Source organism: Dokdonella sp. (assembly GCF_019634845.1).
Taxonomy (GTDB): domain Bacteria; phylum Pseudomonadota; class Gammaproteobacteria; order Xanthomonadales; family Rhodanobacteraceae; genus Dokdonella_A.
This window is the reverse complement of sequence record NZ_JAHCAQ010000011.1, coordinates 1-57,671: the sequence shown is the minus strand read 5'-3', so window position 1 is coordinate 57,671 and position 57,671 is coordinate 1. Positions and strand designations below refer to the sequence as shown.

Annotated in this window: 45 protein-coding genes (1 of these 45 running past the window's edge); 25 read left to right on the top strand and 20 right to left on the bottom strand. The window is 69.8% G+C overall.

All coding sequences use genetic code 11. The annotated features are described in order from the left end of the window. Positions 1 to 526 carry the start of an elongation factor G gene (gene fusA / locus KF903_RS09525; protein ID WP_291214027.1) on the bottom strand. The gene continues 1,523 nt to the left of window position 1, outside the view, so 526 of the gene's 2,049 nt are visible here — the first part of the coding sequence; its start codon is at positions 524 to 526; its stop codon lies off the left edge, out of view. A gap of 270 nt (positions 527 to 796) precedes the next feature. On the opposite strand from fusA, the gene KF903_RS09520 reads away from it, so the two are divergent. Together KF903_RS09520 and KF903_RS09515 are read left to right on the top strand one after the other, a co-directional pair. Further along, positions 797 to 1,564: a hypothetical protein gene (locus tag KF903_RS09520; protein WP_291214025.1), complete on the top strand. Its 768-nt coding sequence runs from the start codon at positions 797 to 799 to the stop codon at positions 1,562 to 1,564. A gap of 87 nt (positions 1,565 to 1,651) precedes the next feature. Continuing rightward, positions 1,652 to 3,064 (top strand): UbiA family prenyltransferase, encoded by a 1,413-nt coding sequence (locus KF903_RS09515; RefSeq protein WP_291214023.1) that lies wholly within the window; start codon positions 1,652 to 1,654, stop codon positions 3,062 to 3,064. Positions 3,065 to 3,107: 43 nt separating this feature from the next. Here KF903_RS09515 and KF903_RS09510 read toward each other — a convergent pair whose 3' ends face one another. Together KF903_RS09510 and KF903_RS09505 are read right to left on the bottom strand one after the other, a co-directional pair. Beyond that, entirely contained in the window at positions 3,108 to 5,309 is a 2,202-nt protein-coding gene (locus tag KF903_RS09510; protein ID WP_291214021.1) for a molybdopterin cofactor-binding domain-containing protein, read from the bottom strand. Next, on the bottom strand, positions 5,306 to 5,836 hold the full coding sequence (locus KF903_RS09505; protein ID WP_291214019.1) for a (2Fe-2S)-binding protein: 531 nt from the start codon (positions 5,834 to 5,836) through the stop codon (positions 5,306 to 5,308). Before KF903_RS09505 ends, KF903_RS09510 begins: the two co-directional genes overlap by 4 nt. 156 nt (positions 5,837 to 5,992) lie before the next feature. Here KF903_RS09505 and KF903_RS09500 point away from each other — a divergent pair, with 156 nt between their 5' ends. From KF903_RS09500 to KF903_RS09485, 4 genes are all read left to right on the top strand, one after another. Beyond that, positions 5,993 to 8,623, top strand: coding sequence for a bifunctional aspartate kinase/diaminopimelate decarboxylase (locus KF903_RS09500; RefSeq protein WP_291214017.1), 2,631 nt, complete (start codon positions 5,993 to 5,995; stop codon positions 8,621 to 8,623). Positions 8,624 to 9,041: 418 nt separating this feature from the next. Beyond that, positions 9,042 to 10,400, top strand: a complete 1,359-nt coding sequence (murL, locus tag KF903_RS09495; RefSeq protein WP_291214015.1) for a UDP-N-acetyl-alpha-D-muramoyl-L-alanyl-L-glutamate epimerase — start codon at positions 9,042 to 9,044, stop codon at positions 10,398 to 10,400. Next, on the top strand, positions 10,387 to 11,748 hold the full coding sequence (gene murD / locus KF903_RS09490; RefSeq protein WP_291214013.1) for a UDP-N-acetylmuramoyl-L-alanine--D-glutamate ligase: 1,362 nt from the start codon (positions 10,387 to 10,389) through the stop codon (positions 11,746 to 11,748). The genes murL and murD overlap by 14 nt, the downstream gene beginning before the upstream one ends. Before the next feature lie 67 nt (positions 11,749 to 11,815). After that, complete coding sequence (locus KF903_RS09485) at positions 11,816 to 12,601, top strand: dienelactone hydrolase family protein (RefSeq protein ID WP_291214011.1); 786 nt, start codon at positions 11,816 to 11,818, stop codon at positions 12,599 to 12,601. Between the two features lies 1 nt (position 12,602). On the opposite strand, the gene KF903_RS09480 is transcribed toward KF903_RS09485, so the two are convergent. After that, entirely contained in the window at positions 12,603 to 13,604 is a 1,002-nt protein-coding gene (locus tag KF903_RS09480; protein WP_291214009.1) for a polyprenyl synthetase family protein, read from the bottom strand. Between the two features lie 107 nt (positions 13,605 to 13,711). On the opposite strand from KF903_RS09480, the gene KF903_RS09475 reads away from it, so the two are divergent. The 10 genes from KF903_RS09475 (at position 13,712) to KF903_RS09430 (ending at position 25,028) form a co-directional block, all read left to right on the top strand. Next, positions 13,712 to 14,281, top strand: coding sequence for a mechanosensitive ion channel family protein (locus KF903_RS09475; RefSeq protein WP_291214007.1), 570 nt, complete (start codon positions 13,712 to 13,714; stop codon positions 14,279 to 14,281). Between the two features lie 89 nt (positions 14,282 to 14,370). Continuing rightward, positions 14,371 to 14,895 carry a single-stranded DNA-binding protein gene (gene ssb, locus KF903_RS09470; RefSeq protein ID WP_291214005.1) on the top strand — a complete coding sequence of 175 codons (525 nt, stop codon included), beginning with the start codon at positions 14,371 to 14,373 and terminating at the stop codon, positions 14,893 to 14,895. Between the two features lie 173 nt (positions 14,896 to 15,068). Beyond that, a complete protein-coding gene (locus KF903_RS09465) occupies positions 15,069 to 16,190 on the top strand; it encodes a helix-turn-helix transcriptional regulator (RefSeq protein WP_291214003.1) in 1,122 nt (373 codons plus the stop codon). A gap of 92 nt (positions 16,191 to 16,282) precedes the next feature. Further along, on the top strand, positions 16,283 to 17,785 hold the full coding sequence (locus KF903_RS09460; RefSeq protein ID WP_291214001.1) for a hypothetical protein: 1,503 nt from the start codon (positions 16,283 to 16,285) through the stop codon (positions 17,783 to 17,785). Positions 17,786 to 17,898: 113 nt separating this feature from the next. Beyond that, on the top strand, positions 17,899 to 18,954 hold the full coding sequence (gene rfbB / locus KF903_RS09455; protein ID WP_291213999.1) for a dTDP-glucose 4,6-dehydratase: 1,056 nt from the start codon (positions 17,899 to 17,901) through the stop codon (positions 18,952 to 18,954). Between the two features lie 102 nt (positions 18,955 to 19,056). Continuing rightward, positions 19,057 to 19,947 carry a glucose-1-phosphate thymidylyltransferase RfbA gene (gene rfbA, locus KF903_RS09450; RefSeq protein ID WP_291214122.1) on the top strand — a complete coding sequence of 297 codons (891 nt, stop codon included), beginning with the start codon at positions 19,057 to 19,059 and terminating at the stop codon, positions 19,945 to 19,947. Then, on the top strand, positions 19,944 to 20,501 hold the full coding sequence (gene rfbC / locus KF903_RS09445) for a dTDP-4-dehydrorhamnose 3,5-epimerase (protein WP_291213997.1): 558 nt from the start codon (positions 19,944 to 19,946) through the stop codon (positions 20,499 to 20,501). The genes rfbA and rfbC overlap by 4 nt, the downstream gene beginning before the upstream one ends. Then, positions 20,498 to 21,406: a dTDP-4-dehydrorhamnose reductase gene (gene rfbD, locus KF903_RS09440; protein ID WP_291213995.1), complete on the top strand. Its 909-nt coding sequence runs from the start codon at positions 20,498 to 20,500 to the stop codon at positions 21,404 to 21,406. The genes rfbC and rfbD overlap by 4 nt, the downstream gene beginning before the upstream one ends. A 42-nt stretch (positions 21,407 to 21,448) precedes the next feature. Continuing rightward, positions 21,449 to 22,975, top strand: a complete 1,527-nt coding sequence (locus tag KF903_RS09435; protein ID WP_291213993.1) for a mannose-1-phosphate guanylyltransferase/mannose-6-phosphate isomerase — start codon at positions 21,449 to 21,451, stop codon at positions 22,973 to 22,975. 58 nt (positions 22,976 to 23,033) lie between these two features. Beyond that, on the top strand, positions 23,034 to 25,028 hold the full coding sequence (locus tag KF903_RS09430; protein WP_291213990.1) for a S9 family peptidase: 1,995 nt from the start codon (positions 23,034 to 23,036) through the stop codon (positions 25,026 to 25,028). Between the two features lie 252 nt (positions 25,029 to 25,280). On the opposite strand, the gene KF903_RS09425 is transcribed toward KF903_RS09430, so the two are convergent. The 3 genes from KF903_RS09425 to KF903_RS09415 all read right to left on the bottom strand — a co-directional run bounded on the left by KF903_RS09425 (position 25,281) and on the right by KF903_RS09415 (position 29,072). Beyond that, complete coding sequence (locus tag KF903_RS09425; protein ID WP_291213988.1) at positions 25,281 to 25,619, bottom strand: hypothetical protein; 339 nt, start codon at positions 25,617 to 25,619, stop codon at positions 25,281 to 25,283. Positions 25,620 to 25,729: 110 nt separating this feature from the next. Next, positions 25,730 to 26,833, bottom strand: coding sequence for a M12 family metallopeptidase (locus KF903_RS09420; protein ID WP_291213986.1), 1,104 nt, complete (start codon positions 26,831 to 26,833; stop codon positions 25,730 to 25,732). A 322-nt stretch (positions 26,834 to 27,155) separates the two neighbouring features. Next, entirely contained in the window at positions 27,156 to 29,072 is a 1,917-nt protein-coding gene (locus KF903_RS09415; RefSeq protein ID WP_291213984.1) for an autotransporter domain-containing protein, read from the bottom strand. A 187-nt stretch (positions 29,073 to 29,259) separates the two neighbouring features. On the opposite strand from KF903_RS09415, the gene KF903_RS09410 reads away from it, so the two are divergent. Continuing rightward, positions 29,260 to 29,805 carry an ECF-type sigma factor gene (locus tag KF903_RS09410; RefSeq protein ID WP_291213982.1) on the top strand — a complete coding sequence of 182 codons (546 nt, stop codon included), beginning with the start codon at positions 29,260 to 29,262 and terminating at the stop codon, positions 29,803 to 29,805. A gap of 8 nt (positions 29,806 to 29,813) precedes the next feature. Beyond that, complete coding sequence (locus tag KF903_RS09405) at positions 29,814 to 32,726, top strand: serine/threonine-protein kinase (protein WP_291213979.1); 2,913 nt, start codon at positions 29,814 to 29,816, stop codon at positions 32,724 to 32,726. A gap of 75 nt (positions 32,727 to 32,801) precedes the next feature. Here the strand turns inward: KF903_RS09405 and KF903_RS09400 are convergent, their stop codons facing one another. Both KF903_RS09400 and KF903_RS09395 read right to left on the bottom strand, forming a co-directional pair. Beyond that, positions 32,802 to 34,727, bottom strand: a complete 1,926-nt coding sequence (locus tag KF903_RS09400; RefSeq protein ID WP_291213977.1) for an EAL domain-containing protein — start codon at positions 34,725 to 34,727, stop codon at positions 32,802 to 32,804. A gap of 91 nt (positions 34,728 to 34,818) precedes the next feature. Continuing rightward, positions 34,819 to 36,405, bottom strand: a complete 1,587-nt coding sequence (locus tag KF903_RS09395; RefSeq protein ID WP_291213975.1) for an oligopeptide:H+ symporter — start codon at positions 36,403 to 36,405, stop codon at positions 34,819 to 34,821. A gap of 115 nt (positions 36,406 to 36,520) precedes the next feature. On the opposite strand from KF903_RS09395, the gene KF903_RS09390 reads away from it, so the two are divergent. Both KF903_RS09390 and KF903_RS09385 read left to right on the top strand, forming a co-directional pair. Beyond that, positions 36,521 to 38,599: a S9 family peptidase gene (locus KF903_RS09390; RefSeq protein WP_291213973.1), complete on the top strand. Its 2,079-nt coding sequence runs from the start codon at positions 36,521 to 36,523 to the stop codon at positions 38,597 to 38,599. Between the two features lie 38 nt (positions 38,600 to 38,637). Then, positions 38,638 to 39,252, top strand: a complete 615-nt coding sequence (locus KF903_RS09385) for a hypothetical protein (protein ID WP_291213971.1) — start codon at positions 38,638 to 38,640, stop codon at positions 39,250 to 39,252. A 43-nt stretch (positions 39,253 to 39,295) separates the two neighbouring features. On the opposite strand, the gene KF903_RS09380 is transcribed toward KF903_RS09385, so the two are convergent. Continuing rightward, the gene (locus KF903_RS09380) at positions 39,296 to 42,253 is read right to left on the bottom strand and encodes a hypothetical protein (RefSeq protein ID WP_291213969.1); all 2,958 of its coding nucleotides are present in this window, start codon (positions 42,251 to 42,253) and stop codon (positions 39,296 to 39,298) included. A gap of 185 nt (positions 42,254 to 42,438) precedes the next feature. On the opposite strand from KF903_RS09380, the gene KF903_RS09375 reads away from it, so the two are divergent. Continuing rightward, positions 42,439 to 43,620: a peptidoglycan DD-metalloendopeptidase family protein gene (locus tag KF903_RS09375; RefSeq protein WP_291213967.1), complete on the top strand. Its 1,182-nt coding sequence runs from the start codon at positions 42,439 to 42,441 to the stop codon at positions 43,618 to 43,620. 42 nt (positions 43,621 to 43,662) lie between these two features. Here the strand turns inward: KF903_RS09375 and hisIE are convergent, their stop codons facing one another. The 10 genes from hisIE to oxyR form a co-directional block, all read right to left on the bottom strand. Continuing rightward, entirely contained in the window at positions 43,663 to 44,283 is a 621-nt protein-coding gene (hisIE, locus tag KF903_RS09370; RefSeq protein ID WP_291213965.1) for a bifunctional phosphoribosyl-AMP cyclohydrolase/phosphoribosyl-ATP diphosphatase HisIE, read from the bottom strand. A 10-nt stretch (positions 44,284 to 44,293) separates the two neighbouring features. Then, the gene (hisF, locus tag KF903_RS09365) at positions 44,294 to 45,070 is read right to left on the bottom strand and encodes an imidazole glycerol phosphate synthase subunit HisF (protein ID WP_291213963.1); all 777 of its coding nucleotides are present in this window, start codon (positions 45,068 to 45,070) and stop codon (positions 44,294 to 44,296) included. Continuing rightward, positions 45,052 to 45,789 (bottom strand): 1-(5-phosphoribosyl)-5-[(5-phosphoribosylamino)methylideneamino] imidazole-4-carboxamide isomerase, encoded by a 738-nt coding sequence (locus KF903_RS09360; RefSeq protein WP_291213961.1) that lies wholly within the window; start codon positions 45,787 to 45,789, stop codon positions 45,052 to 45,054. The genes hisF and KF903_RS09360 overlap by 19 nt, the downstream gene beginning before the upstream one ends. Beyond that, positions 45,786 to 46,379, bottom strand: a complete 594-nt coding sequence (hisH, locus tag KF903_RS09355) for an imidazole glycerol phosphate synthase subunit HisH (protein WP_291213959.1) — start codon at positions 46,377 to 46,379, stop codon at positions 45,786 to 45,788. Before hisH ends, KF903_RS09360 begins: the two co-directional genes overlap by 4 nt. Continuing rightward, positions 46,376 to 47,506 (bottom strand): bifunctional histidinol-phosphatase/imidazoleglycerol-phosphate dehydratase HisB, encoded by a 1,131-nt coding sequence (gene hisB, locus KF903_RS09350; RefSeq protein WP_291213957.1) that lies wholly within the window; start codon positions 47,504 to 47,506, stop codon positions 46,376 to 46,378. Before hisB ends, hisH begins: the two co-directional genes overlap by 4 nt. Next, positions 47,503 to 48,567, bottom strand: coding sequence for a histidinol-phosphate transaminase (hisC, locus tag KF903_RS09345; protein WP_291213955.1), 1,065 nt, complete (start codon positions 48,565 to 48,567; stop codon positions 47,503 to 47,505). Before hisC ends, hisB begins: the two co-directional genes overlap by 4 nt. Next, positions 48,564 to 49,901, bottom strand: coding sequence for a histidinol dehydrogenase (hisD, locus tag KF903_RS09340; RefSeq protein ID WP_291213953.1), 1,338 nt, complete (start codon positions 49,899 to 49,901; stop codon positions 48,564 to 48,566). The genes hisC and hisD overlap by 4 nt, the downstream gene beginning before the upstream one ends. After that, positions 49,898 to 50,791: an ATP phosphoribosyltransferase gene (hisG, locus tag KF903_RS09335; protein WP_291213951.1), complete on the bottom strand. Its 894-nt coding sequence runs from the start codon at positions 50,789 to 50,791 to the stop codon at positions 49,898 to 49,900. The genes hisD and hisG overlap by 4 nt, the downstream gene beginning before the upstream one ends. Then, positions 50,788 to 51,123, bottom strand: coding sequence for a YerC/YecD family TrpR-related protein (locus KF903_RS09330; RefSeq protein ID WP_291213949.1), 336 nt, complete (start codon positions 51,121 to 51,123; stop codon positions 50,788 to 50,790). Before KF903_RS09330 ends, hisG begins: the two co-directional genes overlap by 4 nt. Positions 51,124 to 51,263: 140 nt before the next feature. Next, positions 51,264 to 52,178 (bottom strand): DNA-binding transcriptional regulator OxyR, encoded by a 915-nt coding sequence (gene oxyR, locus KF903_RS09325; protein ID WP_291213947.1) that lies wholly within the window; start codon positions 52,176 to 52,178, stop codon positions 51,264 to 51,266. A gap of 135 nt (positions 52,179 to 52,313) precedes the next feature. Between oxyR and KF903_RS09320 the strand changes: the two genes are divergently transcribed. The 4 genes from KF903_RS09320 to nadD all read left to right on the top strand — a co-directional run bounded on the left by KF903_RS09320 (position 52,314) and on the right by nadD (position 57,336). Further along, positions 52,314 to 55,037: a M1 family metallopeptidase gene (locus tag KF903_RS09320; protein WP_291213945.1), complete on the top strand. Its 2,724-nt coding sequence runs from the start codon at positions 52,314 to 52,316 to the stop codon at positions 55,035 to 55,037. A 79-nt stretch (positions 55,038 to 55,116) separates the two neighbouring features. Next, the gene (lptE, locus tag KF903_RS09315; RefSeq protein ID WP_291213943.1) at positions 55,117 to 55,620 is read left to right on the top strand and encodes an LPS assembly lipoprotein LptE; all 504 of its coding nucleotides are present in this window, start codon (positions 55,117 to 55,119) and stop codon (positions 55,618 to 55,620) included. A 43-nt stretch (positions 55,621 to 55,663) separates the two neighbouring features. Further along, positions 55,664 to 56,680, top strand: coding sequence for a DNA polymerase III subunit delta (holA, locus tag KF903_RS09310; protein WP_291213941.1), 1,017 nt, complete (start codon positions 55,664 to 55,666; stop codon positions 56,678 to 56,680). 20 nt (positions 56,681 to 56,700) lie between these two features. Next, complete coding sequence (nadD, locus tag KF903_RS09305) at positions 56,701 to 57,336, top strand: nicotinate-nucleotide adenylyltransferase (protein WP_291213939.1); 636 nt, start codon at positions 56,701 to 56,703, stop codon at positions 57,334 to 57,336. The last annotated feature ends 335 nt before the right edge of the window (positions 57,337 to 57,671 follow it).

Here is a 57,671-nt window from a genome sequence, read left to right as displayed (position 1 = left end):
GGAAGAAGCAGTCGACCACGCCGCTGGCGCCGCGCGCGGGCAGGTTGATCGGCAGGCACTCCTTGCCGAATTCGTCGCGCAGTGCTTCGACGAGACCTTCGAGATCGACGCCCTCGTGGTCGATCTTGTTGACGATGAGCAGCCTGCACAAGCCGCGCCGCTTGGCCCGCTCCATGAGCCGGCGCGTGTTGTGCACGATGCCGGTGCCCGCGTCGACCACGATCGCGCAGGTTTCCACCGCGGTGAGCGCCGACAGCGTCGCGCCGCGGAATTCGTGGAAGCCGGGGGTGTCGATGAGGTTGATGTGCACGCCGCCGGCGTCGATCGAAGCCAGCGCGGCGCCGATCGAGTGCTTGCGCTCCTTTTCCATCGGGTCGTGGTCGGACACGGTGGTGCCCTTGTCGACCGAGCCTGCCGTCTGGATCGCGCCGCCGGCATGCAGCAGGGCTTCGAACAACGTGGTTTTGCCGGCGCCCGCTTGGCCCGCCAGGGCGATGTTGCGGATGTCTGGGGTGCTGTAGGACATGGTCGACCTCCGGTTGCAATCGGTGCGACCGTCACGGCGACCGCTTCGCTGTGCCCGCGCGGGCGTGCGAGGCTGGCGGTCATGGCGGGATGCGCCGCATCGTCGATGCGACGACGCCATAGCCTCATCCGTTTGCCCGACCAGGGTCAAGGTGCAATGCGTGAAGGCGCCGCGTGGGGCCGCCGCCGCCCCCCCCCCCGGCGGAGCGGGTTTAACCTCGCTTTAGCGGCCGCCCGGTAAGCTGCGGCGCTTTGCGACCACGGTGTCCACTTGGCCGACAGCGAGCGACCTGCCCATGCAGCACCTGCCGCCTGCGACGAGGTCCTGCTGCATGCGCCCGGTTCGCTGCGGCTGGCCAGCGACGCGTTGCCGTGGCAGCGCAGCCTGCGCTGGGAGCGACCCGTCCGCGAGCGGCGCGTGTTCTGGCTCGGGCTGGTCCTCGCCTTCGCCTTCACCGTGGTCGAATTGGCAGGCTTCGTGCTCGGCATGCACTCCTATCGCAGCGCGCACTGGCGCCGCGCCACCGCGCCGCAGGTCATCACGGTGCAGCTCATCGAGTCCGTGAGCGAGCCGGCAGCGGCGCCGCCCGAACCCGAACCGGCGCTCGTGGTGCGCCCCAGCCGCGTCGCGATCGCGCCGCCGCAGGTGCGGCAGAACCCGCCGCCCGCCCATGCCGAGGAGCCGAGCGACGCGATGCGCGCGCGGCTCGGCGCCGGCGCCGCTGCGCCACTGCGGTTGTTCAACGCCGACGGCAGCGTGCGCCTCGGCGATGGCCAGGCGCCGCTGAAGGCACCGGCCGAGCCGGCGCCGAAGACCGCGCGCGAGGCCGCGCAGCAGCACTGGGCGCGCATCGAGGAGCGTGGCAACCCGCTCGATTGCCGCAAGACGCGCTTTGCCGGTGCGTTCGCGCGCGACGAGAGCGTCGGCGACAAAGTGGCGCGCAAGTACCTCAGCTGGATCGGCCTGGCCGATCCGCAGGCGATCGAGCATCGCGCGCGCCGGCGCGCCGAGTCGGGCGGCTGCGAACCGGCGTCGTAGCGCCAGCGCCCGCGTGATGGTTGCCGCAGCGCCGGCACTTCCCCCATGCTTGCGCGGCGCCATGCGGCGCGATCGATGCATGGGCGCATGAGTTCGAGCGGGCAGGTTCCACTGTGTGTGGACATGGATGGCACCCTGGTCCTGACCGATCTGGGCGTGGAATCGGTGCTGGCGCTGATCCGGCGCAATCCGCTCTACCTGCTGCTGCTGCCGTGGTGGCTGCGCCGTGGCCTGGCCGCATTCAAGCGCGAAGTGGCGCGGCGCGTGCAGCTCGATGTCACGCGCCTGCCCTACGACAGGCGCCTGCTCGCCTGGCTGCGCACGCAGCAGGGGCGGCCGCTGCTGCTGTGCACCGCCTCCGATGCCGGGCTGGCCAATGCCGTGGCCGCGCATCTGGGCGGATTTGCCGCGGTCGTCGCCAGCGATGGCCACAGCAATCTCGCCGGCTCGCGCAAGGCCGCCGCGCTGGTGGCGCGGCACGGCGCGCTCGGCTACGACTACGCCGGCAACGCGCGGGCCGACCTCGTGGTGTGGGCGCAGGCGCGCCGCGCCATCGTCGTCAACGCGCCGCCGCGCGTGCTGCGCGCGGCGCAGGCGCAGGGGCGCGTCGAGCGCGTGTTCGCGCGCGAGGGCAAGCCGTGGATCGAGCTGCTGCGGGCACTGCGTCCGCACCAGTGGGCCAAGAACCTGCTCGTGTTCGTCGCGCCGCTGGCCGCGCATCGCGTCGAGGCAGCCGTGGTCGCCCATGCGCTGCTCGCGGGCGCGGCGTTCTGCCTGTGCGCGTCGGCTGCGTACGTGCTCAACGACTTGCTCGACCTCGACGCCGACCGCCGGCATCCGCGCAAGTGCCTGCGACCGTTCGCGGCCGGTCGGCTGTCGCTGCTCGCCGGACTGGCCGTGGTGCCGGCGCTCACGCTGGCGGCGTTCGCCTGTGCGGCGTTGCTGCCGGCCCGGTTCCTGCCGGTGCTGCTCGCCTATGCCACGCTGACGCTGGCCTATTCACTGTGGTTGAAGCGCTTGCCTGCACTCGACGTGCTGGCGCTGGCCGCGCTGTACACGCTGCGCATCGTCGCCGGCGGCGCAGCGATCCCGGTCGCGGTGTCGGGTTGGCTGCTCGCGTTCGCGCTGTGCCTGTTCCTCGGCCTGGCCCTGCTCAAGCGCGAGATCGAGTTCGTGCGCGTGGCAGCCGGCGCTGGCCTGGCCGGGCGCGGCTACCGCCCGCAGCACCGGCGGCTGCTGCGCGGCTGCGGCATCGCCGCCGGCATCGCCGCGGTCGGCGTGCTCGCCCTGTATGTGGACAGCACCAAGAGCGCCGCGCTGTACGCGCAGCCACAGCATCTGTGGTGGCTGGTGGGCCTGCTTGCGCTGTGGCTCGCGCGGTTGTGGCGGCTGGCCGCGCGCGGGCGCATGCATGACGATCCGCTGGTGTTCGCGCTGACCGACTGGCCGAGCCTGCTCGCGTTCGGCTTGGCGGCGGCGATCGTGCTCGCCGCGCTGTGAGGCGGCCCCCGATCCGGTCAGCGGGCGCGGCGGCTGCAGCCGCTCACAGCATGCGCATGAGTTCGGGCAGCAGCGGCAGTTTGCGCACGCGCACCGTGGTCGCCGCGTAGACCGCGTTGGCCAACGCCGCACCGGCACTGGCGAGCGCCCAGGCCGGGTCGATCGGGTCGGCGCTGGAGTCGATGATCTGCACCTGGGTCGTGCGCGGCGACAGGCCCATGCGCAGCAGCGGATAGTCGGTGAGGCTGTGCTGCTGCACGCGCCCGTCCTTGAGCGTGATCGCCTGCTGCAGTGTCGCCGCGACGCCATCGAGGCAGGCGCCGGCGACCTGTTGCTCGGCATTGAGCGGGTTGATGACGCGGCCGATGTCGGCCACGCATACGGCGCGATGGATCTGCAACTGGCCCTTGTCGACCGAAATCTCGAACGCATGCGCAAAGCAGCCGCCGGCCACGGCGTGGCAGGCGATGCCCAGGCCATGCCCGTCGTCGCGCGACTTGCCCCAGTCGATGCGCGCAGCACATTCACGCAGCACGTGTGCGAGCCGTGCGTTGGCGACGCCGCCGGTGACCGCGGGCGCCTTCGGATCCTCGAGCATGGCCAGGCGCAGCTTGACCGCATCCTGCCGCGACACCACGGCCAGTTCGTCGATGAAGCACTCGACCGGGAACGCCCGGAACGCGGCCAGCCAGGGGCCGCCCACGAGTGGCTGGCGCGTGGTGAGCGGGTGGAACACCTGTTCGAGATGGGCGACGTGGCCGGCCGGGAAGGCGTCCGCCTCGAGCAGGCCGGCGTTGGGCTTGGCCGCGTCGAGCACCGTCGCGGCGCAATGGTGGGTCCATGCCGTGATGCGCTTGTGGTCGTCGAGCGAGGCGGCCAGGCGATGCATGCCGTAGGGACGATAGCGGTCGTGCTGCAGGTCGTCACTGCGTGTCCACATGAGCTTGACCGGTTTGCCGACCGTCTTGGCCAGCAGCACCGCTTCGGCCACCGCGTCGTTGTCGAGGCGCCGCCCGAAGCTGCCGCCGCCGCGTGGCAGCTCGATCGCGATGTCGCCGCGCGGCAGGCCCGTGAGGCGCGCGATGAGGCGCGAGGCGGCGTCGGGATCCTGCACCGCGGCGACCAGCCGCGCCGCATCCTGCTTGAGCTCGATGAGGGCGTTGAGCGGTTCCATCGGCGCATGGGCAAGGAACGGCAACTCGTAGCGCGCTTCGATGCGGTGGCGCGCCGGCCGCTTGCGCAGACTGGCGGCATCGCCGTCGCTGCGCACGATGTTGCCGCCGCTGCCCGCATCGAGTGCGGCCTGTGCGCTGGCGGCGAGCGCGGCGCTCGATTCGAGTGGGCCCGCCGGCGCCTGCCAGTCGAGCTTGAGCGCCTGGCGGCCCTGCAGCGCCGCCCAGCTGTGGGTGGCGAGCACGGCCACGCTCGGCGCCAGCACCACGTCGGTCGAGGCCGGCAGTTCGACCACTTCGACCACGCCGGCGACCTTGCGCGCCGCGGCGTCGTCGAAGTGGGTCAACGTGCCGCCGATCCACGGGCAGCGCGCGAGCACCGCCACCACCGCATCGGCGCCGTAGCTGTCGAGCCCGAACCGGCGCGCGCCGGTCACGATTTCGCGTGCGTCGGCGGTGCGCGTGGGGTGGCCGACGAGCGTGCCGGCCGCGGTATCCCTGAGCGGCACCTGGGCCGGCGGCGTCAACGCCGCGGCGCTGCGGACCAGCGCGCCATAGCCGAGACTGCGGCCATCAGGCGCCAGCACCTGGCCGGCCTGCGTGCGCAGTTGTTCGAGCGGCAGGTTCCATTCCTGCGCGGCGGCCTGCAGCAGCAGCCAGCGCGCGGTCGCGCCGGCCTCGCGCAGGTGCCGCTGGGCAGCGGCGTCGACGGCGCCGGGGCCCTGGTTGCCGTACAGCGTCGCGGCGCCATCGCCATCACTGGCAACGTAGCCATACGGCAGCTGCACGACGCGCACCTGGGTCCAGTCGACGTCGAGTTCGGCGGCGATGAGCATCGGCAGCTCGGTGAACACGCCCTGGCCCACTTCGCAGGCCGGCGCGCCGATGACGATGCGGTTGCCGCGCTCGATGCGCAGGAACGGACCCAGCGCCGTCAGGTCCTCGCCGAGAAGCTCGGGCGGCACGTTCGGCGTCGGGGCCGCGCGCAGGCGCGGCGCGATCAGCAGCGCGCCGGCGGCGGTGAGGCTGATGGCGAGGAAGTGGCGCCGCGCGGGGCTCGCGGGCGCGCTCATTTGCGCTCACCGCGCAGGATCGCGGCGGCGCGCGCGATCGCGCGGCGCAGTTGCGGCTGGCTGCCGCATCGGCACAGGTTGGCGATCGCGGCGAGGTCGTCTTCGCCCGGGCGTGGCTTGCGCCGCAGCAGGTCGACGGCGGCGAGGATCTGCCCGCTCTGGCAATAGCCGCACTGGATCGCGTCGGACTCGATCCAGGCCTGCTGCAGCGGATGCAGATCGTCGCCGGCGAGGCCTTCGATCGTGGTGACGCGGTGGCCGCTCGCGGCAGCCATCGGCAGCGTGCAGGCGCGGACCAGCTTGTCATCGACGAGCACGCTGCAGGCGCCGCATTCGCCGCCGTCACAGCCGTATTTGGTGCCGGTCAGGCGCAGCCGGTCGCGCAGGAACCACAGCAGGGGCATCGCCGGGTCGCCGTCGTGGTCGTAGAACTTGCCATTGATCGTGATCGGCAGTGGCGCCGGTGGTCGCGGCGTGGCGGCGGGCGGCGTCGGCGGGCTGGCAGCGGGGTCGGTGGGTCTGGGCATCGGCGCATTGTCGCATCGCGCCCCAACCGCGGCGAGGGGAGGCGCGCGCGGCAGGCCGCTTCTGCCACCATGCCAGGTCGGCATAAGCGCAGCGGTTGCGTTCTGTTGCGCTGCACGAAAAAATGCCGCGCCACCTCCGCTGCGGAATAGCCACGCTTGAACGCCGTCACGCCTGCTGCGCACAGGCCCTGGGTCGTCGCCAAGTTCGGCGGCACCAGCGTATCCACGCGTTCGCGCTGGGAGAACATCGCCCGCATCGCCGCCGCGCACCGCGCGCGCGGACAGCGCGTGCTGATCGTCGTCTCGGCGCTGTCGGGCGTGACCGACCTGCTCAAGCGCATCGCCGACAGCGCTGACGACGAAGCCGCGGCGCGCGCTGCGCAGGCCGAGATCGTGCGCCGCCATGCGGCGCTCGTGGCCGACATGCAGCTGGCCGATCCGCAGGTGCTGGCGCCGCGACTGGCCGAGATGGAGCGGCTCGTCGCCGACACGCGCCGCGCCAGCCGCGCGCTCGAATGGCAGGCGCAGGTGTTCGCGCTCGGCGAGCTGATGTCGAGCGCGCTCGGTGCGGCGTTCCTCGCGACCCAGGGGCTGCCGGACACGCAATGGCTCGACGCGCGCGAGCACCTGCTCGCACAGCCGCTGCCCAACCAGGGCGCCTGGAGCCGCACCTTGTCGGCGACGGTGCCGGCCGTGCCCGACGCCGCGTTCGAGGCCGCGCTGGCGGCGCGCGGGGAGGTGTTCATCACCCAAGGTTTCATCGCACGCGACGGCGAAGGCCGCACCGTGCTGCTCGGGCGCGGCGGTTCGGATACCTCGGCCGGATGCTTCGGCGCGATGCTGCGCGCGCAGTGCGTCGAGATCTGGACCGACGTGCCCGGCATGTTCAGCGCCAATCCGCGCCTGGTGCCCGAAGCGCGCCTGTTGGCACGGCTGGATTATCAGGAGGCGCAGGAGATCGCCACCACCGGCGCCAAGGTGCTGCATCCGCGGTCGCTCGGCCCGCTGCGCCGCGCCGACGTGCCGCTCGTCATCAAGGACACCAATCGTCCCGGGTTCCCCGGTACCGAGATCCGCGCGATCGGCAGCGACGCGGCGCCGTGCGTCAAGGCGATCAGCGCGCGCAAGGGCGTCACGCTGATCTCGATGGAAACGGTCGGCATGTGGCAACAGGTCGGCTTCCTCGCCGACGTGTTCACCGCGTTCAAGCAGCACGGCCTGTCGGTCGACCTGATCGGTTCGGCCGAGACCAATGTCACCGTGTCGCTCGACCCGAGCGAGAATCTCGTCAATTCAGACGTGCTGTCGGCGCTGGCGGCCGATCTGGCCAAGGTGTGCCGGGTCAAGGTGCTGGCGCCGTGCGCCGCGATCACGCTGGTCGGTCGCGGCATGCGCGCACTGCTGCAGCGGCTGTCGGGCGTGCTGGCCGAGTTCGGTGCGCTCGACGTGCACCTGATCAGCCAGTCGTCCAACAACCTCAACCTCACTTTCGTCATCGACGAGGCGCTGGCCGACGAGCTGATTCCACGCCTGCATGCGCTGCTGATCCGTGCCGATGCGCTGCGCGCCGAGGATGGCGCCGTGTTCGGGCCGAGCTGGCGCGAACTCGAGGCCGGCACGCCATCGCCGCCGGCGCCGACCTGGTGGCGCGCCGCGCGCGCCGACCTGCTCGAACTGGCGGCGCAGCGTTCGCCGCGCTACGTCTACGCACTCGATGCGGTGCGCGCCAACGCTCGGGCGCTGATGCAGTTGCGCGCGCCGGCGCCGGCCACGACCGCGCTCGTCGATCGCTGGCACTACGCGCTCAAGGCCAATCCGCATCCGGCGATCCTGCGCGAGCTGCACGGACAGGGCTTCGCCTTCGAATGCGTGTCGCTGGCCGAGATCGACGCCGTGCGCGCCGCGCTGCCGCAGCTGCCCGCCGAGCGGATCCTGTTCACGCCCAACTTCGCGCCGCGCAGCGAGTATGTCGCGGCGCTCGCGCTCGGCGTGCGTGTCACGCTCGACGCGCTGCATCCGTTGCAGCATTGGGGCGAGGCGTTCGCCGGCCAGGCGGTCCACCTGCGCGTGGATCTGGGCGTCGGGCGCGGCCACCACGACAAGGTCAAGACCGGCGGCGCGACGTCCAAGTTCGGTGTCGCGCTCGATCAGGTCGATGAGTTCCGGGCGCTCGCCCGCGGCTGTGGCGCGCGCATCGTCGGCCTGCATGCACACCTGGGTTCGGGCATCCTCGACGCCAGCCATTGGCGCTCGGTCTACGCGCAACTGGCGAGCCTGGCCGAAGGGTTCAGCCGCATCGAATCGATCGACATCGGTGGCGGGCTGGGCGTGCCGGCGCGCAGCGACGAGCGCGCGCTCGACCTGGCCGCGCTGGCGGGCGTGCTGGCCGAGGTCAAGCAGGCCTATCCGCAGTTCCAGCTCTGGATGGAGCCGGGCCGCTATCTGGTCGCCGACGCCGGCGTGCTGCTCGCCCGCGTGACCCAGACCAAGCGCAAGGGGCGCGTGCACTACGTCGGCGTCGACACCGGCATGAACTCGCTGCTGCGCCCGGCGCTGTATGACGCCTGGCATGAGATCGTCAACCTCAGCCGACTCGACGCAGCGCCCGCGCACATGGTGCAGGTCGTCGGGCCGATCTGCGAGAGCGGCGACGTGCTTGGCGCCAATCGCCGCCTGCCCGAATGTCGTGAAGGGGACGTCATCCTGATCGCGCAGGCCGGTGCCTACGGCGCGGTGATGGCCTCGCACTACAATCTGCGCGAACCGGCCATGGAGGTGATCATCTGATGCGCGCGCGGTTGTGCAATTCGGCAGCGCGATCGGCATCGTTCCCGCCATGGTGCGGCAGGTGTCCGTGGCTGCGAGCACGCTTGCGGTCGACGCGCGCGTGCCATGGGCGTGGCCGATCCGCACGGCGCAGGCAGTGCCGTCATGCGCTTGCGCGGCGCGCGCTCCTTGCTGCGACAACGAACGCAACCGACGCGCGGTGCTGCTGCTGTCGGCCTGCGCGCTCGGACAGCGAAGGCTGCGGCGTTGCGCTGCGGCCGGCCCCTCGCCCCAGCCCTCGCCCCGGCGGGGAGCGGGCGACGAGCGGGTGCTGCGATGGGGAGAGGGAGATCAGCGCGTGCTCCGAAGGTGCAGGCGGCGACGTTGCCGCGGGTTTCCCCTCTCGCCTCTGGGGCGGGGGCAGGGTGAGGGGGCTGCGGTGAACAGTTTGGTCGATCCGCGCACGGCGCGCTGCTTCCGCTTCGTGCGGCGTGAGTACGCCGATGGCGTGGCATGCCTCGTGTATGCATTCGATGACGGCCCCGAGCTCGTCGAGCGCGTGACGTTTCCGGCTGCGCCGCCGATCGCCGCCGAACGCCGCGCGGGGTTCGACGCCGCGCTCGATCTGCTGCACCTGATTGCCGGCATCAGCTACTTCAAGGCGGGTGTCCCGGCCGGGATCGCCGTCGAGTCGCACACGCCCGACGCCGCGACGGCGGCGTTCCTCGACACCTTGTACCTGCACGGCCTGGGCGAGTTCGCCTACCACAATCGGCTCGATCTGCGCGGCCGCATCCGCTTTCCGGTCGCGGCGCCAGCGGCGGTTGCGGCAGCGCCCGCGGGCAGCGCCGCGCCGGCAGCGGCACGCACCCTGGTGCCGATCGGTGGTGGCAAGGACTCGCTTGTCAGTGTCGAGCTGCTGAAGGCCGCCGGCGTCGATGCGACGGCGGTCTGGATCGGCAACTCGCCACTGATCGAAGCCTGCGCGGCGCGCACCGGGCTGGCCACGCTCAACATCGGCCGCGAGCTGTCGCCGGTGCTGTTCGAATACAACAAGGCCGGTGCTTACAACGGCCACATTCCGGTCACCGCGATCAACTCGGCCATCCTCGTGGTGGCGGCGGTGCTGTACGGATTCGACGCCATCGCCTTCTCCAACGAGCGTTCGGCATCGAGCGCGACGCTCGAATACGACGGGCAGGCGGTCAACCATCAGTGGAGCAAGGGTTGGGCGTTCGAACGCGCCGTGGGCGAGGTGATCGCCGCGCGCATCGATCCGCGGCTGCATTACTACTCGCTGCTGCGGCCGCTGTCGGAGCTGGCCGTGGCGCAGCGCTTCGCGCGCAGCACGGCCTACGACGCGGTGTTTTCCAGTTGCAACCGCAATTTCCGCATCCTCGGGCCGCGGCCTGCCGACCGCTGGTGCGGCCAGTGTCCGAAGTGCCACTTCGTGTTCCTCGCGCTCGCACCGTTCATGCCCAAGCCGCGCCTGCTCGCGATCTTCGGCCGCAACCTGCTCGACGACGAGACACTGTCGGCGGGCTTCGATGCGCTGATCGAATACCGCGACCACAAGCCGTTCGAGTGCGTGGGCGAGGGGCAGGAGTCGCGCGCCGCCTTCGCCGCACTGGCCGCGCGCGCCGAATGGAGCGAGGACGCGCTGGTGGCGCGCTTCCGCCGCGAGATCGCGCCGCAACTCGATCCGCGCTCGCTCGCGCTCGACGCCCAACTCGCGCCTTGCGGCGAGCACCGCATTCCCGCCCGACTCGTGCCGTATGTGTTCGATGCGCATCGCTGACCTCGCCGGACGCCGGGTGGCCGTGTGGGGCTGCGGCAGGGAAGGGCGCGCCGCCCTGTCGGCACTGCACAGCCGCCTGCCCGAGCTGCGCCCGGTCCTGTTCTGCAGTGAGGCCGAGCTGTGCGACGTGCCCGACGAGACGCCGTTCGACGTCGTCACGCACGCGCCGAGCGCGGCCGAGCTCGCGGCCTGCGACGTCGTCATCAAGTCGCCCGGTGTGAGTCGCTACCGGGGTGAGATCGAGGCCGCCGAGCGGCACGGCACGCGCTTCACCTCGGGCACGGCGCTGTGGTTTGCCGAACACCCGCGTTCGCGCGTGATCGCGGTGACCGGCACCAAGGGCAAGAGCACGGTCACGGCGCTGATCGCGCACCTGTTGCGCGCGCGCGGCCGTCGCGTCGCGCTGGCCGGCAACATCGGCCTGCCACTGTTGCGCCTGCTCGATGCACCGCAGGAGCCCGACTGGTGGGTGATCGAGCTGTCGAGCTTCCAGACCCGCGATGCGGCCGCGGTGGACGTGGCCGTGCTCAACAACGTCTACGAGGAGCATCTCGACTGGCATGGCACGCGCGAGCGCTACGTCGCCGACAAGCTCGCGCTGGCGCAGGCGGCGCGCACGCTGGTGTACAACGGTGGCCAGCCGGCGCTGTGTGCATGTGCCGCGCGCCACCCGCACGCGCTCGCATTCGGTGGCGAGGCCGGCTGGCACGTCGCGGCCGGCTGGGTGCGACGCGCCGGACAGGCCGTGTTCGATCTCGCGCGCTCGCCATTGCCGGGCGCGCACAACGCGGTCAACCTGTGCGCCGCGCTGGCTGCGCTCGAGGCCGCCGGTGAGGATGCCGGCGCGGCGGCCGGCGCCATCGCGAGCTTCCGCGCCTTGCCGCACCGCCTGCAGTGGCTGGGCGAGCGCGGCGGGCTGGGCTGGATCGACGACAGCATCGCCACCACGCCGCGCGCGACCTGCGAGGCGCTGGCGAGTCTGCCCGGGCGGGCCGTCAGCGTGCTGGTCGGCGGTTTCGAGCGTGGCCTGGACTGGCGCGCGTTTGCCGAGCATGTGCGTGCGCAGCCGCCGCACGCGGTGATCACGATGGGCGCCAACGGCCCGCGCATCGCGGCGCTGTTGCGCAAGGCTGGCGGCGCCTGCCGCCTCGTCGAGACGACCGATGTCGAGGCGGCGGTCGCGCGCGCCCGCGAGCTCACGCCGACCGGTGGCGTGGTCCTGCTGTCGCCGGGCGCGCCGAGCTTCGACCAGTACCACGACTACGCCGCGCGCGGGCGCCATTTCGCCGAACTGGCGGGGTTCGACCCGGCTGCAATCGGCGAGATCGAGGGCCTGGGCATTGCCTGACGGCGGCGCCGCCGGCGCCCGCGAGCGGGACTATGATCGGCATTCCAGCCTGCCACGGGAGCCGATCATGCATCTCAGCCTGCTTGCCCTTGCCATGGTCCTGGCCGCACCCGCCGAGGCCGCGATGGTGACGCGACCGATCGACTACGAAGTCGGTGGCACGAAGATGCAGAGCGTGCTCGTCTACGATGCGGCGGTGCAGACGCCGCGCCCGGGCCTGGTGATGGCGCCCGACTGGCTCGGCCTGAGCGCCGACAACATCGCGCTGGCCCGCCAGATCGCCGGCCGCGACTACGTGATCCTCGTGGCCGATGTCTATGGCGCGGCGCTGCGACCACAGGACGCCGCTGCGGCCAGTGCCGCGGTCAAGCCGCTGTATGCCGATCGCGGCGTGCTGCGTGCGCGCATCAACGCGGCCCTGGCCCAGCTCAAGGCGCAGCAGGGCAAGGCGCCGCTCGATGGCCGCCACTGGGGTGCGTTCGGATTCTGCTTCGGCGGCACCGGCGTGCTCGACCTCGCGCGCAGCGGCGCCGATGTCGCCGGCGTGGTGTCGTTCCACGGCAATCTCAGCGGCGATGCGTCGTTCAAGGACGCCATCAAGGCCCGCGTGCTCGTGCTGCACGGCGCCGACGACGGCTTTGAGCCGCCGGCGCAGATCGCGGCGTTCCAGGACGAGATGCGCGCGGCCAGGGCTGACTGGCAGTTCGTGAGCTATGGTGGGGCGGTGCACTGCTTCGCGATCCCGACCGCCACCGGCGCCACGCCCGGCTGCAAGTACGACGAGCGCACCGCGCGGCGCGCCTACGCGCAGATGCGTGCGTTCTTCACCGAGGCCTTCGGCGGCAGGGACTGAGTCACTGGTTGCGGTCGATGGCGTGGTCGGCGAGCACGGCCAGCGCCGCGCGTGCCGCCGAATCGGGCAGTGCCGACAGCGCCTCGCGTGCGCTGCGCGCGTGGGCATGCGCGCGCTCGCGCGAAGCGGCCAGGGCATCGGTGGCGTGGATTGCCGCCAGCACCTGCGGCAGCGCGGCGAGGTCGGCGGCCTGCAGTGCCTGGCGCAGCATCGCCGCCTGCGCCGGCGCGCTGCGCTCGATGGCGAGGATCAGCGGCAGCGTCGGCTTGCCGTCGGCGAGATCATCGCCGATGTTCTTGCCGAGCGTGTGCGCGTCGGAGGCGTAGTCGAGCACGTCGTCGGCAATCTGGAACGCATAGCCCAGATCCAGCCCATAGCGCGCGAGTGCTTCCTCCTGCGCCGGCGGCAGGCCCGCCAGCACGGCGCCGAGCCGCGTCGCGGCGGCAAACAGCACCGCGGTCTTGCGCTCGATCACCTCGAGGTAGGCGCGCTGCGTGGTGTCGGGATTGCCGATGTTGAGCAGCTGCAGCACCTCGCCCTCGGCGATGCGGTTGGTGGTGTCGGCGAGAATGCGCATGATGCGCATGCTGTCGAGCTCGACCATCATCTGGAACGAGCGCGAATAGAGGAAATCGCCAACCAGCACGCTGGCCGCGTTGCCCCACACCGCGTTGGCGGTCTGGCGGCCGCGGCGCAGGTCGGATTCGTCGACCACGTCGTCGTGGAGCAGGGTCGAGGTGTGGATGAACTCGATCACCGCCGCGAGCTGGGTATGCAATGTCCCGCTGTAACCGGCGGCGCGCGCCGCCAGGACGTGCAGCATCGGCCGCAGGCGCTTGCCGCCGCCACCGACGATGTGCTCGCCGACGCGGTTGATCAGCACCACGTCGGAAGCCAGGCGCTGGCGGATCAGCGCGTCGATCGCGGCCATCTCGCCCGCGGCCAAGGCCTGCACGTCGGCGAAGCGTTCGATGCGGGGCGGAGCGGGCGACACGGTGGACATCGGGCGGCGATGCTCGGGCGGGGGCGCAAGTATAGCGGCCGCGGCGATGGCGCCGGCAGCGCCCGGCCCGGCTTGGCAGTGCCGGCGCGGCCCGATATCGTGACGCGATGAAGCAGATTCTGCCCGAGTGGCTGCATCCCTCGCTCGACGTGCTCACGACACTCGCGCTCGTGCTGCTCGTGCTCGTGGTGGCGTGGCTGCTGCGCCGCGTGGCGCGCGGCGTCGCGCGGCGCCTGCGCGAGCGCTACCAGTTTTCCGAACAGATGATGGCGGTACCGCTGCGCGTGGCCGGCACGGTGGTCAACGTCGCCGCGCTGCTCGTGATCCTGCAGATCATGGGCGTGTCGAGCACGGTGCTGTGGACCGCGTTCACGGGTTTCGCCGCGGTCGGCGCCGTCGCCTTCTTTGCGGCCTGGAGCGTGCTGTCCAACCTGTTCTGCACGCTGCTCATCGTGGTGATGCGGCCATTCCGCCTGCACGACCGCATCGAACTGGCGGAAAGCGGCGACAAGGCCGGCTTCAAGGGCGAGGTGGTCGACATCAACATGGTCTACACCAGCCTGCTCGAAGCCGACGGCAGCACGCTGCGGGTGCCCAACGTGCTGTTCTTCCAGCGCGTCACCCGGCGCTGGCCCGGCGCGAGCGATATGCCGACCACGCCGGTCGACAACGGCTGACACGCCGCTGAGCGATCGGCGCGCGCGGTGGTCGCGGGTGCCATGCGATACTGCGCATCGTGTTCCCGATTCCATCGCAGAGGCCCCCCATGGCACGCGGCATCAACAAGGTCATCCTCGTCGGCAACCTCGGCGCCGACCCCGAGACGCGCTTCACCACCGCCGGCGGCGCGGTCACCAACATCCGCCTCGCCACCTCCGAGCAGTGGCGCGACAAGCAGACCGGCGAGAACCAGGAGCGCACCGAATGGCATCGCGTGGTGCTGTTCGGCAAGCTCGGCGAGATCGCCGGCGAGTACCTCAAGAAGGGCCGGCAGGTCTACATCGAAGGTTCGCTGCGCACCAACAAGTACACCGACAAGGACGGCGTCGAGCGCTACACGACCGACATCATTGCCAGCGAGATGCAGATGCTCGGTGGCGGCGCCGGTGAGGGCGGGCATGCGCGCGGCGGCGACGAGGGCGGCTTCGGTCGTGGTGGCGGCGGTGGCGGTGGTGGTGGCTACGCCCGCGGCGAGCGCGCCAGTGGCGGTGGGCGGCCGCAGCGGCAGGAGGCGCCGGCGGCGGCACCGCCCGGCGGCGGCTTCCCCGACGACGACGAAATCCCGTTCTAGGATGAGGGTGTCGGCACGACACCCCGGCAGTTGAACTCAAGGTTGCCGCGAAGCGGCTGGCGCGCCACCACGGGCCGCGCGCTGCCGACTGCGCGATCGAGGGTGGCGTGCACAGGCAGTCGCTGCGGCAAGGCGCTATGCTGGCCACAACGCCTACAGGGGGCGGGCTGGCAATGAGTAGCGCAGCGCTGTTGGAAGCGATTTACGCGGCCGCCTTCGTGCCAACGCAATGGCCGAGCGTGCTGGAATCGTTGTGCGAGCGCATCGGTGCGGCCAGCAGCAGCTTGCTGGTCTGCAATGGTCGCAGCCCACCCGGCTGGCAGACCACGCGTCGTACGCGCGCACTGCTCGAGCGACTGACCCAGACTGATGTATGGCAGCGCCGCGAGCGGACGGCAAGTCATCTGCTGCGAGCCGGCGATGGCACGCGGGATTTCCACGGTGTCGAAGATCTGATGTCGCCGCAGCGCCTGGCCGCGGATCCCGTTCAACAGGCTTATCGCGAAGCCGAGTTGGGGTGGCAGGTCGGCTCGGCGATTCCACTCGCCAGCGGCACCACCATGATCCTCAGCTTCGAGCGCGAACTCGCTGACGGCCCGCTTGATCCGGCGCGGCTGCGTCGCCTCGCGGGGCTGCGCCCGCACCTGCAGCGTGCGGTGTCGATCGCTGCCGAGTCGGGTCTCGGGCGCGCCCGCGGTACGCTCGACGCACTGAGCGCATTGGCGGTTCCGGCTGCTTTGCTCGACCGCAGCGGGCGGGTCGTTGGCGCCAACTCATGGCTGAATCCACTGCTGCTGACAACGCGGGCGGGTGATCGCGCGGTGCTGGGCGATACGCGCGCCGACGCGCAACTGGCGGCCATGCTGCGCGGCCGTGCGCTGGCCTGCACGATCGCGGTACCGGCACGACCACCACATCCGGCGCGCGTCGTGCAGCTCGCCGCAGTGACCGGTGCGGCCCTGGACCTGTTCGTGCATGACCTCGTCCTGCTGGTGGTGGGCAGCATGGAGGCCGTGCCCTGGCGACCTGAGCCGACGTTGCTGGGTGCGCTGTACGACTTGTCGCCGGCCGAAAGCCGGCTGGCCGGCGCGCTGGCGGATGGCTCCAGCCTTGCGCTGGCGGCGCAGCGCTGCCACATCCGCACGAGCACCGCGCGTGCCTATCTGGAACGGATTTTCCGCAAGACCAACTGCCATCGCCAGGCCGAGCTGGTCGGTTTGCTGGCGCATCTGCGGCCATTTGCCGCTGCGGACACAACGGCGGACGCTGCCGACACCGCCCACGACCAGCCGTGATTCACCGGCATTTGCCAGTAGTCGCGCCGTAGCTGCGCTTCCACACTTGTTGCGCGAGCACCGAATCCGGTGTGGTCGAACAAGGAGCGGGCATGAATCGGCAGGCAGTTTGGTTGGCGACGGTGGCCGTCGTCCTGTTGTGCGCCCACGGCGAGACGTGGGCGCAGCATGACATCGATGCGAACTGGCATGCGCCCATGTTGGCCGCGGTTGCGCCGGCGGGCAGCGGCGCCGTGCTTGGCGGTCCGCCGCCGGGCATCGACCTCGATCCCGACCCTGCCTTTGGCGGCTTCTGGGGCGCCGGCATGGCGGCCTACTACCTTGATTACCCGGGCGCCAACATCGGCATGGGCTTGAGCGTCCATGCCAACGGCGCCGGCTGGTATCTGATGGCTGCACACGAGCGCACGGATTCCTATCTCGACGCCGCGGTCATCCGCGTACGCCCGAACGGCCTCCAGGATGGCGTATGGCTGGTGCCGACGCCGATGACCGTCATCAATGATGCAACCTACGATCCAGTGGGGCGCAAGTTCTACTTCGTTGGGCGCGCCAAGCCGCCCAGCTTGCCCTCGACGGACTTTGCGGTGACCTGCGTCGACATCGACAGCCCGCCCGAGCCGGGGCCGTGCGCCGGTTTCGGCGTCAACGGCACGGTTCTGATTTCCTTCAATCTGGGCGGGGCGGGCAACGACGTCGCGACCCGCGTGGTCGTGCGCCGCAACATCGGCCTTATCGTCGCCGGCACCGCCGAACTGACCGACCACCGTGAAGTGATCGCGGTGGCGGCGCTGTACCGCGCCACGGGAGCGCTGGTGTCAAGCTTCGGCACGGGTGGGCGCTATACCCATTTCATCGACAACGGCGCCTCGAATAAATTCGTCAAGGTGCATGCGATGGCGCTGTCGAACGATCCGGATGCGCAGGCGCGCATCTACATCGCGGGCGACTACTCGGTCAATGCAGCGCTGACGGATTACGACGGCTACGTGTTGGCCCTCAATGCGCTCGCCGGCACACCCGATGCGAGCTTCGATGGCAACGGCATACGCCCGGTGGCGTTGAACCTTGGCGATTGCGGCCAGGGCGTCTGCAAGGATTCGGTGACCGCGATCGCGGTGCTGGCCACCGGTCGGCTGGCGCTGGCTGGCTGGTCAGGCGATAACGACGAATGGCGATTGATGATGGGGCGGCTGCGGCGGGATGGCAGTCTGGACGATCGTTTCAGTGGCGGCGGGTTGACTGCTTATGATGCTGGCGACTTCAGGCCCAGGGCGATCGCGGAGCGTCCGAATACGCGCGATCTGGTGGTGGCCGGTGATGCCAGGGGATTTGACCCGCCGATCACCTTCCAACTGGTTGCCCAGTTCGAAGGCGATTCCATCCGCTTGCACACCAGCAACTACGCACGGTTTCGCGCCAACACGCCGGCACTGGAGTATTCGTCAGTCGCGGGACTGCTGGTCGATGCCGATTCGACCCTGGTGGTCGGCAGCCGCCGCTGGAGTGCGACCGACTGGGATGCGACCTTGTTCCGCACGCTCACCAACGACACCATCTTCAGCGATCACTTCGGCGGCGCCACCAGCGACTGATCGCGCCGCGACGGTGCCGCCGCCGCGCGCCACCATGCGTCGTGGCTGCGGTACACCACCGGCTCGGGCTACCATAGGCGACCGTTTCCGAGCCTTGGCAGCGTCTGCGGCCCATGAAAACCCTGCTAGTCACCGGCGGCGCCGGCTTCATCGGCGGCAACTTCGTGCTCGGCGTGCTCGCCCAGGGCGGCCTGCGCATCGTCAATCTCGACGCGCTCACCTACGCCGGCAACCGCGACACGCTGGCCGCGCTGGATGGTCGCACCGATCACGTGTTCGTGCATGGCGACATCGGCGATCGCGAACTCGTGCAGCGTGTGCTCGCCGAGCACCGGCCCGACGCGATCGTCAACTTCGCCGCCGAGTCGCACGTGGATCGCTCGATCGAGGGTCCGGCTGCGTTCGTGCAGACCAACGTGGTCGGCACGCTCAATCTGCTCGAATGCGCGCTGGCCCACTGGCGCGCGCTGCCGCTCGACCGCCAGGACGGATTCCGCTTCCTGCAGGTCTCGACCGACGAGGTATACGGCTCACTCGGTCCGGTCGGGCGCTTCCGCGAGGATTCGCCCTACGCGCCGAACTCGCCATATTCGGCCTCCAAGGCCGCCGCCGACCACCTCGTGCGCGCGTTCCACCACACCTACGGCCTGCCGACGCTGACCACCAACTGCTCGAACAATTACGGGCCCTACCAGTTTCCCGAGAAACTCATTCCGTTGATGATCCAGAAGGCGCTGGCCGGCGAGGCGCTGCCGGTGTACGGCGATGGCCGCAACGTGCGCGACTGGCTCTACGTCGGCGACCATTGCAGCGCGATCCGGCGCGTGCTCGACATCGGTCGCGTCGGTGAGGTCTACAACGTCGGCGGCGACGCCGAGCGCGAGAACATCGCCGTGGTGAAGACGATCTGCGCGCTGCTCGACGAGCGCCGGCCGCTCGCCGACGGCCGCCGGCGCGAGTCGCTCATCAGCTACGTCAAGGATCGGCCCGGCCACGACCGCCGCTATGCGATCGATGCGCGCAAGCTCAAGCACGACCTCGGCTGGCGGCAGGCCGAATCCTTCGAGACGGGCCTGGCGCGCACCGTGGACTGGTATCTGGCCAACCAGGCCTGGGTGACGCGCGTGCTCGATGGCAGCTACCGCATGCAGCGCCTGGGCGCGGGCTGAGCGCCTGCGCTGGACATCGCGTCGGCCCGCAGGTCGGGCCAGCCGCGAGGCGACTGGCTAGAATGGGCGTTGGCGCGCAGCGCGCATCGAGGCGAAAGGACGATTGTGGCGACGAGCAAAGGCATCATCCTCGCCGGCGGCTCCGGCACGCGGCTGTATCCGGTGACGCAGGCGGTCAGCAAGCAGTTGCTGCCGGTCTACGACAAACCGATGATCTACTACCCGCTGGCGACGCTCATGCTGGCCGGCATCCGCGAGGTGCTCGTCATCAACACGCCGCATGAGCAGGCGTTGTTCCAGCGCCTGCTCGGCGATGGCGCGCAGTGGGGCATTTCGATCCGCTACGCGGTGCAGCCCTCGCCGGATGGACTCGCCCAGGCCTTCCTCATCGGCCGCGATTTCGTCGACGCCAAACCGAGCTGTCTCGTGCTCGGCGACAACATCTTCTACGGCCACGGTTTCACCGAGCAGCTGGCGCGGGCGGCCGCTCGCGAGGATGGCGCGACCGTGTTCGGCTACTGGGTCAGCGATCCCGAGCGCTATGGCGTCGCCGAATTCGATGCCTCGGGCCGCGTGGTCGGCCTCGAGGAAAAGCCGGCACAGCCGCGATCGAACTGGGCCGTGACGGGTCTGTATTTCTACGACGGCGCCGTATGCGAGCACGCCGCCGCGCTCAAGCCATCCGCGCGCGGCGAGCTCGAGATCACCGATCTCAACCACCGCTATCTAGACGCCGGCAAGCTCATGCTCGAGAAGCTGGGTCGCGGCTATGCCTGGCTCGACACCGGCACCCACGAGTCATTGGTGGAAGCGTCGACCTATGTCGAGACGATCGAGAAGCGGCAGGGACTGAAAGTGTGTTGTCCCGAGGAAATCGCGTTCCAGAGCGGCTGGATCGATGCCGAGCAGGTGCTGCGGCTGGCCGCGCCACTGGCCAAGAACGGGTATGGCCAGTACCTGCAGCGCATGGTCAGGCAAGGGCGCGGCGCGTGAAGATCATCAAGACCGCCTTGCCCGGCTGCGTGGTGATCGAGCCGCTCGTGCACGGCGATGCGCGCGGCTTTTTCTACGAGAGCTTCCACGCCGGCAAATTCGCTGCAGCGGGGCTCGATCTCGACTTCGTGCAATGCAACGTGTCGCGTTCGGCGCACGGCGTGCTGCGCGGCCTGCATTACCAGTGGCCACAACCCCAGGGCAAGCTCGTCAACGTGCTCGAAGGCGAGGTCTACGACGTGGCGGTCGACATCCGCGTCGGTTCGCCGAGCTTCGGGCAGTGGGTGGCGGCGATCCTGTCGGCCGACAACAAGCGCCATTTCTGGATTCCCGAGGGCTTTGCCCACGGCTTCGTCGTGCTGTCCGCGCAGGCGACCTTCAGCTACCAGTGCACCGCGCTGTACGACCGCGACGCCGATGCCGCCATTCGCTGGAACGACGCCCGGATCGGCGTCGACTGGCCGCTGGCGCAGCCGCTGCTGTCGGACAAGGACCAGCGTGCTCCGCTGTTGGCCGAGGTGCCGCGCGAGCGGCTGCCGGTCTTCGTGGCATGAGGATTCTCCTGCTCGGAGCCAACGGGCAGGTCGGTCACGAGCTGCGCACCGCGCTGGCGCCACTGGGCGATGTGCTGGCGGCATCGCGCGACGGCCTGCTCACGGACGGCACGCGCGGCATCGTGGCCGACCTCGCCGATGCGGCTTCGCTGCGCGGCGCACTCGCGGCCGCCCAGGCCGCGCTGATCGTCAATGCCGCGGCCTGCACGGCGGTCGATCGCGCCGAGGATGAGCCGCAGCTCGCTGCGCGCATCAACCATCATGCGGTGGCCGAGATCGGCGGCTGGGCCGCCGCGCACGGCGCGCGTGTCATCCACTATTCGACCGACTACGTGTTCGACGGCCACGCAGCAACGCCCTATCGCGAGGAAGCCGCGACCGCGCCGCTGGGCGTGTACGGGCGCAGCAAGCTCGCCGGCGAGCATGCGCTGCGCGACAGCGGCGCGGCCCATCTCATCCTGCGCACGGCCTGGGTCTATGCCGCGCGCGGCCACAACTTCCTGCGCACGATGCTGCGCCTGGCGGGCGAGCGCGACGAGCTGCGCGTGGTGGCCGACCAGATCGGCGCGCCGACGCCGGCCCACTGGATCGCGGGCACGACGGCGCAGCTCATGCCACGCTGGGATGGGCAAGCCCAGACGCTCCACCTCGTCGCCGGCGGGCAGGCGAGCTGGTACGAGTTCGCCGCCGCGATCATCGCCAGTGGACATGCCCGTGGCCTGCTCGCGCGCGCGCCGCGCGTGGTGCCGATCCCGAGCCTGCAGTATCCGACGCGTGCACAACGTCCCGCGTGGTCCGTGCTCGACTGCACAAGGCTCAAGACCCGCTTCGGGCTAGAATTGCCCGACTGGAAGGTCGGTCTGGACGAAGTACTCGCCCAACTGGCCACGAACGCCGTGCCCTGAAGCGCCATCGCTGGCGCCGCGGCCGTTGCAGGAGACTTGACCATGCTCGTACCCGTGATCCTTTCCGGCGGTGCCGGCACACGGCTGTGGCCGGTGTCGCGCAGTGCCTATCCCAAACCGTTCATGCGAATGGGCGACGGCCAGTCGCTGCTCGGCAAGACGCTCGCGCGCGCCTTGCGCTGCGCCGACGCTGCGCCCGTGCTCACGGTCACGGGGCGTGACTACTACTTCCTCACGCGCGACGAGTACGCGCAGGCCGGCGCCGACCTCGACCGCCTGCCGTTCCTGCTCGAACCGGCCGGGCGCAATACCGCGCCGGCGGTGGTGCTGGCGGCGCTGTACGCGCGCGACCACATCGCGCCGGACGCGACCTTGCTGGTGTTGCCGGCCGACCACCTGATCCGCGACAACGAGGCGTTCGCCGCCGACGTCGGGCGTGCCGCGCGCCTGGCCCAGGACGGCTGGCTCGTCACCTTCGGCATTCGTCCGACCCATCCCGAAACGGGATTTGGCTACATCCGCATGGGCGAGGCGATCGCCGCGCCGGCGCCACGCCGTTCGCGCGCACTGGCGCCCGAAGCCGACGCGGTGCAGGAGTGCGTTGATTGCACCTGCGCCGCCGAGGCGACCACCGCCGCGCCGCTCGGACGTGCCGTGCAGGCGTTCGTGGAGAAGCCCAACACCCAGATCGCCGAAGGCTATGTCGCCTCGGGCGAGTACGTGTGGAACTCGGGCATGTTCTGCTTCCGTGCCGACACCCTGCTCGAGGTCGCGGCGCAGGTGTGTCCCGACGTGCTCGCCGCAGCGCAGGCCTGCCATGCGCAGGCCACCAGTCACGAAAGTCCGGTCGAGTACGCGCGCGAGGCCTTCCTGGTCCAACCCGACATCTCGATCGACTACGCGATCATGGAGCGCGCGCCGCGCGTGGCGGTGGTGCCAGCAACCTTCGATTGGAGCGACATCGGCTCGTGGAAGGCGATGAGCAGTCTCGACGCCGCCGATGGCGAGGGCAACCGCGTGTACGGCCAGGCCGTGCTGGTGGAAAGTGCCAACTGCTACGTGCAGTCGCAGGGGCGCGTGGTGGCTGCGGTCGGCGTGCAGGATCTCGTCATCGTCGACACCGGTGACGCGGTGCTGGTCTCGCATCGCGAGCGTGCCCAGGCCGTCAAGCAAGTGGTCGAACGGCTGCGCGCCGACAACCATTCGGCCGCGAGCGTGCACCAGACCGTGCACCGGCCGTGGGGCAGCTACACCGTGCTCGAGGACGCGGCCGACTGCAAGGTCAAGCGCCTCACGGTCAAGCCTGGCCATGTCCTGTCGCTGCAGTTGCACCATCGTCGCAGCGAGCACTGGACCGTGGTCGACGGCGTCGCCAAGGTGCGCATCGGCGAGCGCGAGTTCCTGCTCAATCGCAACGAGTCGGCCTATATCCCGATGGAAACCGTGCACCGGCTCGAGAACCCCACCAACACCGACATCCACCTCATCGAAGTGCAATGCGGCGACTATTTCGGCGAGGACGACATCGTGCGGCTCGAGGATCGTTACGGGCGCGTGGCGAGCCGCTGAGGCCGCATCCGTGCCCTGCGCTGCGCCATTCATTCACGCATCTGAAGGAGTACAGCCAATGAAGTGGTCGACCCTGTTGTTGCTGGCGTTGCTGCCGGTTGGCCTGCACGCACAGCAGCCGAAGGCGCCTGCCGCCGACGCGGGCAAGGCGGTCGTTGCGCTCGAGGATTTCATCCGGCATTCCGATTATTCGCAGATGTCGATCTCGCCCGATGGCAAATACCTCGCGGCTGCGATTCCGTTCGAGGAGACGACCGTCGTCTACGTGCTCGACCGCGCCAATGGCAAGCAGACGGCAACGATCCGCGCTGCTGGCAACAACACGATCGATCAGTTCTGGTGGGTCAACGACACGCGGCTGGTGGCCTCGATCGCCGAGCAGCTCGGCGGTGTGGACCATCCCAAGCCCAATGGCGAGCTGTATGCGATCAATGCCGACGGCAGCGGCTCGATGCAGTTGTTCGGCTATCGCGCGAGTGGTGGCAAGACAGGCTCGCACACCAAGCAGGGCGGTGAACAGCGCTATGCCAGTGCCCAGGTCATCGACCTGATCCCGGGCAATGACCGGCAGATCCTCGTTGCGACCGTCGATTGGCGCAACAGCGAAAAGGCGCCGGCGAGCGCCGAGCTGCTCGATGTCTACACCGGCAAGACGCGGCGCGTCGCGGTGGGACCGAGCGCTGGCGCGAGCTTCGTGGCCGACCATCAGGGCCAGGTCCGCATCGCGAATGCGCCCAACGAAAACCTCGACAGTGTCATGTACGTGCGTGGTGGCGAGGGCGAGGATTGGCGCGTGTTCAATGACCCCAAGGCGAGCGGGGTGATCATCGAGCCGAGGATGTTTGCGCGTGACAACCGCCATGTTTATGCCACGATCGAGCGTGCGGGCAAGGCCGATGCGCTGTATCGCATCGACCTGCAGGACGGCAAGCGTGAGCTGCTGTACGAAGGCGATGCCGACCCTGGGCAGCTGTTGCTCACGCCCGACCGCAAGGATGCGTACGGCGTGCTCACGTTCGACGGCAAGACGGCGATCCGCGTGTTCGAGCCCGATTCGCAGTTTGGACGCCTGGCTCTGTCGGTGCAGAAGGCATTCCCCGGCCAGGTCGCCGCGTTCGGCAGCTTCGCCAACGATGGCAAATTCGGTCTCGTGCATGTGTTCAGCGACCGCAATCCCGGCGATTTCTACCTGTTCGACACCGAAAAGAAGAACGCCGAGTACCTTGCCAGCGCGCGCAAGTGGATCGAGCCCGAGCAGATGGCGGCGATGCAGCCGATCCGCCTCAAGGCGCGCGACGGTCTCGAGCTTCATGGCTACCTGACCGTGCCGCCCGGGAGCGACGGCAAGAACCTGCCGCTCATCGTCAATCCGCATGGCGGTCCGCATGGCCCGCGCGATTATTGGGGCTTCAACCCGGAGGTCCAGCTGCTCGCCAGCCGTGGTTATGCCGTGCTGCAGCTCAATTTCCGTGGCTCGGGTGGTTACGGCGGCGATTTCATGCGCGCCGGCTACAAGCAGTGGGGGCTGCGCATGCAGGACGATCTGACCGATGCGACGCAGTGGGCGGTGCAGCAGGGTTATGCCGATCCCAAGCGCCTGTGCATCTATGGCGCGAGCTACGGCGGTTATGCCGCGCTCGAGGGTGTGGTGCGCGAGCCGGACCTGTACCGCTGCGCCGTTGGCTATGTCGGCGTGTACGACCTCGAGCTCATGTACCGCGATGGCGACATTCCGCGTGGCCTGTTCGGCAAGAAGTACCTCGAGATGGTGCTTGGGCGCGACGGCACCGACCTGCGGGCCCGCTCGCCGGCGTCGAACGTGGACAAGATCAAGGCCGCGCTGATGATCGTGGTGGGCGGACGCGACGAGCGCGTGCCGCCGAGCCAGGCCAAGGCGCTGCGCGCGTCGCTCGACAAGGCGGGCAAGACCTACGAATGGCTGCTCAAGGACAAGGAAGGCCACGGCTTCTACCGCAGCGACAACAAGATGGAGCTGTACACGAAGATGCTGGCCTTCTTCGCCACGAACCTTCGCGGTGGTGCCAAGCCTTGACTCGCGAGGCCATGACCTGACCGCGCGTCGCGCGGCAGCGGCCGCACCGGCCCCGGCGACGCGGGACCGGTGCGGCTGCACGCCACGCATGATCACTGCGTCAAGCAAGGATCGGCAAGACGTCGATGACGTGCTTCGCCTTGTGCGCTGCACCGTTTGACCGGTGGCCAAGCGGTGCAAGCGCCGAGCTGGCTGCGTGGTGGCGGTCGGTTATGCGTGGTCGAATCGCAGATGTGATGGGCCTGCAGCGTGTCAGTGCATCAAATTGATGCCAATGAGCACCGGTCGGCCAGATATGCAGGCGGTGTTGTGGACGGTCACGGCGACGGAAGTGTCGAGAGCGAACGCAGTCAAGGCGGTCGACAGGAACGTCTGATACCCGGGGGCCGGCGCCGCGGAGACATAGCCGTCCGGAGTCGAGCAATTGGCCGGATTGATGATGGCCCCCACCGGCACCAAGGCGAAGGAGTCGCTGTTCCAGCCAGTGCGCAGTGCGCTCAGGGTGATAGTGCCGGTCGAGCTCTGCGCAAACGTCGTGCCGCTGATCATGCACAACGTGGTGATTGCAAGGGTGCGGATGATGCGTGACATGGAAGTTCTCCGGTTATGGCTTTCCGAGCCGGCGGCTCGGGGCGGTTGAAGGACAAAACGACTTGCGGGTGACGCAGGTGCGAGTGGTGCTCGCTGCAGGGCTGGTGCGTTCATTGGGGCACCTCGAATCCGCTGGCGAAGATCATGTCGCCGCCACGCCAGCCCGCGGCCGTCGTGACTGCAGCAACACTTGTCTTGCGCGTGAATCGCAGCGTGATATTCCCGTTGCGATTCGGAGCAATGACGCAACTGTGACCGACGCAAGCACCGGCAAATGATGCAATCGAGCCAGACGCCGGGAAGGCATTGACCCGGAATGTGCTGGTGCCATTGGTCGGTGGCACGAGATAGCAGTCGCTGCCACAGCTTTCGACCTGACCGCTGGCGGTGTAGAAACCGCCGCCATTGCCTGTGACCGTCACTTGGTAGCGATAGCCGTACCGCAACGCCATGCCATACAGGTCACGGGCTGATACCAGACCGCTGCCGATGGTGCCCTGGCATGTGGCCACGCTGGTGCAGGCGTTGCCCGAGCCGGCGGGGAGGCCTGGTGGCTGCGCCTGCAGTACTGTGATGTCGGCCCAGACGTCAATGCCATTGCAGGTGTAGTGCGCCGACGCTGGATAGTGCATCACCGAGGCGTAGTCGTAGGCGGTCGCGACTTGTGTGGCTACCGTCCCGTAGTTGGCGTCCCAAGTACCCTGTCCACACTGCGCCACGATGCCGTGATCGACGATGCTCACGTAGTTGTTGCGATCGGTTCGCTGCTGCTCGTGGATCGCGCTGAGCGCGTGGCCCAGCTCGTGCGCAAGCACACTACGAGTCCAGCAGTTGCTGTTGGTGCTGATGACCAGATCCTGCTCGCCACCGACCATGCCCAGTACCGATTGCCCGCAACCGATGACGCTACCGCGCTGCACACGTACGCGGTTGGCCGCAGCCGCGTTTTCGACCAGTCGCACTCCGGAACCGGCTTCCCAATCCTGGCCCCAAGTGCGGAACTGCGCCCGTTGCGCTGAACCCACCGAAGCGTCGAAGATGTAGTTGAGCGTGGCGCTGGGCCAACGTGTGCCGCTGAGCGCGCCCTGCATGCCCGGTGGTGCATCCAGCGGTACCAACAAGTCGCCGTAGACGCGGTAGCTGCGACCGGATTTGAACGTGACGACGGCAGCGCCGTCGTTGCTGGTGGCGGCAACCGCCGGTGGGGTTGCCAACACGGTGGCGATGCACAGCGCGGCGCACCATGCCCCATCCGCACAGCGTCGCTGCCACCCGCCACTTCGCGCACGGTTCCGGCGACCGCAACTCGCCGCGCTCGTTATCGCTGGTGCTGCCGCATCCGGCTGCGGTGCAAGCGCGCAACACCTGAAACGTTCCAGTGGTCCGGAGCTGGCGAGACTCCGTGGTGGAATCCTGTGATACGACATCTCCTGCACTCCCAATTTGTTGACGTAACGCCTGTTCGAGCGTTCCGGCGCGGCATGTGGGCGCAACGGGCACATGCCACGAAGTCAGTGGCGCTCGGCGCGCCACGCCTCAGTACTGCAGGTTCATGCCCACGCTCAAGGCATTGGTGCGCTCGCTGCTGTTGGCAAAGTGACGCTCGTAGGCGATCCAGCCAGACCAGCGCGGGCTGAAACGGGCCATGAAACCGACGCTGGCGCTGCCCCAATCCGCGTCGCGGGCGAAGCCCGGCAGCTCGAACGTGCCGGGCATGCTGATGAGCCCGGCGCGGACCCCGCTCGGTTCGGCGCGCCAGTCGTGGTGCCAGGCGATCCGTGCAAATGGATGCAGGCGCGCGTTGCCGGCATCGAGGTCGGCGAACACCTGCCAGCCCAGCGTGCCGATCAGCGAGTGGATGCGCTGCGATGCAAACGTCATCGCGGTTGCGCTGGCCCCGGCCTCGGCAAATCCATCCACGCGCACGCGCTGCCAGGCGAGCTCGGCGAAGGGGCCCGTGCGCCAGGCATCCGAACGGAACCAGTAGCCGCCGCGCAGCGTCACGGCGAGGTGGGTGCCAGCGGTGTCGGCCACTTCGGTGCGCAGCGCGGGACCAATGACGATGTTGCGGCGGATGCCGTCGTAGTCGAGGCGGCCGTAGCTGGCGTCGGCGGCCAGGTAGGCGCGCTGCAAGTCCCAGCCGGCATACGCGGTGGCGGCCAGTTCGCGCAGGTTGAAGGCACCGGCATTGCCATCGAAGTGTTCGCGCTGCCGATCGATGGTGAAGGCGACTCCGGTGGCCAGATTGGCCAGCGGCTGCGCATCCATGCCGAGCGTGAACATGTCGGCGCGATCGTGCGCGCCGGGCGTACCGACCTGGGCGTCGAGCCGGCGCTGGTCGTGGCTGTAGCCGACCCACCACTGCGCCGCGCGGCCTGCTGCGCCACTCATGTTGGCGATGACGCGGTTGCCGATCGCGCGCCGCAAGCGGTCACCGCTCGCGAGCGGGGCGACGCCCAGCAGCGACACCTGACCCGGTGCCAGCAGGATCGATTCGGCGTACTGCGCCAGCATCGCGTGGACGCCCGAGGTCGGATGCGCGACATCGGCAAACAGGTAGCTGTTGTCGGTGCCGGGCGCGTAGGTGTAGGGCGCGCCCGAACCTTGCGGGCCGCACTCGATCGCGACGGCGTCCATGCCGCAGGCTGGCATCGTGAGGTTGGCCAGGCCATAGCGCGCCGGATCGGCGACCAGTTCCCGGTACAGCCCGAACAGATTCACCGGGACGACGTTGACGCCGGTATTGCCGAGCGTCGCGCCGAGTGCGTCGTTGAACGTCACCGTCATCGCGGTGAGCTGCCCGGCCACCTCCGGGCCGAGCGCGGCGATGTCGGGCGACAGGCCCAGGTCGGGCAGGTTGAACACCATCACGTAGCGGGCGCCGGCGTCGCGCAGGCGCGTGATCATGCCCAGATCCGCCTGCGCGGCGGCTTGCAGATTGGCCTGCGCCTGCTCGGGCGTGAGCAGGCCCATCGAGGCGAGCAGGAAGTTGTTGAACACGTCGTTGGCGCCGCCGACGATCGTGTACAGCGCGTCGGGGCTGGCGCGGCCTCCGGCCGCCTGCAGATAGCTGTCGAGCTGCTGCGGCAGCGTGGTGACGAACGGTGGCGTTTCGGGCGGGTTGTCGAGCACGTTGGCGAGCGCCATCGCATAATTGCTGCCGCCCGCCAGCGACGGTGTGAGTGGCAGGCCGAGGAAGTTGGCGATGTTCTCCACCGCCACGCCACCTGGGTTGGTGGTGAAGCGCGAGATCTCCGGCAGGCCCAGTGCCAGCGAAAAGTTGCCGCCGTCACTGAGGCTGTCGCCGAATACCACCATCTGGCCGAACAGGCCCGGCTGGGGCGCAGGCACCGGGTTGGTCTGGGCGAAGGCGCTGCAGGTCGCGACGGCCAGCGCGACGGCGCTGGCGAGGCCGGTGAGGGTGTTGCGTGGTGCAATCGGGGTTGTTTTCATTGGGTCCTCGATACGGTGGGGAGCGGCGCAGGCCGCGCCTGAGGTTCGGCGTCCATGCCGCTGCCGGCGGCAGGTCCATCCATCGGGTTAGGCGCAAGACGCATGCGCAAAGCGGCCATCCGGTGGCTAAACTCCACTCGCGCATGGCCCGTGACCGGGGGTATCGGTGGACGCAGTCGCTGTCGAGGTGACCAGACTCCTGCATGCCTGGACCGGCGGCGACGAGTCGGCGCTGGCGGAGTTGACCGAGCACGTCTACGCGCAGTTGCACCGCATGGCGCATCGCCAGATGCGCAACGAACGCTGCGCCGATACGCTGCAGACGACCGCGCTGGTCAACGAGGCCTATCTGCGTCTGGTCGACGCGGCGACCGTGCAGTGGCGCGATCGGGCGCAGTTTTTCGCGCTGGCTGCGCAACTCATGCGGCGGATCCTCGTCGATGCGGCGCGCACGCGCGCGGCGCACAAGCGTGGCGGCAACATCGCGTTCGCGGACCTCGACGCGGCGGCGGCCATATCGGATCAGCCTGAGCAATCGATGGTGGCGCTCGATGATGCGCTGACGGCGTTCGCACGCATCGCGCCGCGCCAGGCCAAGGTGGTCGAACTGCGGTACTTTGGCGGCCTCACCGAGGACGAGGTGGCGGCAGCGCTCGATACCTCCCCGCGTACGGTGCGTCGCGACTGGGATTTGGCCAAGGCCTGGCTGACGCGGGAGCTGGGCCAGGCATAGGAGGCGGTGTGGCCATCGATCCCGAGCGATTCCAGCGTGTGGCCGAGCTGTATCACGCGGTGCGGGAAGCGTCCGCCGCAGAACGCGCGGCCTTGCTCACGGCAGCGGATCCCGATCTGCGCCGCGAGGTGGAGTCGCTGCTCGACCAGCCCACCAGCGACAGTTTTCTCGATTCGTCTGCGGCGACCGTGGCGGCATTGCTGCCGCCCGAACGCCTGGCGCAAGGACTGCAGCCTGGTACCTGCCTGGGCCCGTATCGCATCGAAGGCAGGATTGGCCAAGGCGGTATGGGCGAGGTGTATCGTGCCCTCGACACGAGGCTCGACCGCGCGGTGGCGATCAAGGTCACGCGGGAACGGTTCAGCGACCGCTTCCGCCGCGAGGCGCGCGCGATTTCCGCCTTCAACCACCCCCGCATCTGCACGCTGTACGACGTCGGCCCCGACTACATGGTGATGGAGCTCGTGGCCGGCGACACCTTGGCCGTGCACCTGCGGCAGACACCCCTGCCGTTGCCGGTCGCGCTTGACCATGCGTTGCAGATCCTGGATGCGCTCGCGCAGGCGCATGCGCGCGGCTTCGTGCATCGCGACCTCAAGCCCGGCAACATCATGGTGACGCCGGCTGGCATCAAGATTCTCGACTTCGGTCTGGCCAAGTCGGTCGACGAGGACAGCCGCACCGCCACCGGCGATGCGATGGGCACGCCCGCCTATGCGGCGCCCGAACAACGCGATGGCCTTCCGGTCGATGCACGTGCGGACATCTACTCGTTCGGTTGCGTACTCTACGAAATGGTCACTGGCCAACGCATCGGTCCGCAGCGCCAACGGCTTGCGCCGGAGCTGGATGCGATCGTCGCGCGCTGTCTGGAACCGGCGCCGGAGCGGCGCTGGCAAAGCGTGGATGAGGTGCGGCAACGATTGCTGGCGTTGGCGGCCGGTGGTCCGTGGTACCAGCGTTGGATCGGCAGGCGGGGCCGTTCGCGGCGCACACGGGTCGGCGTGGCCGCGCTGGTGTTGGTGCTCGCGGGCATCGTCGTGGTGGGCTGGCTCATGCGGGCCGCGCCCGGGTTGGGCGCGAGGGACGCCATCGTGCTCGCCGATTTCGTCAACACGACCGGCGATCCGGTGTTCGATGTCTCGCTGCGGCAGGGGCTTGCGGTGCAACTCGAGCAATCGCCCTACCTCGGTCTGGTGCCGGAGAGTCGCTTGCGGCAGGGATTGGCCTTGATGGACCTGGACGCCGATGCGCGGCTCGATGACGCGACGGCGCGCGAGTTGTGCCAGCGCCTGGGCGGCAGCGCAGTCGTCACCGGCTCGATCGCGCAGGTGGGTACGCCCTACCAGCTGGCGCTGCGCGCAGTCGACTGCGGCAGCGGCCAGACGCTGGCCAGCACCGAGGTCGATGCCAGCGACAGGGATCGCGTGCTCGCTGCCCTTGGCCAGGCGTCGTCGCGCCTGCGCTCACGCCTGGGCGAGTCGCTGGCAAGCGTGCGCCGCTTCGACACACCACTGGAACAGGCCACCACCCGCTCGCTCGATGCACTCAAATCCTACAGCGAAGGTTTGCGTGTCATGACCAGTGGCGCGGGCGACGATGGCGCCATCGCACTGTTCCAGCGCGCACTCGGTTTCGACCCGGAGTTCGCGCTGGCCTACGGCGCCCTGACGCTTGCCTACACCAATCAGGGCGAGTCGCGACTGGCCGCCGAGTACGCCAGCAAGGCCTACGCTTTGCGCGAGCGGGTCAGCGATCCGGAGCGCTACTTCATCGCCGCGCGCTACGCCAAGTCGGCGATCGGCGACATCGACATGGCGATCGCGACCTGTCGGTCCTGGATCCAGGCCTACCCGCGATCGCCGATTCCGCACACGATGCTGGCCGGTTCGATCTATCCCGTGATCGGCGAATTCGACCAGGCGGTGGCCGAAGGGATCGAGTCGGTGCGCCTTGCGCCGAGCTGGGCGATCGCCCACGTGACGCTGCGCGAAGCCTATCTGGCGCTCGGTCGCCTCGATGACGCCGCGGCGGTCCAGCCGCAGGTCGACGGGCAGCCGCTGCGTTCGAGTTTCGACGCCCTCGACCACTATGACCTTGCATTCCTGCGCAGCGACGCCGCAGCCATGGCGCACCAACTCGCGGCCGCCACTGCGCAGGCCGGCAGCGCGCACGCGATGCTCGCCGCAGCCGCGGCGACGGCGGCCTTCCATGGTGGCCTGAGTCGCTCACGCGGACTTGCCGCGCAAGCAATCGATGCGGCGCAGCGTGCTGCCGCCAACGAGCCACGGGCGACTTACCTCGCGGCCTCGGCGTTGCGCGAAGCGGTGTTCGGCAGTTCCGCCGAGGCCGTGCAGCGCGCGCATGCGTCGATGCAGGGACCGGCCAGTCGCGACGTGCAGTATGGCGCCGCGCTCGCGCTGGCCTATGCCGGCCAGGTGCAGGAAGCAGATGCGCTGGCCGACGCGCTCGCCACGCAGTATCCGCGCGACACGCTCGTACAGCACAACTATCTGCCGGCGTTGCGCGGCAAGCTGGCGCTGGCGCGCGGGGACGCCAGCGCCGCGGTGGAGATCCTGCGCTCGGCCAGCGCCTACCAGCTCGGCGTGACGCGTTCGAGCCTCAGCGCCTGGACCGCGCTGTACCCGGTGTATGTGCGTGGCGAGGCCTACCTTGCCGCCGGCGAAGGACGCGAAGCCGCAGCGCAGTTCCAGTTGATCCTCGATCATCCGGGGATCGCGCTCAATCATTCGGTCGCGGCCATGGCGCGGCTGCAGCTGGCGCGAGCCCTGGCACTGGCCGCGGATCGGCGTGCGGCTGCTGCGGCCTATCGTGCGTTCCTCGAGCAATGGCGGCAGGCCGATGCCGACCTCGTCGTGTTGGCGCAGGCCAAGGCCGAGTACGCGCGCCTGTCGCGCTAACCGGCGAGGCGGTCACGGACGCAGCGGCAGCTCGCCGTGCCGCAGCGCGTGCGGCCTCGGGCTTGGCGCCGAGCGTCAGGAGACGTTCGCCGCGCCGCGCGCGAACACGCCCTGCTGCTCGCGCACGAAGGCTGCGAACCGGCTCGCCGGCACGGCCGGCGACCAGTACAGGCCCTGGCCGAACTCGCAGCCGAAGGTGTGCAGCTTGCGCAGCATGCCATTGTCCTCGATGCCCTCGGCGACGATCTGCAGGTCCAGGCAATGTCCCATTTCGATGATCGCGCGCACGAGCCCCTCGTCGTAGGCGTTGGCAGCGATTTGGCTGACGAATGAGCGATCGATCTTGAGGCGGTGCACGGCGAAGCGGCGCAGATAACCGAGGTTGGAGTAGCCGGTGCCGAAGTCGTCGATCGCAATGCGCACGCCGGTCGCCGAGATGCGCTGCAAGGTGCGGCTCAGGTGCGCGGTGTCGGCCATCAGCAGCGACTCGGTGAGTTCGAGCACGAGATTGCGCGCCGGCAGGCCGCTGCCGTCGAGGGCCCCCGCCACGTCGCGTTCGATGTCGTCGCGGCGAAACTGCAGTGGCGACACGTTGACCGCCACGGTCAGCTCGCCCAGGCCGCTGCTGCGCCAGGCCTGCGCCTCGGCACAGGCCTGCTGCAGTACCCAGGCGCCGAGCGCGTTGATCAGGCCGCTGCGTTCGGCCACCGGAATGAAGCGGTCCGGTGGGATCTGACCCAGTTCGGGATGGGTCCAGCGCAGCAAGGCTTCGGCGCCGACCACGCGGCCGCTGCGCAGATCGAACTCGGGCTGGTAGTGAACCTGCAGCTCGTTGCGCGCCAGTGCGCCGCGCAGCGCCGAGGCCAGCCGCAATTGCTCCACGGCGCTCGCGTTCATGCTGGCATCGAAGAAGCGGAACGTGTTGCGGCCGGAATCCTTGGCACGGTACATCGCCAGGTCGGCGTTCTTGAGCAGGGCGTCGATGTCGCCGCCATCGCGCGGCGCCACCGTGATGCCGAGCGACGCCGTCGCACTGACCTCGATGCCCTCCAGCTCGAACGGGCGTTCGAGCGCCAGCATGATCCGCTCGACGGCCGCGGTGATGGCGTCCTCGCGGTCAAGATCGTCGAGCAGGATCAGGAACTCGTCACCCGAGATGCGCGCGACCGTATCGCTGTCCCCCACGCAGTCGCGCAGGCGGCTTGCCACCTGGCGCAGCAGCGCGTCGCCGACCGGATGGCCGAGCGAGTCGTTGATGGTCTTGAAGTTGTCGAGGTCGAGGAACATCACCGCGACGAGGCGCTGCTCGCGGCGTGCCGATTCCAGCATGCGCTCGAGCCGATCCATCGCCAGCGCGCGATTGGGCAGCCCGGTGAGGCTGTCGCGCTGCGCCAGCACCTCGATGTGGGCGTGCGACTCCTCCAGTGCGCGCTTCTCCGCCTCGAGGTTGGTCACCGCCGCGCGCAGATCCTCGGCGAGCAGCCACACGAAGAATCCAACGATCATGAGGATCATCGACGTCGTGATCGCGCGCGCGGCGTTCATCGGCAACGGTTCGCTGTGCAGGACGCCCGACTGGTCGAGGACGAGCAGCGCGACCACGAACGCGACCATGATGCCGGTCAGCGCCAGCAGCAGATGCCGCGAACCGTACATGCCGGCAAAGATCAGCAGCGCCGGCAGGGCGAGGACGCCTTCGTCATACAGGCCCTGGTCGAACACGATGATGGTGCCAAGGCCGATGGCGAAGGCGGCAACCATGAGGGCCACCACGCGTTCGAGCGCCTGGCGGCGGTTCCAGCGCAGGGCCAGCCAGAGCAGGGCGACTTCGGCGAGGTTGAGCGCCGCATGGAGCGGACGGGCGCGCAGCACATCCATCAGCGCGACCACGCCGAACACCGTGATCGCGACATACAGCACTTGCCGCAGGCGCTGCCGGTGCAGCGCGAGCAGGCGGACCGGGGCCGCCACCTTGCCGTCTTGACCTCGTTCGCGCGCCATGGTCGCGGATCGTCGCCAACGTTGAGCCGAGTTCAGGCTAGCAGCGTCGCGCCGGCAACGCACGCGGTCGTTGCGGCGGCGCTGCGCAGCGCTATTTCACCCCGTGCATCCAGCGCCGCAGCAGCGGCGCCAGTGCCAGCACGCCGATGCCGCAGCCGATGCCGAGCCAACCCGAGAACGTGAACAGCGCGTCGTACTTGCCCAGCGCCGCGGCAACGTCGAGGGTTCCGCCCTCGGGTATCTCGAGCGCCGACAGCTTGCCCAGCTGCGCAGCCAGCACTTCCGAATACGAAGTGCCCAGGAACCAGCCGCCCATCATCAGGCCGACCACGCGCGGCACCGACAGCGCGGTCACCACCGACAGGCCGATCGGTGACAGCAGCATCTCGCCGATCTCGAGCACGAAATAGGCCAGCACGAACCAGCCGATGCCGGTGAGGCCATTGGCCTGCGGATGGCGCGCGCTCCATACCAGCACGAAGAACGACAAGCCGGCGCAGATCAGGCCCCAGGCCGACTTGGTCACGCTGCCCGGATTGCGCCCGGCGCGATCCAGGCGTGGCCACAGCCAGGCGAACGCCGGCGCCAGCAGCAGGATGAAGAACGCGCCGAGCGAGGTGAGCTGGCTTGCGCTCCACTCGATGCCGAGCGCAGCGTGGTTCATCGCGCGGTCGGAGAACAGCACCCACGAGCCGTAGGTCTGCTCGTAGAGGGTGAAGAACAGCAGGCAGAAGCCGATGAAGGCCAGCACGGCGAACATCTGCTCGCGTTCGATGCGCGTGCAGTGGCGGAACATGAACCAGCCGATGCCGCCGAGCAGGCAGGCGCTGACCGCGTGCATTGCCAGCAGCACGGGGCTGGCTTCGAGCAGGCCCGGAATCAGCGGGACGAGCACCGAATGCGACTGGATGAGGCCCCACACCACGACGATGCCGGCCAGCGCACCGAGGTAGATGAGGTGCTCGCGCGTGAGCGGGCCGAGCCGGCGCTCGCGCAGGCGCGCGGGATCGGGCGGTTCGGCGTGGCCGCGCAGGTGCTTCTGGCCGCCGAGGAAATTGGCCAGGCCCGCCAGCATGCCGATGCCGGCCGCGCCGAAACCCCAGCCCCAGCCCCAGGTTTCGCCGAGCCAGCCGCACAACAGCCCCGATACCGTCGCGCCGAGGTTGATGCCGGCATAGAACAGGCTGAAGCCGGCATCACGACGTGGATCGTTGTCGCCGTAGAGCTTGCCGACGATGGTCGAGATGTTGGGCTTGAGGAAGCCCACGCCCATGATGATGAGCGCGAGCGAGAAGTAGAACACCTGCAGTGCCGCCGCGTCGCGCACCACCTCGCCATCGATGCGACTGGCCGGATGGCCTTCGATCGCCATGCCAAGGTGGCCGAGCACGAGCAGGATGCCGCCGAAAACCACCGCCTTGCGCATGCCGAGCCAGCGGTCGGCGAGCAGGCCGCCGATCACGGGCATGGCGTAGACGAGGCCACCGTAGGCGCCGATCAGGTTGTAGCCGTGCTCGTCGGTGAACAGGTGGTACTTGACCAGGTACAACAGCAGCAGCGCCTTCATCCCGTAGAACGAAAAGCGCTCCCACATCTCGGTGAAGAAGCAGACGTAGAGCCCCTTCGGGTGGCCGAGGAACTCCTCGTGCGGCAGTGCGGCAACAGCGGGGGCGGACATGGGCGGCGAGGTGCAGGCGGCGGCAGCGGCGCAGTGTAGCGGTTGCGCGCAGTTGGCCGAACTTGCCGCGCACGGGTACCATCGCGCGCTGGTCGACCGCTTTGGGGAACTCGTGATGAAAACCGTCCTTGCCGTGGCCATGGCCGCGCTGGCGCCGGCGCTGGCCGGCGCCGCGTCGCATCCGTTCAACGTGCACGATCTGGTGATGATGCAGCGGGTCAGCGATCCGCAACTGTCACCCGACGGTCGCAGCGTGGCGTTCGCGCTGCGCCAGACCGACTACGAGGCCAACAAGGGCAAGAACGGCATCTGGCTCGTCGGTGCCGACGGCGGCAAGCCGCGCCGCCTCACCGACGTCGGCCTCAATGCCTCCAGCGCGCGCTGGTCGCCCGACGGCGGGCAGCTTTATTTCCTCGCGCCCAGCAAGGGCAGCAACCAGCTCTGGCGCATCGACGCCAAGGGCGGCTCGCCGCTGCAGGTGAGCACGCTCACGCTCGATGTCGGCAGCTTCAAGCTGTCGCCCGACGGCAAGCAGGTGCTGCTCTCGCTCGAGGTCTTTCCCGACTGCGGCGCCGATGCCGACGTCATCGCCTGCACCCAGGGCAAGCTCGATGCGCGCAAGGCCGACAAGGCCACTGGCACGGTCTACGACAAGATCTTCGTGCGGCATTGGGATACCTGGGCCGACGGACGCCGGTCGCAGCTGTTCATCGCCGACATCGGCAGCGACGGGGCGCTGGGTGCGCCGCGACTGCTGAGCAAGGCGATCGACGGCGACGTGCCATCCAAGCCGTTCGGTGACGACAGCGAGTATGCGTTCGCGGCCGATGGCCAGACCGTGTATTTCAACGTGCGCATCGCCGGCATGAGCGAGCCGTGGTCGACCAATTTCGACATCTACTCGGTGCCGGCCGACGGCAGCGGCGAGCCGCGCAACCTGACCGCCGACAATCCGGCCTGGGACGGCTACCCGTTGCTTTCGCGTGATGGCAAGACGTTGTACTGGCTGGCGATGAAGCGCGCCGGTTTCGAGGCCGATCGCTTCGGCATCATGGCGCTCGATCTGGCCAGCGGCGAGCGGCGTGAGGTCGCCCCGGCATGGGATCGTTCCGCGTCGGCGCTGACGGAATCATTCGACGGCAAGACGCTGTACACCGCCAGCGACGACTGGGGCGAACATGCGCTGTTCGCGATCGACGTGCGTACCGGCAAGGCCAGCCGCCTGAGCAAGGGCGGCAACGTGGCCGGATTTGCCGTCGGCCGCAAGGCCCTCGTGCTCGCGCGCCAGGATCTGCGCCATCCGACCGACCTGTATCGCGCCGACCTCACGGGCAAGGGCCTGCGCCAGCTCACCCAGGTCAATGCGCAGGCATTGAGCGGGATCGGTTTCGGTGAACCCGAGTTCTTCACGTTCAAGGGCTACGGCGGCGACACCGTGCAGGGTTATGTGGTCAAGCCGGTCGGCTACCGCCCCGGCCGCAAGTATCCGGTTGCGTTCATCGTGCATGGCGGTCCGCAGGGTGCGATGACCAACGATTTCCACTACCGCTGGAATCCACAGACCTACGCCGGCCAGGGCTTTGCCGTGGTGACCATCAACTTCCACGGGTCCACCGGTTACGGCCAGAAATTCACCGACGCGATCTCGGGCGACTGGGGCGGCGCGCCGTTGGAGGATCTCAAGCTCGGCTGGGCGGCTGCACTCAAGAAGTACTCGTATCTCGATGGCGGCCGCGCCTGCGCGCTCGGCGCGAGCTACGGCGGCTACATGATGTACTGGATGGCCGGCGTGTGGAACGAACCCTGGAAGTGCATCGTCAGCCACGACGGCGTGTTCGATTCGCGCATGATGAGCTACTCCACCGAGGAGCTGTGGTTCGACGAGTGGGAGCACGACGGCAAGACCCAGTACGAGGCGCCCGAGCTCTACGAGCGGTTCAACCCGGTCAACCACGTCAAGGACTGGCGCGTGCCGCTGCTCGTGGTCCACGGCGAGCAGGATTTCCGCATTCCGCTCGAGCAAGGGCTGGCCGCGTTCACCGCCGCGCAGCGGCGCGGCATCCCGAGCCAGTTCCTGCGCTTCCCCGACGAGAACCACTGGGTGCTCAAGCCGCACAACAGCGTGCTGTGGCACGACACGGTCAATGCCTGGCTCAAGCGCTGGACCGCAGGCGACGCCAAGACCACGCGCTGAACCCCCACTTCACCGCTCAAGCACAAGGCAACCGCCGCATGACCACCCGCACGCCCATTCTCGCCATCGCCGCACTGCTCGCGCTCAGTTGCGGCAGCGCCCACGCCGCGCTGTTCCCGGTCACTGGTGCGATCACCGTCAACGGCAATTTCGGCGACCTGCCGGCCGGCACCTTCGGCAACTCCAGCTACGATCCGGCGACCGGCCAGTTGTCGAGCGGCAGCTTCGTGTTTCCGCAATCGAGCGTCACGGTGCCGGTGACGGGACTGGGCAATGTCACCGTCATCTATCAGCTGAGCCAGAACGCGCCCTCCAGCGCCCAGGTCGCCAGCGATGGCGTGGCGGCGATGACGCCGGTGGCGATGACGCTGTCGGTGCTGCGGATCGACCGTCCGCTGCCGATTGCGACCGAGCCCTGCCACTTCAGCCCGATCAACCTCGAGCTGGACGGGACCGGCGCTGCCAGCGGCCTCGACCTTGAAGACCGGGCGTTCACGGTGCCGCAGACGACCGACCCGTGCGGCGGCTTTGCCAGCCAGATCAATGCCGCATTGGTCGGCAACAGCAACAGCATCACCGTACATCTGGCGGGCGATTTCACCCCGCCCGCGGGTGATACCGACAAGATCTTCGTCGACGGATTCGACGGCTGATGGCGTGGCGCAGGCCGCGTTACCGCGGCCTGCGACCCCCGATTCAGCGCGCGAGCGGATCGAAGCCGTCGGTGAAGATCGCGTCGCCGTGCGGGTTGACGCTGAAGGCCACCCGCACGCGGGTGACATTGCCTTGCTGGTCGTACACCTGGGCATTGAGGTGCCGCCGCGACAGCAGCATCAGCGGTGGATCGAGCGCGATCTCGCGCACGCCGTCGGCCACCTCGACCGCGAGGTCGGCCAGCTCGGCGCCCGCGGCGCGGCCATTGACCGCGAAGTCGGCCGTGATCGACAGCGAGCCGGGCGCGATGCCCGAGTTGGCATCACCACTGCCGATCCGCAGCGCCGTGAGCGGCGCCACGTTGATGCCTGCACGCGGCGCACTGACCGCAAGCGTGGGCTTGAGGTCATCGAGCAGCCAGCCGCGCGCCGCATTGCCATTGTCGAGCGGGGCGCCCAGGTCGATCCAGCGCACGAACGTGAGCTTCTCCTCGGCACTGAGCGGCAGCGCCGGTGGCGGCGGCATGATCGCTCCCGTGAAGTCGATGTCCGCCGCGTTGCGATCGGCGCCAGGCGGCAGCGTCGCGGCATTGCCGGGAACCGATTCGGTCGGGTGGTCGGCATTGCTCCAGCCATCCAGCCGCGCGCCGAACAGTTTCCACACCAGCAGGCTGCGCCGGCTCTGGAACGGACGCAGGTAGCGGCTCGCATTGGTCTGGCGCCAGTTGCCGTTGGTCAGCAGCGAGGGATAGCCGAACGTGCCGGCGCGGTCGGCCGCCAGCCGGTAGTAGTCGCGCGGGAAGCGCGTGGTGGCGCCCTCGTAGTTGACGACGATGTCGCTCGTGTCGGCCAGGTCCAGTTGCCCCGGTGGGTTGGCGCCCTGATGGCAGTTGGCGCACTTGGCCTGCAGGATCGGGCGGATGTCGCGCAGGAACTCGACGTCGACGTGGGTCGCGTTCTCGACCCGCAGCGAGGGCTGGCCGCCGACCTCGGTGAGCAGCGGCGTGGTGTGGACAAGGTCGACGACAGCGAAGTCCGCCTGTCCGGCCGCGGTGGTTTCGAATGCCAGCGGCTGCTGGCTGTGGGCATGACAGCCACCGCAGTCGGCGCGCATCTCGCCAGGCCGTACCTGATGCCAGGTCTGCGACATGTTGAGCACCATGCCGTGGCGATCGAGCGTCTGGAACGTGAACGGCGTGTCGGCGACGATGCGGGCCAGGAAGCTCGTGTCGGGATTGCCCTCCGGATCGAGCAGCGGTTGGCCACCCGAGGTGGTCTTGCGCAGCGGGATCTCGCCGAGCACGCGCAGGCGCTCGCTGGCATGGCTGAAGAACTGCATGCCTTCGTCGGGGCCGTAGCTGCGGTGCGTGTTCGGCTCCATCGCGAGGATGCGCACCGCCCAGATGTCGGCATTGGTGTATTTGCCGGCGTCGGCGCCCTGCGCCGCCCAGTTGCTCGACTGCTCGTTCTCGGCCGTGTTGAACACGTCGAGGCCATCGAAGCTGTTGGACCAGGAGATCACCAGCCCCGGAAAGCTCTCGTGCTTGTAGAAGCTCGAGGTACCGACCAGCCCGTACGGCGTGCCCGGCGGCAGCGCGGCGTGCACGCTGCCGTCATTGGGCAGCCATGGCAACTGCGCCGGTTCGGCGATGCCGTGGATCGTTGCGTAGGGCACCACCGCGCGCGGCCAGGCTTCGTTCCAGTTCGGATCGTTCTTGACCAGCACGAGCTGCTGCGGCGAGGTGATGGTGTTGCCGCCGGCGATGATGTAGATGCCTGCGTCGTAGTACGGCGTCGGCGCCGGCCGGTTGAGGTCGTTGGCCGGTCCCGGCGTCCACACCACGAGCAGGTCGTCGTGCGGTGCCGCCGACGGATGGGTGAACTTGCCCACGCGCTGGCCATTGCTGCCGATCGGGGCCGCTTCGTCGCTGTTGAGCGTGAACGGAGTCAGCGAATACAGGCCACGCGGCTGGAACGGCATCGTGAACGGGTACCAGGTGCCCGTGCCGAGCGTGCGGCCGATCGGGGGTGCGCCGGTGGCGAAGGCATCGTAGAACGCGGGTTGGCCGGCGGGCGGCTGCGCCGGCAACCGGTACAGCGCACCGAAACCATTGTTGTTGAAGTTGTAGTAGTCGACGACGACGAGGTCGCCGCCACCGAGCTGGGTCATGAAGTGGAACGACTGCGGCTGGTTGAACGCACTGATCACCGGTGTCCAGTGGCGGCCATCCGGCCAGATGCTCCACAGGCCCCACAGGCGCCGGTCGCGCAAGCCCTGGCTTTCGTGGCTGCTGAACATGAGGCGGCCATCGGCCAGGATCGTCGGGTGTAGCGCGCTGGAGATCGTCATCGGTGCGATCGGCGTGACGTTCTGGCCATCACCATCCATGACGTAGAGCTGCAGCGTCGGGTTGGTGAAACGCTTGGGCGGAATGAATCCGTTGCGGTTGCTGGTGAAGGCGAGCTTGCCGCCCGGCAGCGGCATCGGTCCGAGATTGAGGATGCCGTAGCCGAGCCGGTTGAAGCCGTTGGGTGGGTTGACCGGGTTGGATTCGTCCCAGTGTCCGGCACCAGTGTTGGGCGTGAACTCGCCAAAGGTCAGCCGCGTGACCTGGCGCGTGGCCAGATCGAGCCGGTAGATGTCGGCGCCCTGGTAGGGCAGTTCGCGCTGCGAGTTGATCGCGCTCGCGCGCATGTCGGGGAAGTAGCTGTAATAGACGTGCCGCGCATCGAACGACAGCGTGGGGTCGGTGACCGCGCCGTTGCCGGCCGCGACGAGCACTTCTTCGCTGCCGTCGGGGTGCAGCAGCATGAGATCGGCGCCGGGGTCGATCAGCGCCGGATGGCCGACCTCGGGCCAGGTCGTGTTGGTGTTGTCGCCAAAGCGCGCCTGGCGCACGTAGACGATGTCGTAGTCGCGCTGCACCTGGGCATGGGCCGCGACTGCGGCCATCAGGCCGAGCGCGAGCAGTGGACAGCGGGCGAGGATCGAGGTCGACATGGCGCGGTCCGGGCTGGTTGGCAGGGCGATCGATACTGTAGGCGGGCCCGTCGCGGCCCGGCGTGCCGTCCGTCACATGGCTGCGACCGTCCATCGTCGCGTCGACGAGCGCATGGTCGGGCGCGATTGCCGCCAGCAGGGCGCGCGCGTATCGTGGCCGCGTCGCAACCAAGCGAGCGCACGACATGCCGACTGCATCGATGTCATGGCTTCTGGCAGGCGCGCTCGCGGCGGCCAGCAGCCAGCCACCGGCCGGTGGCGGACGCTTCGATCCGCCCCATGACGAACTCAGCCCGCAGCAGCGGGCGCGCATCGATGCCGAGCTCGCCGCCAACGTCGCGCGCCTGCAGGCCGAGGGCAAGCTCGCCACGGTGGCGCCGTGGCCGCTGCCGTTGCAGGGTGGGCTGCAGTGGCCATTGCGGCCGGCGGCCGGCCAGACCGATCCGGCCTACCATGGCATTTCCAACTTCGTCGACCTCGACAGCAGCTATCCCGGCCACGTGCTCGACTGGAATTGCGGCACGCGCAGCTACGACCTCGCCAGCGGCTACAACCACGCCGGCATCGACATCTTCCTGTGGCCGTTCGCCTGGCTGCGCATGGACCAGCAGGCCGTCGACATCGTCGCGGCCGCGCCCGGCACGATCATCGGCAAGGTCGACGGCAATGACGACCGCAGCTGCCCCGATCATTACTCCGCCGACTGGAATGCGGTGTACGTGCAGCATGCCGATGGCAGCGTGGCCTGGTATGGCCACATGAAGAAGGCCTCGCTGACCGCCAAGCCGATCGGCGCGAGCGTGGCGGTGGGAGAGTTGCTCGGCAAGGTCGGCAGCGCAGGGTTTTCGAGCGGGCCGCATCTGCACTTCGAGAACCACTCCGCACTGACCAACTACACGATCCTCGAGCCCTGGCATGGCGCCTGCAACGCGCCGGCCTCGCTGTGGGCCGCGCAACGGCCCTACTACGATTCGGCAATCAACAAGCTCGCCACCCACAGCGCGCCGCCGGTATTCCCGAGCCCGAACTGCCCCAATCCCGTGGCCGAGACGCCCAATCTCAGCGATCGCTTCGTCGCCGGCGCACGGGTGTATTTCGCCGCCTACTATCGCGACCAGCTGTCGGCGCAGTCCACCGCGTTCACGATCACGCGCCCCAATGGCAGCGTGTTTGCGAACTGGAGCTTCAAGATGGCCGATGCCACCAGCGATCCGTACTACTCGGCGGCGTTCTGGTACTGGTATTTCGACCTGCCCGGCAACGCCCCGCCCGGCCTGTGGCGCTTCCGTGCCAGCTACCAGTCGGCCACCTACACGCACGAGTTCTACGTCGGCGACGTGATCTTTGCCAACGGCTTCGACGGTTGAGCCGCGCCACCGCGGCGCACGCGGGTCGGTGCCGGCGCCGATTCAACGTGTGGCGTGGCGGCGCGCGAGTTCGCCGACCACGTCGGCCAGCGAGAGGTCGGCGCCGCGCAGCAGCACGAGCAGGTGGAACACGAGGTCGGCGGCTTCGCTGCGCAGGCTCTCGCGATCGCCCGTCGCCGCAGCCAGCGCCACCTCGACGCCTTCCTCGCCAACCTTCTGCGCGCGTCGCGCGGCCGGCGCTGCGAGCAGACGCGCGACGTAGCTCGTGGCCGCATCGGCCTCGGCGCGTCGTGCGATGAGCGCCTCCAGCTCGTTGAGCCAGGGTTGGGCCGGAGCGGCGCCGTCGAAGCAGGTCGGTGTGCCGCGGTGACAGGTCGGACCATGCGGCAGGACCTGGGCCAGCAGCGTATCGCCGTCGCAATCGGCTGCCAGCGTGACGAGTTCGAGTCCGTGGCCCGAGTGTTCGCCCTTGCGCCACAGGCACTGGCGCGAGCGCGACCAGAAATGCAGCAGGCGCGTGGCCAGCGTGCGCGCGAGCGCCGCGCGGTTGGTGTAGCCGAGCATCAGTACGCGGCCATCGTGCGCGTGCTGGGCGATCAGCGGCACGAGCCCGTCGCCCTTGTCCCAGTCCAGCCGCGCAGCGAGATCGGTGTCGGCAGTCATCGAGCGATCCTCATGGCCGCACCACGATGCCGCGTGCGGCCAGCGCGCGCTTGAGTTCGTCGATGCGGAGTTCGCCGCTGTGGAACACGCTGGCCGCGAGTGCGGCATCGACATCGCCGCGCTCGAATACCTCGACGAAGTGCGCGATGCAGCCGGCGCCGCCGGAGGCGACCAGCGGCAGCCCGGTGGCGGCGCGCACCGCGCCCAGTTGCGTCAGCGCGTAGCCCGCGCGCACGCCATCGTGGCGGATCGCGTTGAGCACAATCTCGCCGGCGCCGCGCCGCTCCGCCTCGCGCACCCAGGCGAGCAGGTCGCGGCCGGCGTCGTGGGCCGCGTCGGGCCGACCGCTGTTGGCGACCACGCGCCAGTTCGACGTCGCCTCGCCCTGCGCATCGACATCGATGCCGAGCACGACGCATTGGCTGCCGAAACGCGCCGCCAGTTCGTCGATGAGCTGTGGCCGTGCCAGCGCCGGGCTGTTCACCGACACCTTGTCGGCACCGGCCGCGAGCACGGCCTCGGCGTCGGCCACGCTGCGGATGCCGCCGGCAACGCAAAACGGAATGTCGAGCTCGCACGCCACCCGCGCGACCCAGGCCGCATCGACGCAGCGCCGCTCGGGGCTGGCCGTGATGTCATAGAACACGAGCTCGTCGACGCCTTCGCTGGCGTAGCGGCGTGCCAGTTCGACGATGTCGCCGACCACGCGGTGGTCGCGGAAGCGCACGCCCTTGACGACCGCGCCGGCGGCGACGTCGAGGCAGGCAATCACGCGGCGCGCGAGCATGCGCTCAGCTCCTCCAGGCTCAGGCTGCCCTCGAGCAGGGCGGTGCCGGCCACGCAGGCGGCGACGCCGGTCGTGGCCAGCGCGGCGACATCGGCCGCATCGCGCACGCCGCCCGAGGCGATCCAGGCGATGCCGGGCCAGCGCGCCGCGAGCACGCGATACAGCGCGAGGTTCGGTCCGGCGCGCATCCCGTCGTGCTCGATGTCGGTGCACAGCACGTGGCGCAGACCCGCGTCTAGCAGGCGTTCGACGAGACTTGGAAAGTCGATCTGCGCCGTGGTCTGCCAGGCATCGAGCGCGGGCCGCCAGCGGCCATCGTCGCCGAGCCGCAGGTCGAGCGCGACGCAGAGGCGCTCGCTGCCATAGTCGGCCAGCCATTGCGCGACGCGCTCCGGTTCGCGGGCGGCGAGGCTGCCGACCACCACGCGCGCCACGCCGGCGGCAAGCAGCGCCTCGACATCGGACTGGCTGCGCACGCCGCCGCCGGCCTGCAGCGCCGACCCGGCCTGGGCCAGTTGCGCCACCAGTGCGAGCTGGCGCGGCGTACCGGCGCGAGCGCCATCGAGGTCGACCACGTGCAGCCAGCGGGCGCCGGCTTGCGCATAGCGCCCCGCGAGCGCGAGCGGCTCGGTGGCGAACCGGCGTGTCTGCGCAAAGTCGCCTTGGCGCAGGCGCACGACGTGCCCGTCGCGCAGGTCGATGGCTGGGATCACGATCATGTCAGGGCGAAGAAATTGGCCAGTGCGCGGCGGCCGGCCGCGGCGGATTTCTCGGGATGGAACTGCATGCCGGCGACCTGTCCGCGCGCGACCGCAGCCGCGAACGGCTGGCCGTGGACGCAGCAGGCGATGGTGTCGGCGGCGCCGCTGGCGGCGTAGCCATGCACGAAATAGAACCAGTCGGCGCTGCCGATGCCGGCCAGCAGCGGATGCGGCCGCGTCGTCGCCAGCGTGTTCCAGCCCATGTGCGGCCAGCGCGGCGCCGCCGGCAGGCGCTCGACGCGGCCCGGCAGCAGGCCGAGGCCGTCGACCTCGCCCTCGGCCAGGCGCTCGAACAGCAGCTGCATGCCGAGGCAGATGCCGAGCAGCGGTTGGCGCAGGCCTGCGATCACGCGGTCGAGTCCGCTCTCGCGCAGGTGGCGCATCGCCGGCGCGGCCGCACCGACGCCGGGCAGGATGACGTGGCTGGCGGCGCGAATCGTGGTGGCCTGGTCGCTCACCGTGGCCGCGACGCCGAGCCGCGCGCAGGCCGCGAGCAGGGAGCCGAAATTGGTACCGCCGGCGCGGATGATGACCGCGCGCGCGCTCATGCCGCGTGCTCCGCCACCAGCATGCCCTTGCTGCTCGGGATCGCCGCGCCGTCGCGACGCATCGCCTGGCGCAAGGCGCGACCGACCGCCTTGAAGCAGGCCTCGACCATGTGGTGGGCGTTGCTGCCGGCCACGTGCAGGTGCAGCGTCGCGCCGAGCGCGTCGGCCAGGCTGGCGAAAAAGTGCGCTACGAGCTCGCACGGCAGCGCGCCCACCGCCTCGCGCGGAAAGCTGCCGCTGAAGCGGCAGTGGGCGCGCCCCGACAGGTCGAGCGCGACGTCGGCGCGGGCCTCGTCCATCGGCGCACTGAAGCCGATCGCGCCGCTCGCGCGCAGTGGCAGTTCAGCCGGATCGAATCCATAGCGGGCGATGCCACGCCGCTCGCCGAGCGCGCGCCGCAGCGCCGCGCCGAGCGCGAGCGCGCAGTCCTCGACGCTGTGGTGCTCGTCGACCGCAAGATCGCCGGTACAGTCGAGCTCGAGCGCGAAGCCACCGTGCACCGCGAGTTGTTCGAGCATGTGGTCGAAGAAGCCGATGCCGCTGGCGATGCGCGCGCCCGGCCCGGCATCGAGATCGACGCGCACCACGATGCGCGTCTCGCGCGTGGCGCGCTCGACCTCGGCGCGCCGCGGCGCATCGAGCAACAGCGCGGCGATGCCGGCCCAATCGAGATCGGCGCCGATGCGCAGGCCACGCAACCCCATGTTGGCAGCCAGTTCGAGATCACTGTCGCGGTCGCCGACCACGACGCTGTGGCTGCGGTCGAGCGCGCCATCGACGAGCCAGTGGCGCACGAGGCCGACGCCGGGCTTGCGCGTGGGCCGCTGTTCATGCGCGAAGCTGCGGTCGATCAGCACCTCGCGGAACACGATGCCCTCGCCGGCGAGGATGTCGAGCAGCAGCGCATGCGGGCCGGCGAAGTCCGACTCGGGGAAACTCGCGCTGCCCAACCCGTCCTGGTTGCTGACCATGACGAGGACGTAGCCGGCCGCGACGAGGCGGCGCAGTGCCGCGATGACGCCCGGCAGCAGGCGCAGCTTGGCAAAGCTGTCGATCTGCGCGTCGGGCGGCTCGACGATGAGCGTGCCGTCGCGGTCGACGAACAGGACTTTCTCCGCTGCGCTCATCGCCCCTCCGTTGCGAGCGCGGCCAGCACTGCGTCGTTGTGCTCGCGCGCGCCGATGCTCACGCGCAGACAACCCTCGAGCCCAGGCTGGCTGGAGAAGTCGCGCACGAGGATGCCGGCCGCGAGCAGGCGTGCGAACGTCGCCGCGGCGTCGACGCAGCGCAACAGCAGGAAGTTGCCGGCCGACGGCCACACCTGCACGATGCCTGCACAGGCGCCGAGGGCGTCGCGCAGGCGTTCGCGTTCGCGCACCAGCCATGAGCTGCGCTGGCGCGTGCGCGCGAGCGCGGGCGCGGCGAGCGCGGCCAGTGCCGCCGCCACGCTCGGGGTCGGCAGCGGGTAGGGCGGTGCGATGCGCGCGACGAGGTCGACGATGTCGGCGCGCGCGATCAGCGTGCCGATGCGCGCGCCGGCCAGGCCATGCGCCTTGGACAGCGTGCGCAGCACGGCGAGGTTGGCGTGTTCGGCGATGCGCGCGGCGGCGCTGGGCACGGCGGCGAATTCGATGTAGGCCTCGTCGACGACGAGCAGGGCGCGCCCGGCCAGCGCCGTGGCGAGCGTGTCGATCGCGGCGTGGTGGAGTGCGCCGGTGGGATTGTTGGGCGAACACAGGAACACGAGCTTGGTGGCGGCATCGACGTGCGCCAGCAGAGCCTTGGCATCGAGCGCGAAGCCGGCTCGCGCGTCGAGGGCGTGGGCGCGGAACTCCACGCCCTGCACGGTCGCGCCGATGCGATACATGCCGAAACTCGGCGCGAGGCCGACCACGTTGTCGTGCCCGGCGCGGCAGAACGCGCGCAGCAACAGGTCGATCGCCTCGTCGCTGCCGCGACCGCTCCACAGCTGCGTCGGCGCCACCGCGTACAGCTCGGCCAGGCGCTCGCGCAGCCGTTCCGGTTGCGGTTCCGGGTAACGGTTGAGCGCAGCCTCCGCGGTGCCGGCATCGGGCCACGGCGATTCGTTGGCATCGAGCCGGATCGGCGCCGTGAAGCCGCTGCGGCGGGCCGAGGCGTAGGGCTTGAGCGCGACCAGTTCGGGCCGCGCGCGGGCGAGCATGTTCATCGCGCGGCCTCCAGTGCCGCCAGGCGCAGATCGACCGCGCGCGCGTGTCCTTCCAGCCCCTCGCTGCGCGCGAGCAGGGCCGCGTCGGGACCGACCGAGGCGATCGCCGCGGCATTGAGTTCCTGCACGTACACGCGGCGCTGGAAGCTGTCGACGCCGACGCCGCCGAACGCTCGCGCGAAGCCGAGTGTCGGCAGTACGTGGTTGGGGCCGGCGCAGTAGTCGCCGACCGTTTCGGGCGACCACGGGCCGAGAAAGATGCTGCCGGCCTGGTTGAGCCGCGGCAGCAACGCGCGCGCATCGCGTACGTTGACGATGAGATGCTCGGGCGCATAGCGCTCCGACACCGCGATCGCCTCGTCGAGGCTGCCCACACGCAGCAGGCGGGCGTGGGCGAGTGCGGCGGCGGCGATGCGGCGTCTCGGCAACGTCGCGAGCTGGCGCGCAATGGCGTCGGCGACCGCGCCGAGCAGGCGCTCGCTCGCGCTCACGAGCAGCACCTGCGAATCGCTGCCGTGTTCGGCCTGGGCCAGCAGGTCGGCGGCGACGAATTGCGGATCGGCGCTGTCATCGGCGATGACGAGCACCTCCGAGGGGCCGGCCGGCAGGTCGATCGCAGCGCCCTGCGGATCGGCGGCGACCTCGAGCTTGGCTGCGGTGACCCAGGCGTTGCCGGGGCCGAACAGCTTGGCGCAGCGCGGCACCGACTCGGTGCCGTAGGCGAGGGCGGCAATCGCGTGCGCGCCGCCGAGCTTGAACACGCGGCCGACACCGCACAACTGCGCCGCGAGCAGGATCGCCGGGTCGGCGCTGCCATCGGCGCGCGGCGGCGTGGCCAGCACGACCTCGCGGCAACCGGCCACGCGCGCCGGAACCGCCAGCATCCACACGGTCGAGGGCAGCGGTGCGCTGCCGGCCGGTGCGTACAGGCCGACGCGGTCGATCGGTCGGATGAGCTGCTCGCAGCGCAGGCCCGGCGCGGTGTCGCAGCGCAGGTCGGTGCCGAGCTGGGCGCGGTGGAAGGCCTCCACGCGCGCGATCGCGCGGCGCATGGCGGCCTGCGTCGCCGCCGGCACCTGGTCCCGTGCAGCGACGAATTCAGCCGGCTCGACGGCGAGCGCATCGAGCGTGCAGTGGTCGAAGCGCGCGCCGAACTCGCGCAGCGCGGCGTCACCGCGACTGCGCACCGCAGCGATGATCGCGCGCACGGCGGCGCTGCGCGCGGGATCGGCGAGCGGCGCCGGGCGCGCCAGCACGGTCTCGCGCGCGACGTCGTCGAGGCGGCTCCAGTCGATGATGGCGCCGGCAGCGGCGGCCTGCGGCAGCGCGTTCATGCCAGCATGCGCTCCACGTTGAGGACCATGAGCCCGCGCGCGCCGAGACGTTTGAGTTCCTCGAGGTGCTGCCAATCGAGGTCGGCGCCGCACAGGGCCTGCAGCGCGACATCGTCGGGCCGCCCGTCGAGGCCAAGGACCGATGCCGGTTCGCGCGCCGGCAGCAGGCGCTCGATCGCGGCCAGTGCGCTGCGCGGTGCCTGCAGCATGAGCAGGCGCACGCCGTTGCCGGCCAGTGCCGCATCGATGCGCGCGCACAGGCGCTCGATCTGACTGGTGATGGCGGCGGCGTGGGTGCGGGCGGCGCGCACGAGCACCGCTTCGCTGCGCAGCACCGTGGTCAGCTCATGCAGCTGGTTGGCCGCCAGCGTCGCGCCGCTCGAGACGAGGTCGCAGATCGCGTCGGCCTTGCCCAGTCGCGGCGCGATCTCGACCGAACCGTTGAGCAGCACGACCTCGGCCACGATGTCGTGCGCACGCAGCCAGCCTGCCGTGAGCTGCGGGTACGAGGTGGCGATGCGCAGACCGGCGAGATCGGCCGGCCGCGCGAGCGCGCCGCCGTCGGGGACCGCCAGCGCGAGGCGGCAATGGCCGAAACCCAGGGCGCGATGTTCGAGCGGGAAGTCGATGCCGGTGCTCGCCGCGCGCTGCTCATCGAGCACGTTGCGGCCGACGATGCCCAGTTCGCAGCTGCCTTCGACGAGCAGCCCGGGAATGTCGTCGTCGCGTACCAGCAACACGTCGATCGGCAGACTCTCGCCGTACAGGAACAGCTTGTCGCGGCTCTCGCGGAACACCAGGCCGGCGCGGCGCAGCAGCGCAAGCGAGTCCTGCGCGAGCCGTCCCGATTTCTGCACGGCGATGCGCACGCGGTCACGGGTTTCGCTCATGGCTGGGTGTTCCTGCGTGGTTTGCGCCGGCGCTCGAGGCGGGCCGCCGCCAGCGCGTAGCCGCCGGCACCCTGCTCCAGGCAGCGCGCGACGCGGCCGATGGTGGTGATGCTGACGGCGGTGGTGTCGTGGATCTGGCGATAGGGCTCGCCGGCGACGAGGTGCGGCACCACGCTCCAGCGCTCGCGCATCGCCTCGCGCTCGGCCGGCGTGCACAGGTCGTCGAGGAAGGCCTGCATTTCGGCCACGCTGCGCAGGCTCAGCAAGGCTTCGCACAACGCCTGTTCGGTACGGCGCGAATCGACGTTGGGCTGGATCGGGCGACGCTTCATGTCAATGTATTAGCGCGTTAATACGTTGACAACGATACGTGGCCACGCATGGGCGCGTCAAGCGGAAGGGACAGGGTTGGGGACTGGCGCGGCCGACAACGGCGTGGAAGCGGCGCCCGGCCGCGAGCGCCGTGGACCGCTCAGGCCGCGTCGCGGTATTCGAACAGCGACCGCGGCAGGGCGCGGATCAGGCCCGCCACGGTCGTGAGCAGGTGCGCCTGCGCCGAACTCTTGCGCCAGACCAGGCCGATTCTGCGGCGGGGCGGGGTGCCGCGGAACGGCACGAGATGGACATGCGCCGACGGCGCCACCGGCGGCTTGACCGCCAGCAGCGGCAGCAGCGTGATGCCGACATTGGCGGCGACCATCTGGCGCAGGGTTTCGAGGCTGGTGGCGCGAAAGCCGCTCTGCTCGCCGGCGCCGGCGTGGCGGCAGACCTCGAGCGCCTGGTCGCGCAGGCAATGGCCATCCTCGAGCAGCAGCAGGCTGTGCTCGGCCAGGTCGTCGAGGCGGAGCGACTTGCGCCGCGCCAATGGGTGGCCATCGGGTACCGCCAGCAGGAACGGCTCGTCGAACAGGACTTCGACGTGCAACTGCTCCTCGTGCAGCGGCAACGCGAGGATGGCCGCATCGAGCCGCCCATCGCGCAACTGGCCGAGCACGACCTCGGTCTTTTCCTCGGTCAGCAGCAGCTCCAGATGCGGGAAGCGTTCGCGCATGCGCGGCACGATGTGCGGCAGCAGGTACGGCCCGAGCGTGGGGAAGATGCCCAGGCGCAGCGTGCCGGCCTCGGGATCGAGCGTGCGCCGCGCCACCGCCCTGATCTCGTCGACCTCGCGCAGCACCGCGCGCGCATGCTGCACGACTTCGCGGCCGACGGTGGTGAGCAGCACCTTGCGCGGCAGGCGCTCGACAAGCGCCACGCCGAGTTCTTGCTCCAGCTTGCGGATCTGCGTCGACAGCGTGGGTTGGCTCACGAAGCTCGCCGCCGCGGCGCGACCGAAATGCCTGTGCTCGGCCAGGGCAACGAGATAACGCAGGTCGCGCAGATTCATGGGTGGGCGGCGGCAGGCGCGCGGGCGGCGGTGGCGCGATGCTAGCAGGGTGCCTTGCGTGGTGGCCGGGCGTGACCTCCAGCCCATAGCCGCATGCCGGGCGGCGGTTACAGTGGGCGAGTATATGGCTGGGGCATGCTCATGCGCGTCATTGGTGCGATCTTGTTGCTCGCGTTCACCTGTCTTGGCGTCGCGGCCGCGCGCGCGGCCGCGGCGGGCAGCGAAGTCGTCCCGGACGGCAAGCTGCCGCAGGTGGCGACGCCACTGGCCTACATCCTCGACATCACGGCCGACCCGCGCGCCGATCGGTTCGAGGGCCGTGCGCGCATCCGCGTGCGGCTCGAACAAGCGGCCACGCGCGTTTGGCTGCATGCGCAGCGGATCGATGTCCACCAACTCGTCGCGAGCGATGCCAATGGCAGGGCGCTCAAGGCCACGGTGCAGCTGCATGGCGACACGGGCGTGCTCGAGGTGCGGTTCGCGGCACGCGTGCCGGCGCAGGAGATCCTGCTCGACTTCCGCTATGGCGCCGCGTTCAACGCCGAGCTGCAGGGGCTGTACAAGGTCCGGCTCGGTGATGACGCCTACGCGATGACGCAGATGGAGCCGGTCAGCGCGCGCTACGCGTTTCCGGCCTTCGACGAGCCGCGCTTCAAGACCCCGTTCGATATCTCGCTGACGGTGCCGGTGGCCGACGTCGCGGTCGCCAACACGCGCCAGACCGGCCAGACCAAGTCGCCCGACGGCCAGTGGAAGACGCTCAGCTTCGCGACCACCCGGCCGCTGCCGACCTACCTCGTCGCGTTCGCGATCGGGCCATGGGACGTGGTCGAGGCCCAGCCGATCGCGCCGAACGCAGTGCGCAAGGCGCCACTGCCGCTGCGCGGGATCGCCGCGCGCGGCAACGGCGCCAAGCTCGATTGGGCCCTGCAGACCGCCGCCGCGATCGTGCCGTGGTTCGAGGACTACAGCGGTCAGCCGTATCCGTTCGACAAGCTCGACCTGCTCGGCGCGCCGGATTTCTCGGCCGGTGCGATGGAAAACGCCGGGCTCATCATCTACCGCGATGCGGAACTGCTGATCGACAAGCAGTCGGCGGCCGAGCGTTATCGCGGCGTGTTCAACATCAACGCACACGAGATCGCCCACCAGTGGTACGGCGATCTCGTCACGGTGCCGTGGTGGGACGACCTCTGGCTCAACGAGGCGTTCGCGACCTGGGCCCAGGCCAAGGCCACGCTGGCGCTGCATCCCGAGTACGACGCCGAGCTCGGTGCACTCGAAGGTCGGCAGTGGGCGATGGCGAGCGACAGCCTGCTCAGCACGCGCAAGATCCGCCAGCCGATCGATGGTCGCGGCGACATCGAGACCGCGTTCGACGGCATCACCTACCAGAAGGGCGCGGCGGTGCTGGCGATGGTCGAGCGCTGGGTCGGCGAGGATCGGTTCCGCGCCGGCATGCGGGCTTATCTTGCGGCGCATGCGTTCGGCAGTGGCAGCTCCAACGACCTCATCGCCACGCTGGCCGAGCACGCCGGCAAGGGCGCTGCGCTCGCACGCGTCATGCGCAGCTTCCTCGACCAAGCCGGCGTGCCGCTGGTCAAGGCCAGCCTCGACTGCGCGGACGGCAAGGCCACGCTTGCACTCGCGCAGACGCGCCATCTGCCGCTGGGCGTGATGGCCAGCACCCGCGCGCAGTGGTCGGTACCCGTATGCGTTCGGTTCGGGCGCGGCGACGGCAGCGATGCGCAGTGCTTCCTGCTCGAGCAGGCGCAGCAGCAGTTTGCCGTCGCCGGTGCCTGCCCGGACTGGTTGCTGCCCAATGCCGATGCGCGCGGCTACTACCGCTTCGAACTCGCGCCGGCCGATTTCGCGCGACTGACCGCCGCCCATGCGCGACTGCGCGCGCCCGAGCAGCTCGTGCTGGCCGATGCGCTCGACGCGGCGTTCGCGCGCGGCAGCCTCGCGCCCGACGCGTTGCTCGACGCGATGCCGGCATTCGCCGACTCGGGCGTGCCGCAGGTCGCAACGGCGCTGTTTCCGCGCTACCTGTGGATCCGCCGGCAGTTGGCGGGCGCCAGCACCGGTCTGGCCCTCGACGCCTGGGTCGCCGATCTCTACGACGCACGCATGCGCGGACTCGGTTGGCGGCGCCAGGCGGGCGAGGCCGGCACCGTCACCGCACTGCGCAGGCGCCTGGCCCACTTCCTCGCCACCGAGGTCCGCCAGCCGGCCGCACGCGCCGCGCTGGCCGCCCAGGGGCGGGCCGCGCTCGGCCTCGATGGCAGCGGCACGGTCGACCTGGCGCGAGCCGATCCCGACCTGCTCGATGACGCGCTCAAGATCGCGGTGCAGGACGGCGGCGCGCCGGCCTACGCCGCCGCGCAACGCGCCTTCGAGGCCAGCCGCAACACCGCCCAGCGCTATGCGCTGGTCGCCGCGCTCGGCGCCAGCACCGAGCCGGCGCTCGCCGCGCGCGCACGCGACTTCGGCCTGACGCCCCGGGTGCAGGTCGGCGAGATGAACTACCTCTACGAGGCCCAGCTCGACGAGCCGGCCAATCGTGCCGCGGCCTGGCAGTGGCTGCACGCGCACTTCGACGCGCTGCGCGAGCGCCTGCCCCCGTTCGCGCAAGCGGGCCTGCCGGCCCGGTTTGCGGTCGGCCGCTGCAGCATGGCCGCGGCCGACGAGCTGGCCGCGTTCTTCACGCCGCGCATCAAGGATCTCATCGGTGGTGAGCGTGGACTGGCGCAGACGGTCGAACGGATCCGCCAGTGCGCGACACTGCGCGAGCAGCTCGATGCGCGGCCACTCGACGAATGGGCGGCGGCACACCGGCCGCGGCAGGCGTCGCATTGAGCGCAGGCGTGGTGCTCGCCGGGCGGGCGCCGCGCACCGTATGATGCGCAGCCTGTCGCTTCGAGCTGCCGGATTCCGCATGAACCTGCTTCGCCTCGTCATTGCCGCCATCCTTGGTGCCGCGCTCGCGGCCTGCGGTTTCCATCTGCGTCGGGAAGCGCAACTGCCGGCGGCGATGCAGCGCGTGCACATCGACATCGCCGATGCCTCGAGCGCGCTCGCGCGCGACCTCGGCAAGGCATTGCAACGCTCGGGTGCGCAACTGGTTGCCCAAGGCGGCGCCGGCGCCGCCACGCTCAAGGTGGGCGGCAACGGCTATTCGACCGACGTGCTGTCGGTCGGCGGCAATGCCCGTGCCACCGAATACACGCTGCGCTATCGCGTGGAGGTGAGCGCGACCGATGCGGCTGGCGGCGAGCTGCTGCCGGTACAGACCATCGAGCTGACGCGCGACTTCACCTTCGACGCGAGCCAGGCGCTCGGCATCGCCGCCGAAACCGATCTGCTGCGGCAGGAGCTCGAGCGCGACATGGTAGCCACCATTCTGCGTCGCCTGCAGGTCGTCGCGCGCGGCGAGCATTGAACCGCGGCGGCCGCGCGCCGCCACCGCCACGTACAATGCCGCGATGGCCACCTCGCTGCCCGCCCTGCGCAAGCACCTGTCCGCCGCCGAACTGGCGCCGGTCTACCTCGTGGCGGGAGCCGAGCATCTGCTCGTGATCGAAGCGGCCGACGCGCTGCGCGCGCGGGCGCGCGAGCTGGGCTACGTCGAGCGCGATGTGCTCGACGCCGAGGCGAACTTCGACTGGCGGCGTCTGGGCGATGCCGGGCAGTCGTTGTCGTTGTTTGCCAGTCGCAAGCTCATCGACCTGCGTCTGCCCAGCGGCCGGCCCGGCAAGGACGGCGCCGAAGCGCTGGCCGCCTATTGCGCGGCGCCGCCGCCCGACACCGTGCTGCTGGTCACCGCCAACGACTGGAGCAAGAAGCACGAAGGCGCCTGGACGGCCGCGATCGAGCGCACCGGCGTGTTCGTGCCGGTATGGCCGTTGCGGCGCGAAGAGCTGCCTGACTGGATCGCCGCCCGCGCCGCCACGCGCGGACTCACGCTCACCGCCGATGCGATCACGCTGGTCGCCGACCGCGTCGAAGGCAACCTGCTTGCGGCAGCGCAGGAGATCGACAAGCTCGCGTTGCTGCACGGCGGCCGCACGCTCGACCTGGCCGCACTCGAAGCCAGCGTCGCCGACGACGCGCGTTACGACGTGTTCCGCCTCGCCGATGCGGCGCTCGTCGGCGACGCGCCGCGCGCGCTGCACATCGTTGCCGGCCTGCAGGCCGAGGGCGAAGAGCTGATCCCGATGCTGGGCTGGATCCTGACCCAGTTGCGCGTGCTCGCGCGCGTCGACGCCAGCGCCAGTCCCGAACGCGCGCTCGCCGCCGAGAACATCTGGCCGAAGGCGCGCGCCGGCCTGTTCCAGCGCGCGCTGCGCAACGGCGTGCGCGGCCACTGGCAGCGCTGCCTGGTGCAGGCGGGACTGGTCGATCGCATCGCCAAGGGTCGCGCCGACGGCGATGCCTGGCGCGAGTTCGAGCGACTCATCGCCGCGATCGCCGCGCCGCGCCGCGCCGCGGGCCTGCTGTGACGGCTGCCGGGACTGCCGCGATGCGCCCTCTCGCGCTGCTCGGCGGCACCTTCGATCCGATCCACAACGCGCACCTGCGCGTGGCCTGGGAGGCCGCCGAGTGCCTCGATGCCGAGGTACGGCTGGTGCCGGCACCAGTGCCGCCGCATCGCGCGCAACCGGTTGCCAGCGCCGAGCAGCGCGTGGCGCTCGTGCGCGCCGCGCTGACCGGACAGGAGCGGCTCGTGCTCGACACGCGCGAACTGCGCCGCGCGGGCCCGTCCTACACGGTCGACACCCTCGCCGAACTGCGCGCCGAGATCGGCCCGCAGCGGCCGCTGGTGCTGCTGGTCGGTGCCGATGCCTTCGCCGGCCTGCCGAGCTGGCATCGCTGGACCGAACTGTTCAGCCATGCCCACATCGGCGTGCTGACACGCCCTGGCCATGGCGGCACCTTGCCGACCGAACTGCGCACCCGGATCGCGTCGCGGCGCGCGAACCACGCGGATGCGCTGCGGACCACACCGGCCGGCCGCGTGCTGGCGATCACGGTCACGCCACTGGAGATTTCGGCGACGCAGGTGCGCAGCCTGCTCGCGGCCGGCCGTGAACCGCGCTATCTCGTGCCCGACGCACTGCTCGCCGAGCCCGCCTTGCTGGCGCCCTATCGGGCCTGAGCGGCTGGGGTGGCTGGGTTCCGTGCTGCCGGGGCTTTCGTCGGTGAGTCTCGGTTGGGTCCTCGCGGGGACCGACTCACGTCCGTGGTGGGGTTGTTTTGCATCGGTGGGTGGCTTGCGTCGGTTGGCTTGGGCGCTGATTCGATCGTTGGCTTCTTTGCGAAAACCGACTCACGTCCCTGGTGGGCTCGTTGTGCATTGGTGGGCGGCATGCGCCGGTTGGCTTGGGCGCTGATTCGATCGTTGGCTTCTTTGCGAAGACCGACTCACGTCCCTGGTGGGCTCGTCCCGCATCCCTGCGGGCCGGTGTCTTTCTCTTGCTTGCCCAAGAGAAC

Coding starts and splice junctions, on each gene's coding strand:
- KF903_RS09425 (WP_291213988.1), bottom strand. CDS start 25,619: ATGTCACGCATCATCCGCACCCTTGCAATCACCACGTTGTGCATGATC.
- murD (WP_291214013.1), top strand. CDS start 10,387: ATGCGCATCGCTGACCTCGCCGGACGCCGGGTGGCCGTGTGGGGCTGC.
- KF903_RS09460 (WP_291214001.1), top strand. CDS start 16,283: ATGAATCGGCAGGCAGTTTGGTTGGCGACGGTGGCCGTCGTCCTGTTG.
- KF903_RS09400 (WP_291213977.1), bottom strand. CDS start 34,727: ATGGCGCGCGAACGAGGTCAAGACGGCAAGGTGGCGGCCCCGGTCCGC.
- KF903_RS09330 (WP_291213949.1), bottom strand. CDS start 51,123: ATGAAGCGTCGCCCGATCCAGCCCAACGTCGATTCGCGCCGTACCGAA.
- hisF (WP_291213963.1), bottom strand. CDS start 45,070: ATGCTCGCGCGCCGCGTGATTGCCTGCCTCGACGTCGCCGCCGGCGCG.
- KF903_RS09375 (WP_291213967.1), top strand. CDS start 42,439: ATGCCGACTGCATCGATGTCATGGCTTCTGGCAGGCGCGCTCGCGGCG.
- rfbB (WP_291213999.1), top strand. CDS start 17,899: ATGAAAACCCTGCTAGTCACCGGCGGCGCCGGCTTCATCGGCGGCAAC.
- KF903_RS09385 (WP_291213971.1), top strand. CDS start 38,638: ATGACCACCCGCACGCCCATTCTCGCCATCGCCGCACTGCTCGCGCTC.
- nadD (WP_291213939.1), top strand. CDS start 56,701: ATGCGCCCTCTCGCGCTGCTCGGCGGCACCTTCGATCCGATCCACAAC.
- hisC (WP_291213955.1), bottom strand. CDS start 48,567: ATGAACATGCTCGCCCGCGCGCGGCCCGAACTGGTCGCGCTCAAGCCC.
- rfbD (WP_291213995.1), top strand. CDS start 20,498: ATGAGGATTCTCCTGCTCGGAGCCAACGGGCAGGTCGGTCACGAGCTG.
- hisIE (WP_291213965.1), bottom strand. CDS start 44,283: ATGACTGCCGACACCGATCTCGCTGCGCGGCTGGACTGGGACAAGGGC.
- KF903_RS09480 (WP_291214009.1), bottom strand. CDS start 13,604: ATGTCCACCGTGTCGCCCGCTCCGCCCCGCATCGAACGCTTCGCCGAC.
- lptE (WP_291213943.1), top strand. CDS start 55,117: ATGAACCTGCTTCGCCTCGTCATTGCCGCCATCCTTGGTGCCGCGCTC.
- hisH (WP_291213959.1), bottom strand. CDS start 46,379: ATGAGCGCGCGCGCGGTCATCATCCGCGCCGGCGGTACCAATTTCGGC.
- oxyR (WP_291213947.1), bottom strand. CDS start 52,178: ATGAATCTGCGCGACCTGCGTTATCTCGTTGCCCTGGCCGAGCACAGG.
- hisD (WP_291213953.1), bottom strand. CDS start 49,901: ATGAACGCGCTGCCGCAGGCCGCCGCTGCCGGCGCCATCATCGACTGG.
- KF903_RS09360 (WP_291213961.1), bottom strand. CDS start 45,789: ATGATCGTGATCCCAGCCATCGACCTGCGCGACGGGCACGTCGTGCGC.
- KF903_RS09465 (WP_291214003.1), top strand. CDS start 15,069: ATGAGTAGCGCAGCGCTGTTGGAAGCGATTTACGCGGCCGCCTTCGTG.
- KF903_RS09515 (WP_291214023.1), top strand. CDS start 1,652: ATGAGTTCGAGCGGGCAGGTTCCACTGTGTGTGGACATGGATGGCACC.
- KF903_RS09485 (WP_291214011.1), top strand. CDS start 11,816: ATGCATCTCAGCCTGCTTGCCCTTGCCATGGTCCTGGCCGCACCCGCC.
- KF903_RS09415 (WP_291213984.1), bottom strand. CDS start 29,072: ATGAAAACAACCCCGATTGCACCACGCAACACCCTCACCGGCCTCGCC.
- KF903_RS09390 (WP_291213973.1), top strand. CDS start 36,521: ATGAAAACCGTCCTTGCCGTGGCCATGGCCGCGCTGGCGCCGGCGCTG.
- KF903_RS09320 (WP_291213945.1), top strand. CDS start 52,314: ATGCTCATGCGCGTCATTGGTGCGATCTTGTTGCTCGCGTTCACCTGT.
- ssb (WP_291214005.1), top strand. CDS start 14,371: ATGGCACGCGGCATCAACAAGGTCATCCTCGTCGGCAACCTCGGCGCC.
- KF903_RS09510 (WP_291214021.1), bottom strand. CDS start 5,309: ATGAGCGCGCCCGCGAGCCCCGCGCGGCGCCACTTCCTCGCCATCAGC.
- hisG (WP_291213951.1), bottom strand. CDS start 50,791: ATGAGCGAAACCCGTGACCGCGTGCGCATCGCCGTGCAGAAATCGGGA.
- holA (WP_291213941.1), top strand. CDS start 55,664: ATGGCCACCTCGCTGCCCGCCCTGCGCAAGCACCTGTCCGCCGCCGAA.
- hisB (WP_291213957.1), bottom strand. CDS start 47,506: ATGAGCGCAGCGGAGAAAGTCCTGTTCGTCGACCGCGACGGCACGCTC.
- KF903_RS09395 (WP_291213975.1), bottom strand. CDS start 36,405: ATGTCCGCCCCCGCTGTTGCCGCACTGCCGCACGAGGAGTTCCTCGGC.
- KF903_RS09475 (WP_291214007.1), top strand. CDS start 13,712: ATGAAGCAGATTCTGCCCGAGTGGCTGCATCCCTCGCTCGACGTGCTC.
- KF903_RS09430 (WP_291213990.1), top strand. CDS start 23,034: ATGAAGTGGTCGACCCTGTTGTTGCTGGCGTTGCTGCCGGTTGGCCTG.
- KF903_RS09505 (WP_291214019.1), bottom strand. CDS start 5,836: ATGCCCAGACCCACCGACCCCGCTGCCAGCCCGCCGACGCCGCCCGCC.
- KF903_RS09380 (WP_291213969.1), bottom strand. CDS start 42,253: ATGTCGACCTCGATCCTCGCCCGCTGTCCACTGCTCGCGCTCGGCCTG.
- KF903_RS09435 (WP_291213993.1), top strand. CDS start 21,449: ATGCTCGTACCCGTGATCCTTTCCGGCGGTGCCGGCACACGGCTGTGG.